A 56,974-nucleotide genomic window follows, 5' to 3' on the forward strand; every position below is an offset into this window, starting at 1 on the left:
CACGTCCGCGTTGGTGCCCCCTGTTTTCCGAGACAAGGCGCGTCGTGCAGCGGGTAGTGGTTCTACCCGCAAGCGGCGCAACGCAGGATCGGGGAACAGGGGGCACCAACCCCACAAGCCATTGAAAGCAGGGGCTCGGCCGCTTTTGCGCGCGCACTGCGTTGCGGTTCCCTTGTGCAGAATGACTGCACGGCAGTCACCGCGCCTTGTTCGCACGCAAAAGCGACTCGAGCGCGGACGTGCGATTAAATCAGCGTCTCCCTTGCGCCGGGCGTTTCTTGTTATGAGGCCTCACCCATGCAAACGGGGTCTGTCCTGCTCACCCAGTTCGCTTCGCAGTCCAGGTAGGCGCGATTGAATCCAGAGAAACGCACCAGCCCCTCCATGTCATGGATCCAGATCGCACCGCCATCGGTACGGATGAGATCCCGTTTTCGCAGCTGGCTGAACGACCGGCTCACATGTACCGCGGACATGCCCAGCGCATCCGCCAGCACGCTCTGGTTCATGGGAAGCCGCACCTCGTGCGACGGACGCTGCAGGCGGACCTTCATTTCCAGAATGAAATGCGCGAGACGCTCGGCAGCGGGGCGTCGGCCGATGTTGATAATGCGTTCCACCAGCATCGACTGTTCCCTCGCCAGAATCAGGAAGAACAACGAGGCAAGTCGTGGTGCCTGCTCGAACACCTCGGTCAGCCTCGTTCGCGGAAAAGGACACGCCTCGATGTCCGTCAGCGCGACGAAGTCCGAACGGGCTTCGTTGAACCCCATCTCGCGCAGACCCAGGATCTGCCCCGGCAGAAAGATGTCCAGCACCTGACGTCGACCATCGGCCAGGTCGCGTACCGCACAGGCCCAGCCGGAGCTCAACGTATAGAACCTCTCTGCCTCCTCACCAGCCGCACACAGGCAGGTTTCGGCGGCATAACGCTTCGGGTCCTTCTCCAGGTCCAGCAGCAACGCCTTCTCTTCGGGTACCAGTTCGGCAAACTGGCCGATCTGCGTGAGGATGCAACCTTCCAGCATTGTCATCGCTGGCTCCTTGTTACGCCAAAGTGCGGTCGTGTCACATAACGAAACACTGGTGTTACGTTAAGTAACGATCAGTAGAAAAATCGTACGCCCAAACGACTGATTCCCAATACTGACGATTCGTGGCGTGTTTTTTGCAGGAAATGGGCCATTTCGTGAACCGGTTCACCTCGGAGCCATGCCAACGCCATGACCGATGCGCTCGACAGCACCCGGGAATTCCTTGGCGCCCATGCCCCGTTCGATCAACTCGAACCCGACGCGCTGGAATTTCTGCTGCCGCGTCTGGAGAGTCGCTTCTACGCACGCGGGGCCCGCATTACTGACCCCGATGCCGGCCCCGCTCGCCGCTTTCACATCATCCGACAGGGCCGCATCCGCGGCGAGACGCCCAGCGAAGACGAACAGCTCTCGGGCAAAGCCTGGGAGCTGATTCCCGGCGAGTGTTTCCCGATTGGCGCCCTGCTTGGCCGCCGCGCCGTCCACACGGTGCACCGCGCGGCCGAGGACACGGTCTGTCTGGAACTGGACCTGGAGGACTTCGACCGCCTGCGCTCGCGATCCCGCGTCTTCAATGATTTCTGCACGCGACGGTTGGCCAACCTGCTGGACCGCCTGCAGCAGGGGCTGGATACCCTGTCCAGCCGCGACGGGGGCGCGGCCGGACAGCTGAATACACCCCTGGCCCTGCGGATCTCCCGGGGACCGGTGACCTGTCGGCCGGACACTCGACTGCGCGAGGTACTGACCACCATGCGCGACGAGCGCGTGGGCTCCGTGGTCGCCGTGGACGACGAACAGCGGCCGGTCGGCATCTTCACCCTGCATGATCTGCTTTCACGGGTGGTGCTGGAGGATGTCGGCCTGGACGCCCCCCTGGAAGCAGTGATGACATCCGACCCGGTCGCGCTGGAGGAAAGCGCCCCCGGCTTCGAGGGCATCGAGGCGATGACCGAACACGGGATGACGCACCTGTGCGTGGTACGCGACGGTCGCCTGGTCGGCGTACTCGGCGAACGCGACCTGCTGACCAGCCAGCCCCTGACCCTGGACGGCCTGGTACGCGAGATCCGCCGCGCCGACAGCGTATCGGCCATCGCCGAGCGGTTGCACCAGGTGCCACGACTGATCGAGGCCGTAGTCGGCCAGGGCGCCGAGGCGGATCAGGTGCTGCGCCTGATCACGCGCCTGAACGAACACGCCACCCGCCGCGTGCTGGCCCTTCTGCGCCCGCAATACGAGGCGATCGAAGGGATCGAGTTTACCTGGCTGGCCTTCGGCTCCCAGGCGCGCGAGGAACAGGCGCTGGTCACGGACCAGGACAACGGCATCCTGTTCGACACCGAGGACGGCGATGCGGACGCGATCCGCGAACGCCTGCTGCCCTATGCCCGGGCCGTGAACGAGGCACTCGCCGAATGCGGCTTCATGCTGTGCCCGGGCAACATCATGGCAGGCAACCCGGAGTGCTGTCTGAGCAAGACCGAGTGGGACCGGCGCTTTACCCGCTGGATCGAACAGGGCACACCCGAACATCTGCTCAAGAGCACCATCTTCTTCGACCTGCGTGCGGTGGACGGCGACCACGGCCCTGTAGAGGCCCTGCGTACGCAGCTGCTGCAGAAGACGGCCTACAACAGCCGCTTCCGTCGCCAGATGGCCGCCAACCAGCAGGCTTTTCGTCCCCCACTGGGGCTGTTTGGCGAGATCAAGAGCGGCGCGGACGGCATCGACATCAAGAAGCAGGGGCTAACGCCGTTCGTGGATGCGGCGCGCGTGATCGCCCTGGCCGCCGAACTGCCGGCCACGCGTACCCATGAACGGCTCGATCAGGCGGTCAGCGCGGAGGTCATGCGCGAATCCGACGCGCGGGACTATCACGCCGCCCTGCGCTATCTGCAAATGCTGCGTCTGCGCGCCCAGCAAAAGGCGCTGCGCGAAGGGCGCGACGACGACAACCGAATCCGGCCGGAGGAACTGGGCACCCTTGAGGGACGCATCCTCAAGGAGTCCTTCCGGCAGGCTCGCAAGCTGCAAGGCCAGCTTGAAGTGCAGTACCAGCTGTGACGAATCGCATAGACGAGTCACGGCGAACAACAAAACCTATGAGAGGAGCTACGTCATGTCACAAGAAGACCTGAGCCGGCAGGCCTACTGGCGCGCGCACCTGCGCCTGTTGGCCATCTGCCTCGCCATCTGGTTCTTCGTGTCCTTCGGGCTGGGGATCCTTCTGGCCGCGCCGCTGAACGCATTCTCCATCGGCGGGTATCCGCTGGGCTTCTGGTTTGCCCAGCAGGGCGCGATCTACACCTTCATCGTCCTGATCTTCGTTTATGCCTGGCGCATGAACGTCCTGGATCGCAAGTTCAACGTCCACGAGGAGTAAGCCTGTCATGGATCAACAGACCCTAAGTCTTCTCGTGGTCGGGGCGACCTTCGCCCTCTACATCGGTATCGCCATCTGGGCGCGTGCCGGTTCGACCAGCGAGTTCTACGTCGCCGGGCGCGGCGTCAACCCGATCGCCAACGGGATGGCCACCGCTGCGGACTGGATGTCCGCCGCGTCGTTCATCTCCATGGCCGGCCTGATCGCGTTCCTCGGCTTTACCGGGGGCGCCTACCTGATGGGCTGGACCGGTGGCTACGTGCTGATGGCCCTGCTGCTGGCCCCGTACCTGCGCAAGTTCGGCAAGTTTACGGTGCCGGAATTCATCGGTGACCGGTTCTACTCGAAGGTCGCGCGTGTGGTGGCGGTCATCTCGCTGCTCGCGATGTCCATCACCTACGTGATCGGGCAGATGCGCGGCGTGGGGATCGCGTTCTCCAACATCCTCGAGGTGCCGCTGGCCATCGGCCTGCTGTCCGGTATGGCGGTGGTGTTCATCTACGCGGTGCTCGGCGGGATGAAGGGGATCACCTACACCCAGATCGCGCAGTACGTGATCATGATCTTCGCCTATACGGTGCCTGCGGTCTTCATCTCGCTCACGCTCACGGGCCAGGTGTTCCCGCAGATCGGACTGGGTTCCACCCTGCAGGGCCAGGACACCTACCTGCTGGACGCGCTGGATCAGACCATGGTGGATCTTGGCTTCACCATGTACACGGCCACCGAGGGCGGCATGAGCATGCTCAACATGTTCCTGCTGACCCTGGCGCTGATGATCGGTACCGCCGGTCTGCCGCACGTGATCATCCGGTTCTTTACGGTTCCGCGTGTGCGCGATGCGCGCAAGTCCGCCGGCTGGGCGCTGGTCTTCATCGGCATCCTCTACACCACCGCCCCGGCGGTCGGTGCGATGGCCATCTGGAACCTCGTCAATACCGTGCATCCGGGTGAGATCGGCACCGAGGAAGGCCACCTGGCCTACGAGGACAAGCCGGCCTGGATGGAGCGCTGGGAACAGACCGGTCTGCTCGCGTTCGAGGACAAGAACGAAGACGGCCGCATCCAGTACTACAACGAGGACAACGAAGAGTTCGCCGCGATGGCGGAAGAGGAATACGGCTGGGAAGGCTCCGAGATCGTGACCCTCGACCGTGACATCATGGTGCTGGCCAACCCCGAGATCGCCGGTCTTCCGGGCTGGGTGATCGCGCTGGTGGCAGCGGGCGGTATCGCGGCCGCGTTGTCGACGGCTGCCGGGCTGCTCCTCGCCATATCGTCGGCCATCTCGCATGACTTGCTGAAGGGGGTCTTCATGCCCCGCATCAGCGAACAGGGCGAGCTACTGGCCGGACGTATCGCGATGGCGTGCGCAATCCTGTTTGCCGGCTACCTGGGGTTAAACCCACCGGGCTTTGCGGCCGAGGTGGTAGCACTCGCCTTCGGTCTTGCCGCCGCCTCGCTGTTCCCGACCCTGATGATGGGCATCTTCATGAAGAAGATGAACAAGGAAGGCGCGATCGCCGGCATGCTGGTCGGTCTGGTGACCACCCTGCTGTACATCTTTACCTACAAGGGGTGGTTCTTCTTCTCCGGCACCGCCATGCTCCCGGATACCGAGGAGTACTGGCTGTTCGGCGTGAACCCGACCGGCTTCGGCGCCATTGGTGCGGTGTTCAACTTTGTCGCGGCCTACATCGTGATGAAGCTGACCAAGGAGCCGCCGCAGCACATCCAGGAACTGGTGGAAAACGTGCGTGTCCCGCGCACCGACAACCCGAGCTGACGCTCTGCCCGGTCATGCCACTGGCATGACCGGGCCTGTCGGCCCACCATGAATGGATATGCTTAACATTCATGCAAGGAAGGGAGATCACCATCTCCCTGAGGTCGGCTCGGCGCATGCCGGGTCGGCCTTTTTTCCTTCGGGACAATTCTCCAGTGCCCGGGAGGGGCACTGGAGAATTGCTCTGACCCCGCCATCCACGCCGCGAAAGAAGGGTGCCCGGAACGCAGATGAACGGTGAGCTGGAAGAGATTCGCGAATTTCTCGAACGCTGCCCGGAACTCGCGCGGCTGTCCTCCGAGACGCGCACGGGCCTTGTTCGCCGTCTGACCCTGCGCTACCTGCGCGAGGACAGCCCGTTCCCACCCAGGGATGCGGAACCCGGCGAACTCTGGATCGTGCGCACCGGGGCCGCTGAACTGTACGACATGCAAGACCAGCTGCAGGACCGTCTGGGCGAAGGCGACCTGCTCAACACGACGCGGGTCGCCGACCTGCGCGGGCGCATCACCGAGGATGCCCTGATCTACCAGCTGGCCGCCGAACGCGCCCGCGACCTCGCCGACCGGGATGAAGCCTTCCACGAATTTCTGGAAACCGATTCGGATCGCTTGCGGGCCCAGACCATGACCTGGCCCGGGGGGGAGCGCAGCCTTCTCACCACTCCCGTGCGCGCCCTGATGACGCCGCGACCGATCATGTCGCCGACCAGCATCACCCTGTGCGAGGCGGCCCAGCGCATGACCGAGGCCGACATCTCGGCCCTGCTGCTGCACGAGCCGGGGCGGGAAGATGTCCCGGTGGGTATCCTGACCGACACCGACCTGCGCCATGCCCTGGCCGAAGGCACCGATCCGGGATGCAGCGTGGCCCGATGCATGGCACAGCCAGTGGCCTCGGTCAGCCGCGATACCCCGGCCTTCGACGCCCTGCTCCGCATGGCACGACGGGATATTCATCACCTGCCAGTTACCGATGGCGACGATGGCCCACTGGTCGGGATACTCTCCAGTACGGACCTGATCCGCCATCAGGGGACGAGCGCGGTCTACCTGGTGCGCGACCTGCGCCGCGCCGATGATCTCGACGCCCTGCGCGACGTAATGCGCGCCCTGCCCAGCCTGCAGGTGCAGCTGGTCGAGGCGGGGGCCGATGCGACCCAGATCGGCCAGACCATCACCACGGTGATCGACACGCTCACGCAGTGCCTGATCGAGCTGGCGGAAGCGAAGCTCGGCCCCGCGCCGGCCGCATATGCCTGGCTGGCCAGCGGCAGCCAGGGCCGCCACGAACAAACCGTACACACCGACCAGGATACGGCGCTGGTCTATGACGACATGGCACCGCCCGAAGCGGACGCCTGGTTCCAGCGCCTGGCCGACGAGGTCGGGGAGGGCCTTGCGGCCTGTGGCATCCCTCGCTGCCCGGGCGAGGTTGACCCGAGCCAGCCACAGTGGCGCCGAACGACCAGCGACTGGGAGCGCGAGCTGCGGCGGGTTTTGAGCCACCCCTCGCCACGCGATGCGATGCTCGCCAGCCATTACCTGGACCTCAGGGTCATCCATGGCCCGACGAGCCTGTTCGAACCGATGCGCCACGAGGCCCTGGAACAGGGCTATCGCAGCGAGGCCGTGCTGACCACCCTGGCCGACCAGGCGCGGGATCTACGCCCGCCGCTGGGGTTCTTTCGTCAGTTCGTACTTGAACGTGGAGGCGAACACGGCGACACACTGGACCTGAAGATGCGCGGCCTGATGCCAATCGTCGCGCTGGCTCGAGTGTTCGCCCTGCGCGCCGGTTCGGATGCGCGCGGCACCGTCGAACGACTGCGGGCCGCGCGACATGCGGGCATTCTGTCGGCGAATACCGGAGCCGACCTGATCGATGCCTGGCAGTTCATCGCCACGTTGCGCGCCCGCCATCAGGCCGACCAGATCGGGCGGGGCATCGTTCCCGACAATGCCCTGGCCCCGAGCGACTTGTCGGGACTGGAACGCAGCCATCTGAAGAACGTCTTTCGCCTGGTGGCCCATGCGCAGAAGGCCTCTCTGGCTCAGACCGAGCAGGTGCACGGGTGATCGGCCCCTTGCCGCCCACCCCCGAGGCACTCCGCTAATGCCCTGCCCGCTGCCCCAGGACACGCCATGGGTACGCCCCATCGGGCACTGGCGCTTTTGCCGCCGCCGCCAAAGGGCCGCACAACGCGCGCCGGCGGGGGCACTGCGCAGCTGCCTGGAATCTGTCCTGCCCTCCGCCCGGCAATCCGTTGCGACATGCCGGTTTCTCGCGGTGGATCTCGAAACCACGGGCCTCGACCCGGAGCACGATGTCATCCTGAGCATCGGCTGGGTCGCGATGGACGGTGTGCGCATCGACCTGGCCACCGCGGATCAGCGGCTGGTGCGCGCGGACTGCCCGGTCCCGGAACAAAGCGCCGTCATCCACCGCATTACCGACCGCGAGACGGCCGGCGGAGTCACCGTGGACACTGCCCTGGACGCACTGTTCGCGGCACTCCAGGGCCGCATCCTGGTGGCCCATCATGCGGCGCTGGAGCTGGGTTTCCTGGAGCAGGCCTGCCAGCGCTTGTACGACGTAAGCCCCCAGCTAGCCGTAGTCGACACCCTGCGCCTGGCGGAACGGCAACTACGCCGGGCGGGGCAACCCATTGCACTGGACGGCATGCGGCTTCACGCCCTGCGGGCACGCTACAACCTCCCCCAGTACCGTGCGCACGACGCGCTGTTCGATGCCCTGGCCGCTGGCGAGCTGTTTGCCGCCCTGGTCAGCCAACTTTCCCCGGACGCACAGGTTCCGCTGGAGCGGGTGCTGTTCCGGCCCGGATGGCTCTGAGCGGGCGGATGCCGGCGATTGACATGCTATCCTCACTCCCCAAAAACCCGCGTTTATGTGAACGCGCCCGAACGAAATCACGGAGGCCCTGATGAGCAACACCATCGAGTCCACGCTGCACGAGACCCGTCACTTTGCGCCGCCGGCAGAGTTCACGAAGAACGCCCGCCTGAAGCCCGAGGATCTCGAGGCCCTGCACAAGAAGGCCGACGCCGACTACGAGGGCTTCTGGTGTGACCTCGCGCGCGAGAAAATCGACTGGCAGGAAGATTTCACCGCAGGTCTGGACAGCTCGAATGCCCCGCACTACCGCTGGTTTGCCGACGGGCGCATGAACGTGTCCTACAACTGCATCGACCGTCATCTCGAAGTACGGGGCAACAAGACCGCGATCATCTTCGAGGCGGAAAATGGCGAGACCCGCAACCTGACCTACCGCGACCTCTACAACGAGGTTGGCAGGCTCGCCAATGCGCTCAAGTCCATGGATGTGGAAAAGGGCGATCGGGTGATCATCTACATGCCGATGAACGCCGAGGCCGTGATCGCCATGCAGGCCTGCGCCCGCATCGGCGCGATCCACTCCGTGGTCTTCGGGGGCTTCTCCGCCGATGCCCTGCGTGACCGTATCGTCGACTCCGGTGCGAAGCTGGTCATCACAGCGGATGGCGGCGTACGCGGTGGCAAGACCGTGGCCCTCAAGGCCAACGTCGACAAGGCACTGGATTCCAATCCGGCCGACGTCGAGAAGGTCATCGTCTGCAAGCGCGCCGGCAACGACGTGACCATGCAGGACGAACGCGACGTCTGGTGGGACGACGCCGTGGACGGCGAGTCGGTGGACTGCGAACCGGAATGGGTCGAGTCCGAGCACCCGCTGTTTCTGCTCTATACCTCCGGGTCCACCGGCAAGCCGAAGGGCATCCAGCACTCCAGCGCCGGCTACCTGCTGGGCGCGATCATCACCAACCAGTGGGTGTTCGACCTGCAGGGCGACGACGTCTACTGGTGCACCGCCGATGTCGGCTGGATCACCGGCCATACCTACGTCGCCTACGGCCCGCTGGCGATCGGCGCCACCCAGGTCGTTTACGAGGGCGTGCCGACCGTGCCCGATGCCGGCCGCTGGTGGAAGATGTGCCAGGACCACGGCGTGACGGTGTTCTACACCGCCCCGACCGCGATCCGTGCGCTGATGAAGGCCGGCGACGACTTCCCGTCCCAGTACGATCTGTCGAAGCTGCGCCTACTGGGTACGGTCGGCGAGCCGATCAACCCCGAGGCCTGGATGTGGTACTACCGCGTGATCGGCGGCGAACGCTGCCCGGTGGTCGACACCTGGTGGCAAACCGAGACCGGCGCCAACATGATCGCGCCGATCCCCGGCGCGACGACCCTCGTCCCGGGCTCCTGCACGCAACCACTGCCCGGCGTCGATGCCGACGTCGTCGACGAGGGTGGCAACAGCCTGCCGGCCGACCAGGGCGGATATCTGGTGATCAAGAAGCCGTGGCCCTCGATGCTGCGCACCGTGTGGGGCGACGATCAGCGCTACAAGGACACCTACTGGCCCAAGTTCGGCGGCAAGTACTACCTGGCCGGTGACTCCGCGCGTCGCGATTCCGAAGGCAACTTCTGGATCATGGGCCGCATCGACGACGTGCTGAACGTCTCCGGCCATCGCCTGGGCACCATGGAGGTCGAGTCGGCCCTGGTCGCGCATGCCGAGGTGGCCGAGGCCGCCGTGGTCGGGCGTCCGCACGACGTGAAGGGCGAAGCCATCGTGGCCTTCGTGATCCTGAAGGGCGACCGCCTGACCGGCGACGAGGCCGACGCCATGATCAAGGATCTGCGCAACTGGGTGGCCGATCAGATCGGCCCGATCGCCAAACCGGACGACATCCGCTTTGCCGACGGACTGCCCAAGACCCGCTCCGGCAAGATTATGCGCCGGCTGCTGCGCTCCATCGCCAAGGGCGAGGAGATCACCTCGGACACCTCGACGCTCGAGAACGAGGCCGTGATCCCGCAACTCCAGGGCAAGGCCTGAGTCACGGGCCGGGGCCCGGCGCCCCGGCCCTGCTTCGATCTTCCTGTAGGAGGCCAGCCCCCTGGCCGATTGGGCGCCGGAAAGGGCCGATCGGCCAGAGGGCTGGCCTCCTACCGTTCGTGCCTTGGCGGAGATACCCATTCCGGGCACCATATCCGTTCACCCCGGGGCACCCAACGCATGACGACGCACCACTCCGATCACCCGCAAACCCCGCGCCTGCGCGTGCTGCTCGGCGAGGTCACGGCCATGGGTCCGGGCAAGGCCATGCTGCTGGAGGCCATTCGCGAGAAGGGCTCCATCTCGGCCGCGGCACGCAGTGTAGGCATGTCCTATCGGCGCGCCTGGGATCTGGTCGAGACGATGAACCAGAGCTTCCGCGAGCCCATGGTCGAGACGGCCAAGGGGGGCTCGGGTGGTGGCGGTGCACAGGTAACGGAATTTGGCGAGCGGGTGCTGGCGCGCTACCGGGAGATGGAAGCCCGCGCGACGGCAGCCATCCGCGAGGAGCTGGACGACTTCAGCGAATTCCTGGCCAACCCAGCCCGCCCGGACTAATACTCTTCCGCCACCAACCCTTCGGCCAGCAGCGCGGCAAAGCGCTCGGCGGGTAGCGGGCGGCTGGCCAGATAGCCCTGGTAGTGATCGCAGCCCAGCTCGCGCAGCGCGCCGAGCTGCTCGCGCGTCTCCACCCCCTCGGCCAGCACGCTCAGACCCAATCCGTGTCCCAGCGCCACGATCGCCCGTGCAATCGAGCGGTCATCGGCATCGTGCGCACCCGCCGCCAGGCCATCCACGAAGCTCTTGTCGACCTTCAGCGTGTCGACCGGGAAGCGCTTGAGCTGGGCCATGGACGAATACCCCGTCCCGAAATCGTCCACCGCGAAGCTAACACCCCGCTCGCGCAGTCGCTGGAGGATACGCCGGGCGCGCTCGGGGTCGAACATCAGTGCCGATTCCGTAATCTCCAGCTCCAGATACTTGGCCGGATAACCATGCCCCTCCAGCAGATCAGCCACCTGCTGGTCGATCGCCACCCGCTGAAACTGAAGTGCGGAGACATTCACCGCCAGGCGCACAGCCGGATAGCCGGCATCGCGCCAGGCCTGCCCCTGCGCCAGCACCCGCCTCAGCACCCAGTCGCCCAGCTCCACAATCAGGCCAGTCTGCTCCGCCACCGGGATGAAGCGTCCGGGCGATACGGGCCCCAGTTCGGGATCAGTCCAGCGCAGCAGGGCCTCGGCCCCGATCAGCACACCATCGCTGACGCGATACTGTGGCTGGTAGTGAACCTCGAGGCTGTCCTGCTCGATCGCACGCCGCAACCGGGCATTCAGGTCGATACGCTCGCGGGCCGCCTCGGTAAAGGCATCCGAGTAGTAGCGATAACTCCCGCGTCCGTCTTCCTTGGCGCGCGACAGCGCCGTGCCAGCCTCCTGCAGCAGGGTCTCCGCGTCGGCACCATGATCCGGGAACACGGCGATTCCGATGGTCGCGGCGATCTCGATCTCGACGCCATCGCCGATGTCTGCCGGACGCCCTACCTCGCGAAGGATGTCCTCGGCGACCAGCGCCGCATCGTCCACGTGGGACAGGTTGTCCGCCAGCACGGCAAACTCGTCGCTGGCCAGACGGGCGACCGTATCGGTCCCCCGTCGCCCCGCCTGCAGGCGATCGGCGACAATCTTCAGCAGGCGATCCCCAGCCGCATGGCCCCGGGAATCGTTGATGTCCTTGAAGCGATCGACGTCGATGATCAGCACGGCCAGAAGGCCCTGACGCCGGCGCATCAGCGCAATGGCCTGGGCCAGCCGGGCACGCAACAAACGGCGGTTCGGGAGCTCGGTCAGGGGATCGTGATGCGCGAGAAAGTCGAGCTCCGCCTCCGAGGCCTTGATACGGGATATGTCCGCAAATACCGAGACATAGTGGGTCAGGCGTCCCTCGCTATCGTATACCGCCGTAATGCTTTGCAGCTCGGGGAAGATCTCGCCGCTCTTGCGACGGTTCCAGATCTCGCCCTGCCAGCGGCCCTCGGTTGCCAGCTGGTGATACAGGTGCGCGTAGAACGCCTGATCATGACGCCCCGACTGGAACATCTTGGGTGTGCGGCCCACCACCTCGTCCTGGGTGTAACCCATCAGTTCCGTGAACGCGCGATTGACCGACAGGATGTGGGCCGTGGCGTCGGTAATCACCACACCCTCTCGGGTATTCTCGAAGACCACCGAGGCCAGCCGCTGACGTTCGTCGTGCTCACGGCGTTCGGTGATGTCCTCGATGGTTGCAACCACGCGGTCGACGGCGCCATCGGCGGTACGTGTGCACTTCACGTCGATATCGGCGACCAGCACCCGACCATCGCGGCGCAACAGTCGCTGCTGAACGCTGTAGCCCTCGCGCTCGCCCGCACGCATCGCGGCATCCAGCTCTGTCGCACAACCGCGATCCTCGGGCACGGTCAGCCTTTCCCATTCGATCCGGGTGAGCTCTTCGGGGGCGTAGCCGAGCATCTGTGCCAGCAGCGGGTTGACCCGCTCCCAGCCTTCGCCACCCGGGCGCGAGATCGCCATACCGACGAACGGCATATCGAAGAACACCCTCAACAGCCGGTCCTGCTCGGCATGCGAGCGCATCAGTTCCAGGTGGTGGTGCAACCACTGCTGACGCCACAGCAGTGCCCCGACTGCGAGCATGATCAACCAGACAAACAAGGTGGCCGCACCCATCCAGACCGCCTGCTGGCGGGGCGCTATGGACAGCGGTGCAAGATCACGTTTCAGGATCAGGTCCCAGCCCGGTACCGCCAGCGGCTGCACGCCAGCGAGAAAGCCGCCCCGGGTGTCGTCGAAGGATGCTACGCGAACACCCGTCCGTTCCTGATCAAGGATCTGCCCGCGCAGCCGGGCGAAGGCCTGGGGCGGCTCGATAATGTGTCCACCCCTTGCGTTAATGCGTGCAATCGTGGCCCAGCGGGTGTCGTCCCGCACCACCACATGAGGGTCCACCGAGGCCGCATGCGGTCCTTCACTGATTGCCAGCAACGGGTACAGCGTATCGATCCCGGAAGACAGTACGACGACCGCCACCGCCGGCCCCTCGGGGTCCACACGATCCTGCACGGGTACGGCCCAGCTGATCCGGGCCGCACCATCGGTATTCGCATGCAGGCGGGGCACGCTCACCGTGCCGCTGGCCAGGGCCTCCGTGACCGCTTCCTCCACGGCTACGTCATCCACCACATTGCGCCCCACTTCCACGAGCGGCGTCCAGTCACGGTCGATCAGGGCAATGGCATCGTAGTCATAGCGCTCCTGCATCAGCTCCAGGCGATGCCGTACCTGCTCCAGGGCCAGCGTCGAATGCATCTGGGTAGCGGTTCGCGCAAATACCGAGAAGTCCCGAGCCTCGGCGAGCACCATCGCGTCACCTTCACGCTCGGCCAGCCATCGGTCCAGGAGCCCTCCCTTCAGAAAGGCCGAACGCCGAAGATCGTCGCGGGCTTGGTCCACCGCGGAGGTCGCCTGAATCTGCCAGGTGCCAAACGCCATGCCCGCCGTCGACAGAACAACCGCCAGGGCAAGAACGCTCCAGCCACCCGCGCCAAAGCGCTGCGTGATGGAAGGGGCCCGGGATGACCGGACGGTTCCCGCCACCTGTCCGACTGCACTCCAGCGCATCGCGACATACAAGGCCAGAGCCGATACCGTGATAAAGCCCAGCCCCTTGCCGAGATTGGCCAGCGTCAAGGCATCGCCAACCCCGGCGCCCAGCCACCAGGCGACGGCAACATCGGACAGGGTGACCCAGAGCAGGCCAACGAAAAAAAAGGTCCCGGCAATCCACTCAGGCGCACGCGATCGCTCGGTCGTTTCTTGCAACGTATTACTCCCCGATTTCGGGTGACAATGCGCGGAAGACGCCCACTGGACACTGCGTCCCAAACACGAAAAGGTTGAGGCAGGCGGCACGCAACAGGCCACCTGCGGTGGATTCCGCGGAATCCAGTGGAACCCTGTTCAGCAAGGGGCTGTCTCCACACACAGGAGCCGCGCAGCCGCAGCAGTATGCTGGATTCGCGAGGCACGCGGTTTGAGGCAGATCAATTGCTTCCCGCCAGCCCGACGGGCCGATCGGGCCACCAGTCACCCACCAGACGACAAGGAGCACGACATGGAGGCCACACTGAAGGACGGGACCCTGACCCTGAAGATCGACAAGAAGACCGCCGAGAGCATCGCGGAGAACATCACCGAGCTTGAGGGCGAGATCAGCAACGGGGCGCGCGCGCTCGGCTCCGTACTGCAGCAGGGCGTCTACGAGCTGGGGAACGAATTCCGCCAGCCGCCGCATGCCTTCGACGAGCACGCGCCCAAGCAGCCATCGATCGAGGACTGATCCGAGCCCTCTCGCACGTACACGGAACCCGCAAGGAGGACACCATGCACCTGGAAAAAGCCGAAAACGGCGAACTGGTGATCACAATGCCGGAGGCGGAGGCCTCCGATACCCTGGCCACGCTGAAAAAGCGCGCCGATGAACTGGACGAATGCGAAGAACTGACCGAGGCCCTGGAAGAGGCCGGGATCCAGTTGCCCACGCAGCCCGATCACATACGGCACGAGTACATGCCTCCGGCGGACTAACCACGCGATATACGACCCGGCCCGTCCCCGGGCCGGGTGTTTCCGTCAAGCGTTGACGCGCTCCACCGCCCCGCGGGGGTCATCGCACACCTCGAGGATGGTCAGGAAACCGCTGATCTCGAACACCTCGCGTATCGGATCCCCGATCTCGCACAACACCAGTCGCCCCCCGTTCTGCTTGATCTTCTTCGCGGTCATCAGCATCACCCGCAGCCCCGCGCTGGAGATGTAGTCGACATCACCGAACCGAATCACCAGCGAAGGGTGTTCCTCCATCCGCTGGAACAGATGGGCCTCGAATTCCGGCGACGTATTGCTGTCCAGGCGACCGGCCGGACTGACGACCAGCACGCCGTCGATCGTCTCTTCGTTGACTTGCATCGGTTCGCTTTGCCTGTGTTGTGTTGAGTGGATCTCTCGTCCCGCCACTCGCCCAGCGGCAATCGGATCAGACCGGCTGCTTGCGCAGGGTCAGGCGATTGACGCCATCGGCGGAGTGATAGTCGATCTCGTCCATCAGCGTCTTCATGAAGTGGATCCCCAGCCCGCCGACCTGACGCGACTCGATATCACCGTCGAGCTGGGCCTCGGGGGCATCGGTCAGCGGATTGAAGGCCTGGCCATCGTCGGTGACCGTGATCGTCAGTCCGTCGTCCGCCTTGCACAGATTCACCTCGATCGTGTGCTCCGCCTCATCATCGAAGGCATAGGTGATCAGATTGGTCAGCCACTCGTCCAGCACCAGATTGATCGGGTAGACCGAGGACATCGAAATCCCCGCCTCCTCGCAGAACGCTTCCACCTGCTCGGCCAGGTGCGGGATCTCCCGCAATTCAGTCCGGATCCGGAAAGCCCGCTGCATCATGCACTCCCTGATGGCGACCGACGCACGGACCGCCCCGTCGAATCAAAAGGTGTTCGCGACGCTTGCCACGCCCGGCGCGCGCGAGCGCACCAGGCGCTCGACCACGTTCTTCAGGTCCAGCGTCGAACGCGGACACCCCACGCAGGCCCCCTTGAGCCGCACACGCACAGTGCGCCCGTCGAGCTCCACGAACTCGATATCGCCGCCGTCCTGCATCAGGATGCGACGCGCCTCCTCGACAGCCGCGCGCACCGCGTCCTCGTCGATCGGCCCGTCCGCCGGGACATCGGCGGCCTCGCGCTCGGCGAAGGTCTGTGCCCGATCCAGGCGCAGTGCCAGTTCCGGATCGAGCTCCTCGATCGCGTCCAGCTCGTCCTCGCTGTACACATGATCCGGGTCGTCGTTCAGCAGGTGGGAGACATCCACCATCACCTGAGCCTTGTCGGGTCCCGCCATCGTCGGTCCTCCGCGTGATCGCATTCGCGCCAGTATAGCAACGGCCCGTTCCCGACCGGCCCGAAGCCGCACGCGCCAACCGGATTCCGGTGGCGCGACCGGCGGCCAGCGCAGGCGGACCCGCATCCGCCGCAGATCATCGCGATCCATGCGCGCGGCATGCAGCCAGAGCCGCATCAATCGGCCGCCGTCCCGCTCGCGCAGCACCAGCAGGACCATCCCGGCCAGCACCCGGCTGTCGGGCAACAATTCGACCCACGTCACCTGCTCCTGGCGCAGACCCTCGAGTGTCGCCACCCAGGTATCCCCCTCCGGCGTCTGTCCCAGCCAGACCCAGCCCGGTGCCACAGCACGGCGCTGCCACCACCAGCCAACCGCCGCCAGGCCCCAGACCGGCAGCAGCATCCACAAGGGGCTGTAGACCAGCACAAACCCGGAGACGGCGAGGACCAGCAGGATCTGCCCGGCTAGCGTCAGCCGTGGCAGAACGGAGTCAGGGTGCAGTCTCAGCCGCAGCGGCGGCGCGGATCGCCGGGACAAGCCGGGCTATTCCGTCATCCACCGTGGTCTGGCGACCCATGACCACATCCAGCAGCACATTGTCGGGGTAGTCGAGCAGGCGCTCGAAGGCATCGCGACCCTCCTGGTCCAGTTGCGCATATCCCTGCGCGAGAAACTGCCCGAGCAGCCAGTCGTTCTCCAGCATGCCGCGGCGGCAGCGCCAGCGGGTACGGCTGTCGGGTTCCATCAAAGCGATTTCTTCAGCATGGTGCGGCGAATATCGCCGATCGCCCGGCTGGGGTTCAGCCCCTTCGGGCAGACCTGGGTGCAGTTCATGATGGTGTGGCAGCGGTAAAGCTTCCAGGCATCGTCCAGCTGTGCCAGGCGGTGATCGGTGGCCTCGTCGCGGCTGTCCTGGATAAAGCGCGCGGCCTGCAGCAGTGCGGCCGGGCCGAGGAACTTGTCCGGGTTCCACCAGTACGACGGGCAGGCGGCGGAACAACAGCCGCACAGGATGCACTCGTACAGTCCGTCCAGTTCTTCACGATCGTCCGGACTCTGCTTGCGTTCGACCTCGGGCTCAGGGCTGTCGTTGATCAGCCAGGGCTCGGCTCTTCGGTACTGCTCCCAGAAGTTGCCCATGTCCACGATCAGGTCGCGGATCACCGGCATCCCCGGGAACGGGCGCAGCGTGACCGGCGCCTCCAGGTCCGCCAGCGGCGTGATGCAGGCCAGGCCGTTCATGCCGTTGATGTTCATGCCGTCGGAACCACAGACCCCGTGCTGGCAAGAGCGGCGAAAACCCAGGGAATCGTCCTGCTCCTTCAGTAGCAGCAGGGCATCCAGCAGCATCATCCCTGGCTCGACCTGGTCGTCGGGCAGGGTGAAGCGCTGCATCTTCGGCAGCGTGTCCGTCTCCGGGTTGAAGCGGTAGATCGAGAATTCCAATGGTCTCTCCTGTCAGCGTTGCTACAGGTTGCCTATTTCAATCCGGGCCCCTGAATCGCCGCATCCTGCCTCGCACAGCCCAGGGTGCGCAGGGCGCGTTGAGCCCCGCGAAACGCATCCTACGGCCCCGTATTTCGGCACCGGTCGATGATCAATAGACCCGCTCCTTCGGCGGGAACGAGGCCACGGTGTTCGGCTGGGTACGCACCGGCTTGTAGTCCAGGCTGTCGTCCACCAGCGAGTACAGGCTGTGCTTGAGCCAGTGCTGGTCATCACGCTCGGGGAAGTCGATGCGCGAATGCGCCCCGCGGCTCTCCTCGCGCCCCAGCGCGGAACGGATGGTCGCGAGCGCGCAGTCCATCAGGTTCTCCAGCTCCATTGCCTCGACCCGCGCGGTGTTAAAGGTGGCCGAGTGGTCGGCAATCACCGCGTGGTTCAGGCGTTCGCGCAGGGCACGTACCTTCTCCACCCCCTCGCGCATCACCTCGTCGGTGCGGAACACCGAGCAGTGGTCCTCCATTACCTTGCGCAGCTCCCGCCGGAGCGGCTCGATGCGTTCCGCCGTACCATCGCCCGGGTCCTTGCGGTCCCAGCGTGTGAGCCGTGCCATTGCCCGTTCCACCGCGCCCTCATCCAGCGGCCGGTGATACCGGTTCTCGGAAAGGTACTCAAGAATGTGATTGGCGGCCGCGCGCCCGAACACGAGGATATCCAGAAGCGAATTGCCGCCGAGGCGGTTGGCCCCATGCACCGATACACAGGCCGCCTCGCCGGCCGCGTACAGTCCGGGGACTGGATCTTCCGGCGTATCCTTGACCGGCGCGACCACCTGCCCGAGGCAGTTGGTCGGGATACCGCCCATGCTGTAGTGACAGGTGGGAAACACCGGGATCGGGGCTTCGATCGGGTCGATGCCGAGAAAGGTCATGCTCGCCTCGCGAATGCCCGGCAACCGGTGGTGAATCGCGTCTGCGCCAAGGTGGCGCAGATCCAGCAATACGTGATCGCGGTTGCGTCCGCAGCCACGGCCTTCGCGCACCTCGGTGGCAATGGAGCGGCTGACCACGTCGCGCGAGGCCAGGTCCTTCGCCCGCGGGGCATAGCGCTCCATGAAGCGCTCGCCATCGGCGTTGACCAGGAACCCGCCCTCGCCGCGCGCACCCTCGGTAATCAGCATCCCGCGCCCGGCGATCCCGGTCGGGTGGAACTGCACGAACTCCATGTCCTCCAGCGGCACCCCGGCTCGCAGGGCCATCGCCATGCCGTCCCCGGTATTGATCAGGGCGTTGGTGGTGGTGCGGAACAACTGCCCCGCCCCGCCGGTGGCGATCAGCGTGGTCTTGGCCTCGATCACGATCGGCTCGCCGGTCAGGATCTCGAAGGCCAGCACACCGAGCACGAAGCCCTGTTCGTCACGTAGCAGGTCCACCGCGAAGTACTCGTCGAAAAAGTGCGTGCGTGCGCGCAGGTTCTGCTGGTACAGCGAATGCAGGATTGCGTGCCCGGTCCGATCGGCCGCCGCACAGGTGCGCGCCGCCTGAGTCTGGCCAAAGTTCTGGCTCTGCCCGCCGAAGGCACGCTGATAGATATTGCCGTTGTCCAGGCGCGAGAACGGCACGCCGAAGTGATCCAGTTCGTATACCACCTTGGATGCGGCGCGACACATGTACTCGATCGCGTCCTGATCGCCCAGATAGTCCGAGCCTTTCACGGTGTCGAACATGTGCCAGTGCCAGGAGTCCGGCAGCACGTTGGCCAGCGCGGCATTCACTCCGCCCTGCGCGGCCACCGTGTGTGAGCGCGTGGGAAACACCTTGGAGACCACCGCGACCTTGGCATCGCCATTGGACAACTGCAGCGCAGCACGCAGGCCCGCGCCGCCGGCACCGATAATCAGCGCGTCGAATTTGCGCCGGGTCAGGTTCATGCAAGCCCCGTTCGAATCAGGAGGTAGAGGGCCCACAGGCCCAGAAAGATGAGCGCACCCGCGCCAAGGGTCAGCACGGTCAGGCGCAGTGCCAGTGGCTTCGCGTAATCGAGCACGACATCACGCAGCCCGATCCACGCATGCAACAACAGCAGCACGACAAACAGCGAACTGCCCAGCGCCACAGCCGGGTGCCCGACCACCGCCACCCAGGCCGCGTGATCCGCCGGCGGGGCGATCAGGAAATAGCCCAGGGTCACGATCACGAACAGCCCGACATAGACAGCCGTGATGCGCTGCAGCAGCCAGGCCCCCTGCCCCGACAGCAGCCTCACAGGATCAACCCCAGCCAAACGGCGAATGTGGCGAAGATCGCGGCGTACAGGGCATCACGTGCGGTGCGCAGCGAGCCCGCCCGGTCCTCGCCCACACCAAATTCCATCAGCAGAAAGCGAATCCCGGCGAACAGGTGATGCAGCAGCCACCACAGGCCGATCAGCAGCAGCGCCAGCCCAACCGGATGCTGGATGATCGCGGCCACCTGGGCAAAGCCCTCCGGGCTCGACAGCGAGCGATCCAATAGCCACAACAGCACGGGGATGGCGAGAATCAGGAGAATCCCGGTAATACGGTGCAGGATGGAAACCACGGCATTCAGCGGTAGGCGGATCTTGCGCAGATCCAGGAAAACGGGCCGTGCCGGAGAACTCATGCCACCCCCAAAACCGGATGATAAAAAATGTCGGGCTGACACCCTGCAAGAGGTTCGTCTACTATCGACCCGCTTGGTTCAGCCGGTCGCCCGACCTGTGTTGAGCTTACCACCTCAATCCGCCGCCGTGGGTCCCCAAGGCCACAAGCCGAACGGACACACGACGCGCTGCCACGGGAGAGTTTTCGATGCGCGAAGACTGGAAGAATCACCTGATCGACGCCGGGGCCGAGTTCGAGGACGACGACCTCCTGCACTACGGCAACCCCGAGCGCGAACGCCGCATGGCCATCAATGGCGAGGTGATCTGCGACCTGTCCCACCGGGGCCTGCTGGAGGTCCGCGGCGAGGATGCGACCGACTTCCTGCAGGGCCAGTTCGGCAACGACATCACCCAGGTCGATGCCAGCCACAGCCAGATCTCCAGCTATTCCAGCCCGAAGGGGCGCGCCTACGCGGTGTTTCGGGTGCTGCGCACCGCGGACAGCTACCTGCTGGAGATGCCGGCCGACCGCCTGGAGACGATCGCCAAGCGGCTGCGGATGTTCGTGCTGCGGGCCCATGTGGTAGTCGAACGCGCCGACGACTCGCGCATCCACTTCGGGCTTTCCGGCCCCGACGCGGAATCCGAATTGCAAAACGCCCTGGGGGCCTGTCCCGCGAACGTGGACGACGTGGTGGAAAAAGACGGTGTGACCATCGTGCGCGTACCCGGGGTGCACCCGCGCTTCGAGTTGTTCGGCGAGTTCGAGCCGATGCGCAACGCCTGGGACAAACTGAACGTGCGCTCGGGCCCGGTGGGGCCGCGCGAGTGGGCATTGCTCGACATCCTTGCCGGGATGCCGACCGTGGTCGAGGCGACCAGCGAGATGTTCGTGCCGCAGATGCTGAACCTGCACGCGCTGGGGGCGATCAACTTCGAGAAAGGCTGCTACCCGGGACAGGAGGTAGTGGCCCGCATGCACTACCTCGGCAAGCTGAAGCGACGCATGTTCCGCCTGGCGATCCATGCCGCGGAGCCGCCGCAGCCGGGCTCGCCGGTGTTTCGCGCCGACGGCAAGCCGGAGCAGTCGGATGGCGAGATCGTGGCCGCGGAGCTGCACCCGGACGGCCTCTACTCGGCCCTGGCGGTGTTGCAGGTCGCGGCTGCCCAAGGCGAACTGCGCTGGGGGTCACCGGACGGTCCGCCGGCGGAGGTCGTCGACCTGCCCTACGCGGTACCGGAAGGAGCCTGATCCATGCGATTCCTGTTCTTCTTTTTCGTCCTGATCCTGCTGGCGCTGTGGGCGGCCTTCTTCAGCCGCCCCAACAACCCCACGCTGTCCAACTGGCTATACGTGCTGGCCGGGGTCCTCGCCGTGCTGTTCCTGATCGGCTACCTGCGCCTGGACGGGGTGATATAGCGCGGACGCATCACGCAGAGCTCCCTGCGCTATTCGTAGCCCGGGCTATTCGTGAATGTAGTCGACGACCTCGAGCCCGAAACCGCCCAGGCCATGGAAGCGCTTGGGCGCTGACATCAGCTGCATGCGGCCCACACCGCAGTCGGCCAGAATCTGCGCACCGATGCCGTACATGCGCCACTCGGCCGAATTCTCGCGCCCTCCGCGCTCCTCCTGCTGAGGCTGCCCGAGCTGTTCCAGCCGCTGCGCCAGGGCCTCGGCGCTCTCGTGCTTGCGCAGCACCACCACAACCCCCTCGCCGGCCTCGTCGATGCGGCGCAGGGCATCGTCCAGCGGCCAGCCACGATCCGGGCCGGCATAGCCCAGGGTGTCATGCAGTGTGTTTTCCAGGTGCACGCGCACCAGGGTGTCCTGCTCCGGATTCGGCTCCCCGCGCACCAGCGCAAAGTGCAGCTGGTGGTCGACCTCGTCCTGGAATGACAGCAGGCGGAATTCACCATGCGCGGTCGGGAACGGGCGCTCCGAGACCCGCTGAACGGTCTTCTCGTTCTCGATGCGGTAGCGGATCAGATCCTCGATCGTACCCATCTTCAGGTCGTGTTCGGCACAGAAGCGCTCGAGGTCCGGGCGCCGCGCCATGGTGCCGTCCTCGTTGAGGATCTCCACGATCACCGCGGCCGGCTCGGCCCCGGCCAGGCGCGCAAGGTCGCAGCCGGCCTCGGTATGGCCGGCGCGCACGATCACCCCGCCCGGCTGCGCCATCAGCGGGAACACATGCCCCGGCTGGACGATGTCGCCCGGCTGCGCGTTTGGCGCCACGGCCGTGCGAATCGTGTGCGCGCGGTCATAGGCAGAAATACCCGTAGTCACGCCCTCGGCGGCCTCGATGGACAGCGTGAAGTTGGTGCCGTGCACATCGTTGGTGTCGGTCACCATCAGCGGAAGCGCGAGCTGCTTGCAGCGCTCGCGGGTCAGCGTCAGGCAGATCAGCCCGCGGCCATACTTGGCCATGAAGTTGATGTCCTCGGGGCGCACATGCGAGGCGAGCATCAGCAGATCGCCCTCGTTCTCGCGGTCCTCGTCGTCGACGATGACCACCATGCGGCCGGCCTGCAGTTCCTCGAGGATGGTTTCGGTATTGGAAAATTCCATGCGTGCCTTCGGTCGGGGGCCGTGCGCTCAGTCGCGCGGCCCGGGATGATTGGGGAAGCCCTGTTCGGCCAGCCAGGCCTCGGACAGATCGCCGGCGTCCGTGCCCGGCTCCGCCGCGCGTTCGCCCAGCATCAACCGTTCCAGGTAGCGGGCGATCAGGTCGACCTCCAGGTTCACCGGCGTACCCACGGCGTACACAGAGAAGCGGGTCAGCGACCAGGTGTGGGGGATGATGTTGACCTCGAACTCGGCCCCGTCGACCTGATTCACGGTCAGGCTGGTGCCGTCGATGGTGATCGAGCCCTTCGCCGCGATGTAGCGCGCCAGCGCGGCGGGGGCACGAAAGCGCACGCGGGTCGAGCGCGCGTCCGGCTCCATCGCGACCACCTCGCCCACGCCATCGACGTGGCCCGAGACCATGTGGCCGCCGAGGCGGTCGCCCAGGGCCAGCGCCCGCTCCAGGTTAACCCGGTCGCCGGGCTCCAGCCCGCCCAGCGTGGTCACGTTCAGGGACTCGCGCGAGACATCGGCGGCGAAGCCCGCGGCTGTCAGGTCGGTCACGGTTAGGCACACGCCGTTCACCGCGATGGAATCGCCCAGGCGCGTGTCCGACAGGTCCATTCCGGGGGCATCCACGTACAGGCGTACGTCGCCGCCACTAGGCGTCAGGCGATCCAGGCTGCCGAGGGTCTCGATGATTCCGGTGAACATGGGCCTTGTTTCAGTTGCAGGCCGCCCCGGGAGAGGGTGCCGCGAGCCGCCCATCTTAGGGAAACGCGAAGGCGTTCGCACCACACGATGGAGGACGTATGGATTTAGCACCCGACAAGGCACAGGACGATCGGACCATCAGGAGCGCGGGCGGGCCCGCAGGCGCAGGCTGTCGCCGACCCAGCGGCTTTCGAGGATCTCCAGCTCCGCGCGCTCGTCCATGCGCGCCAGCGGCCACTCCACAAGCGGGCGGGCACTCGAGCCCAGCAGCAACGGCGCCTGGTACAACAGCCACTCGTCCACCCAGCCCCCGCGGGCCAAGGCCCCGGCGAGGCCCGGGCCGGACTCCACATGCAGCTCGTTGACCTCGGCCCGCGCCAGTTCCGCCAGCACCTCGCCGAGATCCAGCCCGCCCTCGGGCGAGTCGCTGGCCAATGCGATCGGACGCACGTCCGCGCCGTGCCCGCGCAAGGTATCGGCCGCCGGCGAGCGCGCGGCATCCGGCCCGGTCAGGACCCACACAGGGCCGCTCTTCAGGATCTGGGCGCCGGGGGGCGTGCGCAGACGGGCATCCAGGATCACCCTGAGCGGCTGGCGGGTCGGCAGATCCGAGTAGTGCGGGTCATCGGGGAAGCCGGCCTGGGCGGCCAGCTGGTGCGGTTTCATGCGCACGGTCAGGCGCGGGTCGTCGGCCACCACGGTACCGCTGCCGGTCAGGATCGCCCCGGCGCGCGCCCGCCACAGCTGTACGTCGCGACGCGCCGCCTCGCCGGTAATCCAGCGCGACTCGCCCGAGGCCATCGCCGTGCGCCCGTCCAGGCTCGCCGCGAGCTTGATCCGGACCCAGGGGCGTCCCTGCTCCATGCGCTGGACAAAGCCCGGGTTCAGCGCCCGCGCCTCGGCCTCGAGCACCCCGGTTTCGACCTCGATCCCGGCCGCGCGCAGGGCCTCCATGCCGCCGCCACAAACCTGCGGATTCGGATCCTGCATCGCGATCACGACCCGGGCCACTCCGGCCTGGATCAGCGCCTCGGTGCAGGGTGGGGTGCGGCCGTAATGACTGCACGGCTCGAGCGTCACGTAGACGGTGGCCCCGCGCGCGTCGTCGCCGGCCGCGCGCAGGGCGTTCACCTCGGCGTGCGGCTCGCCGGCACGCCAGTGCAGCCCCTCTCCGACGACCTCGTCATCGCGTACCAGCACACAGCCCACCCGAGGATTGGGATCGGCACTGAAGCGGCCCAGATCGGCCAGCTCCAGCGCCCGCGCCATGTGGAGTCGATCGTCCACCGCCTGCTCGTGTCCCGGCTGTGCCATCAGTCGTCCTCCTGCGAATCCCCCGACGCGGCGGTATCCGTGTCGGAGAGTCCTTCATCGATCAGGCGCAGCTGTGAACGGCGCATCTCCGGCGTCAGGTCATCCTCGAGCCGTTCGATGGCCTCGCGGAAGGATTGCACGCTGGCAAAGCTCAGATAGATGGAGGCAAAACGGATATAGGCCACATGGTCCAGGGCATGCAAGGCCGCCAGGACCATCTCGCCAATACGGTCGGACTTGACCTCGGGGGCCGCCAGGGAGGCGAGCTGGCGCTTGATGTCGTCGATCACGCGCTCGACATCCTCGGTCTTCACCGGGCGCTTGTGCAGCGCCCGGCGCAGACCGCTGCGCAGCTTGTCCTCGTCGAAGGCGACGCGCTCGCCGGAGCGCTTGACCACCCGCGGCAGGCTGAACTCCGCCCGTTCGAAGGTGGTGAACCGCGCCCGGCATTCGCGGCACTCGCGCCGGCGCCGGATCTGTTCCTGCTCCGGGCCGGCCACCCGCGAGTCCACCACACGGGTGTCGTGGGCGCCACAGGCCGGGCAGCGCATGGCAGGCCGCCGCTACGCCGCGTTATTCGGGGGCGCCATAGACCGGGAAGCGGCGGCAGATCTCGACGACCTTGTCGCGGGTCGCGTCGATCACCTGCTCGTTCTCGTGGTCGTCCAGCACGTCGGCGATCCAGCCGGCCAGCTCGCGCGACTCGGCCTCGGTGAAGCCACGGGTGGTCAGCGCGGCGGTGCCGATGCGGATGCCGGAGGTCACGAACGGGGACTGCGGGTCGTTCGGCACCGCGTTCTTGTTGACCGTGATGTTGGCGCGACCCAGCGCGGCGTCCGCGGCCTTGCCGGTCATGCCCTTGGACACCAGGCTCAGCAGGAACAGGTGGTTGTCAGTGCCGCCGGAGACGATGTCGTAGCCGCGCTCGACCAGGACCTCGGCCATCGCGCGGGCGTTGGCGATCACCTGCTTCTGGTAGGTCTTGAATTCCGGCTCCAGGGCCTCCTTGAACGCCACCGCCTTGCCGGCGATCACGTGCATCAGCGGGCCGCCCTGGGTCCCCGGGAAGATCAGCGACTGGAACTTCTTGTTCAGCTCCGGCTGACCCTTGGTGATGATGAAGCCGCCACGCGGCCCGCGCAGGGACTTGTGCGTGGTCGAGGTGACCACGTGGGCGTGGTCGATCGGGTTCGGATATTCGCCGGCGGCGATCAGGCCGGAAACGTGGGCCATGTCCACCATCAGGTAGGCGCCCACGGAATCGGCGATCTCGCGGAAGCGCTTCCAGTCGACCACGCGCGAGTAGGCGGAAAAGCCGGCGACAATCATCTTCGGCTGGTGCTCGGTGGCCAGGCTCTGGACCTCGTCGTAGTCGATCAGGCCCTCGTCGGTGATGCCGTACTGCACCGCGTTGTAGATCTTGCCGGAGAAGTTCGGCTTGGCACCGTGGGTCAGGTGACCGCCGGCGTCCAGGCTCATGCCGAGCACGGTGTCATGCGGCTGCAGCAGGGCCATGTACACGGCTGCGTTCGCCTGCGAGCCGGAATGCGGCTGCACGTTCGCGTAGTCGGCACCGTAGAGCTCCTTGAGGCGATCGATCGCAAGCTGTTCAACGATATCCACGTACTCGCAGCCACCGTAGTAGCGCTTGCCCGGATAGCCCTCGGCGTACTTGTTGGTCAGCACGGAGCCCTGGGCCTCCATCACGCGCGGGCTGGTGTAGTTCTCGGAGGCGATCAGCTCGATGTGCTCTTCCTGGCGCTGCGCCTCCTTGCTGATCGCGCCCCAGAGTTCATCGTCGTAGCCGTGGATGCTCATGTCGATCGAAAACATTCGGATCTCCCGTTTCATTACTTTCGTGGATTCGGTTTCCCGGCGCGCCGACTCACCGGCGCAGGCCAGGGAAGGGGGAAACAAAGACGCGTAATGATAGGGGATGCGGGTCTTTTTTTCAGGCCGGCGCTGCGGCGTCGACCTGCCGGCGGCGGACCGACATGCCGTACCTGAACGACTTTATTGCAATTTTTTCAGAACGATACACCCGACGATCTCATTCGCTAATGCCGCCGTCATCACCGCGTTCGCGACATGGGACACCCTGCTCGCGCCCCCCTTGTCCAGTTTCTTTACACCAACCCGGACTCGAAAGCGGCCAACCCGACTCCAGGTGCACTCCCTTCGCCTGCAATGGCTACATTGATTCAACCACAGTAACAACAGTGTCGTATTTCTTTACGCATCCACTGCGACTGATTCGCGACAGCATCTGGAATATACGGCTATGCGTATGTTTTTCCAAACCGATTTTCCGCACCATCCAACATGGCACCGTTTCTGCTTCGAATTCATATGCAGGAGGACCGGACTGTCCGGAACCGCGCATTTTCCCGGAGGCAATACCCCCGGGGAGGCCAACAAAATGAAACCAACACGATTGACACCCTATTTCGCGAGTGCGGTCTTCTTGCTGGGCCTGGGATTTTCCGGCGCCGCGCAGTCTGCCGTAATTGACCCGTTGCTCGACTGCGCCAACCTGGACGGGGGCGTACAGAATCGCGTGACCACCAACATCGGCTGCCAGATTCTTTCTCCGCTGGGCGGGAATGTGAATGACCCCGTAGGGGGCGACCCCTCCAACTGGATCGTCAACACGGCCGGTGGCACGGGCTTCTTCGGCATCAGCAACTGGCAATACGATGGACGCTGGGAAGACCCGCCGGACAGCAATGGCGATCCCCTGGAATTCGATCCGGCGGACCCGACCCTCAACCTGGTCACTCTGAACGGCCACGCGCAGAGCGGGACCTGGACGCTCGATCCGAGCTTCGTCTACGGCGACCTGCTATTCCTGTTCAAGGACGGCGGCAGCACCAACCTGACCGGCTTCCTGATGACCGGCTTCAGCGGCTCCTACGCCACGCCGTTCACCAGTCCGCCCTTCCCGCTGCCGGGCGCGGGGAATGACAGGGATATCTCGCATGTGAGTATTTACTACCGTCCGGGCGTACCGGTCCCCGAACCCCGTACCCTGCTGCTGCTGGGCCTGGGGCTGGGCTTGCTGGGTATCGTCTTCCGGCGCAAAGCGCACAAGGGCTCGATTGCGGCCTGAGCATCCCCACTGCACAACACGAAGATGGCGCCACGTGGCGCCATCTTCGCGTTCAAGTCTTCTGGCCAGCGATGCATGTGCCCGGCCGCCGCCGGCCATGTCGGGATTTTTTACACCTGAACCCTGATCGTCCGCTGGTCCCTCCGCACCATTCGCTACAACCCGTTGTTTTGAGAACCCAATCACCGCAACACCCCCAAATTGGCATGGACCATGCTTAATTACCTCTCGGTGAGTGATGGCACTTTCGGGCGATGTCGGCCACAGCCGCATTCATGAGGGAAACACTACAAACCATGGAGGGACTTTGGTCCCATGGAGGTAGGTCCGATGTCATCCAAGCCTTTGCCCTCGTTCTTGGCCGGGACGTTGCTCCTGTTGAGCCTGTCGCTCTCCGGGACCACCCAGGCCGCCCTTCTCGACTGCAGTGCCCTGTCCGGCAGTGTCGCTGACCGCGTCACCAACAATGCCGGCTGTCAGATCCTGTCGCCCCTGGATGGTGCGGCTGCCGACTTCACCGCCGGGGACCCCTCGAGCTGGCTGGTCAATACTGCCGGGGGTACGGGATTTTTCGGGTTCAGCGACTGGCTGTTCGACGGCCGCTGGACCTCTCCCGGCACAAACAGCTCGACCCTCGCCAGCTTTGACGGCAATCGCCACAGTGGCCAATGGGCCCTGGATGCGGAATGGGAATACGGCGACCTGTTGTTCCTGTTCAACCATGGCAGCGGCACCAACCTGGTCGGGTTCCTGATGACCGGCATGAGTGGCAGCTACAACAGCCCCTTTACCCAGCCCCCGTTCGATTATCCCGGCATGGCCACGCGCAACATCTCGCATATCAGCGTCTATTACCGTTCGGGCGCGGCCGGCACCGTCCCCGAACCCCGGACGATGCTGCTGATGGGCCTGGGACTCGGGCTGCTCGGGCTGGTTCTACGCCGCAACCGACGATTGGGGCCCAGTTCTCCGGTTTGACCCAACTTCCTGCGACCCGCCACCAAGCAATCACGAGCACGCCCGCCGGGCGTGCTCGTGCATCTGACGGAGGGCTGTCCTGCGCGGGACCCCAGACTTCCCGAATGAGGATTGCCCTCATCGCTCCGGCCCACTGGCAAGATCGACCTGAAGGCGAACGTGCTATTTGATCTGCGTCTCCCTAGAATCCTCGGCACTGCCGCGATTCATTCCCGGCATAACCCCGGAGGGCGTATGAGTCGATCCAGTGTGCCGAGAGCCAACCGACCATGGCTGCAACGCCTGCTGCCATTGCTTGCTCTTGTCGGCCTGCTTGTTGCCCCCACCGCGCAAGCCGAGTCTCGATTCATCAACATCGGCACCGGCGGTGTAACCGGGGTGTACTATCCGGCGGGACAGCATCTGTGCCGCCTGTTCAACACCCGGCGCGGCGAACACGGGATGCGCTGTACGGCCGAAAGTACCGGCGGCTCGGTATTCAATCTCAACATGATCCGTTCGGGCGACATGGATTTCGGTGTCGCGCAGTCGGATCTTCAGCACCACGCCTACCGGGGCTCCGGGCGCTTCGAGGAATTTGGCCCCGCCGCCCACTTGCGAGCGGTCTTCAGCTTGCATGCCGAACCCCTGACGCTGGTGGTACGCCCCGACTCGGGTATCGAGGGCCTGGATGACCTGCCCGGCAAGCGCGTCAACATCGGCAACCCGGGCTCCGGCCAGCGCATCCTGATGGAAGACCTGATGGAAGCACTGGATTGGGACCATGCCACCTTCCGCCGGGTCAGCGAACTGCCCTCCCGCGAACAGGCCCAGGCACTGTGCGACAACCGCATCGATGCCTTTGTCTTTTCGGTTGGGCATCCCTCGGCCGCGATCCAGGAGCCCATCGCAACCTGCGACGCCCGCCTGGTTTCGATCACGGGGACAACCGTCGACCAGTTGGTCGAGGAGACCCCCTACTACCTGCGAGCCGTGATCCCGGCCGGCACCTACCCCGGCCAGGACGACGACATACACACCTACGGTGTCGGCGCCACACTGGTCACCTCGACCCGCACCTCGGACCGGGCTGTATACGAGATCACCCGCGCGGTTTTCGAGAACTTCGAGACCTTTCGCGGCCTTCACCCGGCTTTCGCACCGCTGGAACGCGAGACGATGGTGGACGAGGGACTGTCGGCCCCCCTGCACCCGGGGGCCCAACGCTACTTCCGTGAAGCGGGGTTGATTGAATGAGCGAGACCAGGGGGACGACCGAACCCGCCACGGAATCGGCGGACAAGGCGGCCGAGACCGCCCAGGAACTGGAATCCGGCGCCCGTCATCCAGGACGCCCCACGCGCAGCCTGATCTGGCTGACTGCCGTGGCCTGGTCCCTGTTCCAGATCTGGATTGCCTCGCCCCTGGGCGACTGGCTGGACTTCTTCGTGGTCTCGGACACCGAGGCGCGCTCGATTCATCTTGCGTTTGCGGTATTCCTGGCCTACCTGCTGTTTCCCGCGATCCGTCCGGGCACTCGCCACGCATCCTGGCCACGTGCGATCGGCCTGATCTATGCCCTGGGCGGGCTGTCGCTGATGGTGCTCGGGACCTGGCAGCTACTGGGCCTGGAACGCCTGGCCGAGGTCTATGTGATCATCGGCCTGACCCTGCTGGTGATTGCGTTGCCACTATTGCGCGGCCGCGACCCCATCCACCACGTACCATTGACCGACTGGATGTTTGCGGCAATCGCGGCCTTCAGCGCGCTGTATCTGTATCTGTTCCACAGCGAGCTGGCCGATCGCCCGGGGGCCCCGACGGATGTCGACCTGATTGTGGCCGGGATCGGCCTGATCCTGCTGCTGGAGGCCACTCGTCGCGTACTGGGTCCGGCACTGACGATCATCGCCGCGATCTTCCTGTTCTACACCTTCGCCGGCCCGATCATGCCGGACCTGATTGCCCACCGCGGTGCCAGCTACCCGCGCGCGATGGCCCAGCAGTGGCTGTCCAACGAGGGCGTGTTCGGAATCGCGCTCGGGGTCTCGACCAGCTTCGTATTCCTGTTCGTACTGTTCGGCGCGCTGCTGGAACGAGCCGGCGCGGGCGACTACTTCATCCGGGTCGCCTTCTCCCTGCTGGGGCATCTGCGCGGTGGCCCGGCCAAGGCGGCGGTGATGGCCTCGGGGATGACCGGCGTTGTCTCGGGCTCGTCCATCGCCAACGTCGTCACCACCGGGACCTTCACCGTGCCGCTGATGAAGAGGATCGGCTTTGCACCACACAAGGCCGGGGCCGTGGAGGTCGCCAGTTCGGTGAACGGACAATTGATGCCACCGGTCATGGGGGCCGCTGCGTTCCTGATGGTCGAATACGTCGGCATCCCTTATGTCGAGGTCCTCAAGCACGCGATCCTTCCGGCCCTGATCGCCTATATCGCGCTGATCTACATCGTGCACCTGGAGGCGTGCAAGAACGGCATGGAGGGGCTCAAGCGCGCCACTGTCACCACCTGGCGGGGCCGCCTGATCAGCTTCGGGATCACTGTCTCCAGCCTGATCATCCTCGCCGCCGCGGTGTACTGGGGGCTCGGCTGGATCAAGGACGTGGCCGGCGACGCGGCCGCCTGGATCATCGCCGGTCTGCTGTTTACCGCCTACCTGGTGCTGCTGTGGATTGCTGCCCACGAGCCGGAAGCGGAGCCGCTGGATACCGAACGCCCCCTGCCGCGCGTGCTGCCCACGGTGCTGGGCGGCCTGCACTATGTGCTGCCCCTGGTGGTACTCGTCTGGGCCCTGGTCGTGGAACGCCTGTCGCCCGGGCTATCCGCCTTCTGGGCCGTTGCGTTCATGATCTTCATCGTGCTGACCCAGCGGCCGCTGGTGGCGCTGTTCCGGCGCCAGGGCCGGCTCGCCCAGGCGGCCTGGGTCGGCGTATGGGAGCTGTTCCAGGGATTCGAGACCGGTGCGCGCAACATGATCGGCATCGGTGTCGCGACCGCAGCGGCCGGGATCATTGTCGGCACCGTCGCGATGACCGGGGTCGGTCTGGTGCTGACAGATCTGGTCGACACCCTCTCCGGCGGCAACCTGCTAATGGTGCTGCTGCTGACCGCACTGATCAGCCTGGTGCTGGGCCTGGGACTCCCTACGACCGCGAACTACATCGTGGTCGCAACCTTGATGGCCCCGGTGATCGTCGAGCTGGGGGCACAGAACGAGATCCTGATCCCGCTCATTGCCGCACACCTGTTCGTGTTCTATTTCGGCATCATGGCGGACGTGACGCCACCCGTGGGCCTGGCCTCCTTCGCCGGTGCAGCTGTCGCGAAGGCGGACCCCATTCGCACCGGTCTGCAGGCCTTCGCCTACAGTCTGCGTACGATCGCACTGCCGTTCTTCTTCATCTTCAACAGCCAGTTGCTACTGATCGGTGTGGACAACGTGTTCCAGCTGACGCTTGTCTTCCTCGGTTCGCTGGCGGGTATCCTCGCGTTCACCGCGGCGACTCAGGGATGGTTCCTGACCCGCAACCGATACTGGGAGTCGGCACTTTTGCTGGTCACCGCAATCGTGCTGCTGGCCCCGACCGTGCTGATGGACCGAGTGGTCGATCCGTACGAACGCCTGCCGGCCGATCAGCTGTTCGAGGTGGTGGAAACCATCCCGGACCGCGACTCGCTGCGGGTGGAGGCCACCGGCATCGACCTGGAGGGCCGCGAAGTTACCCGTACCGTGATGTTCCCGCTGGGTGACCCGGATCTGGAGCCACGCGAACGCCTGGCCGATGCCGGGCTCGACGTAACCTTCGACGAGGACGCGGAAAAGGCTCGCATTCAGACGGTTGCTTTCGGCAGTCCGGCCGGGCGGGTAGGCTTGGAAGGTGGCTGGACGATTACCAGTGTGCTCGTGGAGACGGACCGTCCGAGCCCCTACTGGTGGTACCTTCCGGGTCTGCTGCCGGCACTGCTGGTGGCCTGGAACCAGCGCCGGCGCGAGCCGCCCACCGGGCCGACCGCGACGGCCCCCGCACTCAGCGCGTGAATCCCATCCCGACAGGACGACTGCACCATGGAACAACCAAGATATAGCTTCAACGTGGTCGTGAACGAATCGATGGATACGACCATTGAGCGCACGACGGCTGCACTGGGCGAGGAGGGCTTCGGCATCCTCAGCGAGATCGACGTAGCCGCCGCTTTCAAGAAGAAACTGGACCTCGACCATCGTCCCTACCGCATTCTCGGTGCCTGCAATCCGCACCTCGCCCGCCACGCCATCGAGGCCGATCCCAACATCGGGCTGCTTCTGCCCTGCAACGTCCTGGTGCAGGACAACCAGGACGGCACCTGCACGGTTGGTTTCATGGACCCGGTGGCAGTAATGAGCCTGGTCGACAAACCCGGTGTCGAAGCCCTCGCCAGCGATGTACGGGAACGTCTAGAGCGGGTGCGCCAGGCACTGGAAACCGGCTGAGTCACCCTCCCGTGACCGACACCAAGGACCATGCTGCTCCGCTCGCGGAGGCGATCCGCGAGGCCAGCGTGGCCGGGACACGAATTGCCCTGCGCGGTGGTCGCCAGCATGGTGAACAGAGCTTCCCCGATGGCCTCCCCTCCGGTGTACTCCAGCTGGAGACCCGAGAACACCGGGGTATCGTGACCCTGGAGCCGAGCGAACTGGTCGTCACCGTACGCAGCGGCACCCCCGTGGTCACCCTGGACCAAGCCCTGGCCGAGGTCGGCATGATGCTCCCCTTCGAGCCCGCGCTGGGTGCACCGGAATCCAGCGTCGGTGGCATGGTCGCGCTGGGGCTCTCGGGGCCACGCCGGCCATGGGCGGCTGCGCTGCGCGACGCGGTGCTGGGCACCCGGATCGTGAACGGGCGCGGCGAGATTCTGCAGTTCGGCGGGCAGGTTATGAAGAATGTCGCGGGCTTCGATGTTTCGCGCCTGATGTGCGGCAGCCTGGGCGGTCTTGGGCTGATCCTGGAGACAAGCTTCAAGCTGCTGCCACGACCGGCCTGCGAGCGCTACCTGCAACGCGAAGACGATGCCGAATCGTTCGTCGCGCGCTGCAGCGCCTGGGGGCGCACCGGGTGGCCGTTCTCGGGAATCGCCTGGCACGAGGGCGTCACCCATATCCGTCTTGGCGGCGGCGAGGAGGCGGTGGACGAGGCCATCCAGCGCATCGACGCAGAACCGGGCGACCCGGCCCGGGGCTTCTGGAACGGGCTCAGGGACCGCAGCCTGCCCTTTTTCGCTGACGAACTGGCTGCTAACGCCCGACTGTGGCGGATCAGCCTGCCACCGGCGACGGAACCACTCGCACTGACCGGCGAGTGGCTGATGAACTGGGGCGGTGCCGAACGCTGGCTGCGCACAACGGAATCCCCGGAGACGGTGCGCCGTGCGGTGACCGCGGCCGGGGGGCATGCCCGCCTGTGGTTGGGCGACGCCCCGGACGTGCCCCGACTGCACCCGCGCGGCGATGGTCTGGAGACTCTGGAAGGCCGTCTGCGCGAGGCCCTGGACCCGGACGGCGTCTTCTTCGCCCCCCTGCTGCCGAACCCCCGTGCCCGCCGGCCGCGCGCGACCTGAGCCATGGAGACCCGACTGCACGAACGCTTCGCGAACGATCCGGCCGCACGCATTGCGGAGGATGCGCTGCGCGCCTGCGTACACTGTGGCTTCTGCAACGCGACCTGCCCGACCTATCAGGAACTGGGCGACGAGGTCGACGGGCCGCGCGGGCGCATCTACCAGATCAAGGAAATCCTCGAGTCCGGCGAGGCCAACCCGACCGCGCGTACCCACCTGGACCGCTGCCTGACCTGCCTCAACTGCATGACCACCTGCCCTTCCGGGGTGGACTACAACCACCTGGTCGCCTATGGCCGGGAGGTGATCGAGCACGACCTCGACCGGAACTGGCGCGAGCGGGCCCTGCGTGGTCTGCTGGCCCGGGCCCTGCCCGCACGCTGGCCGTTCCGAATGGCCCTGGGGCTGGGGCGCCTGGTGCGCCCCGCCCTGCCCGCGACCCTGCGCCGCCGGGTACCCGAGCGACAGGACGCCAAAAAAGCGACGCAACCGGCCCCTTCGCAAGCGCTGGAAGGCTTTCCCCACGGGCGCATCCTGCTGCTGGCTGGCTGCGTGCATGACGCGATTGACGCGCGCACCAACGCCTCGCTGAAGAACCTGCTGGGGCGCCTCGGCATCGACGTCGTGGAAATCGCTGAAACGCGTTGCTGCGGCGCGGTCGAACATCACCTGGCGTTCGAGGAGCGCGCCCGGCAACGGGTGCGCGCCAACCTCGACGCCTGGAAAGGCGTGCTCGATCAGGGCGTGGACGCAGTGGTCAGCACCGCCAGTGGCTGTAGCGTAATGCTGCGCGACTACGGCCACCTGCTGGCTGGCGACCCCGACTACGCGGAACGCGCACGCACCGTTTCCGAGTGCGTACGCGACCCGGTGGAGCTGTTCACCCCGGCTGCCATCCAGACGCTGGGCATTCGAGCGCCGCAGGGCCACGACCCGATCGCCTGGCACGCCCCCTGCACCCTGCAACATGGCCAGCGCCTGGCCGGGCACGTAGAGCCGCTTCTGCAGGCGGCCGGCTTCGAGCTGACACCCGCAGCCGAGCCTCACCTGTGCTGCGGCTCGGCAGGGACCTACTCGATCACCCAGCCGACCATGGCCGCCCGACTGCGTACCCGCAAGCTGGGCAACCTGGAGGCCGCCGCGCCCGCGCGCATCGTGACCGCCAACGTCGGCTGCCAGACGCATCTCCAGTCCGGGACCGACACCCCGGTCGAGCACTGGCTGACGCTGCTCGAGCGCCATTGCCCGACAACTCCCGCCGGTGCGTAGGGGCGCTTGCCCGGGCCCCTGCGGCGAACTAGATTCCCCCTTTTCCAATCCGGTAGACGCATCCATGCAGGCAAAATCCTTTCTCCCCCCGCAGCGCACCCTGATGGGCCCCGGCCCCTCCGACGTGAACCCGCGCGTGCTGAGCGCGATGAGCCGCCCGATCATCGGCCATCTGGACCCGGTGTTCGTCGGCATGATGGAGGAGATGAAGGGCCTGCTGCAGTACGCGTTCCAGACCAACAACGCACTGACCCTGCCGGTCTCCGCCCCCGGCTCCGCCGGCATGGAGACCTGCTTCGCCAACCTGGTGGAGCCGGGCGACAAGGTGATCGTCTGCATCAATGGCGTATTCGGCACGCGCATGAAGGAGAACGTTGAGCGCTGCGGCGGCACCGCCGTGGTGGTCGAGGATGACTGGGGCGCCCCGGTCTCCCCGGACAAGGTCGAGGACGCACTGAAGGGCAACCCGGACGCGAAGATCCTGGCCTTCGTGCATGCCGAGACCTCCACCGGAGCCTGCTCCGATGTCGAGACCCTGTGCCGGATGGCCCGCGAACACGACTGCCTGACCATCGTGGACGCCGTCACCAGCCTGGGCGGCAGCCCGCTGAAGGTCGACGACTGGGGCGTGGATGCGATCTACTCCGGCAGCCAGAAGTGCCTGTCCTGCACCCCGGGTCTGTCGCCGGTCAGCTTCAGCCAGCGCGCGGTGGAGCGCATCCAGGCGCGCAGCCACAAGGTGCAGAGCTGGTTCCTCGACCTGAACCTGGTGATGGGCTACTGGGGTGGTGGCGGCAAGCGCGCCTACCACCACACCGCGCCGATCAACGCCCTTTACGCGCTGCACGAGTCGCTGGTCATCCTCGCCGAGGAAGGCCTGGAGAACAGCTGGGACCGCCACGCCCGCCACCACGCGGCACTGCGCGCGGGCCTCGAGGCGATGGGCCTGACGTTCCTGGTCGACGAGGCCCACCGCCTGCCGCAGCTCAACGCCGTACACGTCCCCGAAGGCGTAGACGAGGCCGCCGTGCGTTCGGAGCTGCTGGAGCGCTACAACCTCGAGATCGGCGCCGGGCTCGGCCCCTATGCCGGCAAGGTCTGGCGCATCGGCCTGATGGGCCATGGTGCGAACGAGCGCAACGTGTCGCTGTGCCTGTCCGCGCTGGAGGCGGTACTGGCCGACATGGGCGCGGTGAAGCCGGGCCAGGCCCTGGCCGCCGCCCGTGCGAGCTACAAACAAGCGTAGGGCCAGACAGACCGCCCGAGCCGATAACGAACCTGCGGGAGACGCAACATGACGCTTTCCGAACTGCTGCAGTACCTGGACGAGAACATGGATGGGGTCTTCCTGGACGGCGACCCCGCCAGCACCCTGGAAAAGGCCCGTGCAGGCCAGCACCGCAACCCGATCGCGGCCGAGGTGCTGACCACGCTGATGGACGGTGCCGGTGCCGACGGCCCGGACACCACCCTGGAGCGTGCCGAGGCGGTAAAGGCCATCGGCCCGCTGCGGCTGAAGTACATGGCCGACGACGCCCCGGTCGAGGGCTTCCGCCTGGTCGAGAAGACCATCGTCACCATCGACGCCGCCTACAACGACGAGGCCCTCTCCTCGCGCGGCTGACACCCCTCGGCCCAGTCATCCTCCCGGATCATCGCTTCACCGCCTCCGGGTCAGGGCTGCCTGGTTCGGCGGGTAGAACCGGGTTGTGTCGCGTGCTGACCCTTGCGGTCAGTGCGCCTTTCTTCTTCGCTTCGCGGCGGGTGGATCCAGAGGCTTTGCAGGAAGCCCCAGTCGGTCGACGATCGCGGACCGCGAGGCCTCGGCCAGCGAGCGACGATCCTCGTCAGCGGTTTCGATAGGCTCCAGGAAATGCACCCGCACCCGTGTCTCGCGGCGGCACAGCAGGCGCCAGGCGTTGGCAAGCAGGCGGTCGTCGTCGGCGTAGGCAACCGGGACCGGGCCGCCCTCGGGGCGCTCGTAGTCCAGCGCTACCGGCTGCACCGGATGGCCGTTCTCGGCCACCGCGGCAAACAGGCGCGGGTGGAAGCGGCGCACGCCCTGCCCGCGACTGGTCGTCCCTTCCGGGAACACCACGAAGTGCCGACCCTCGTCGAGGCCCTCGCGCATGGCCTCGATGTGGGCGTTGGCCTCGCCCGCGCCACGGCGGATGAAACGCGTGTCATGCTGCCGCGCCAGCCAGCCGATCACCGGCCAGCGGGCAATCTCGTCCTTGGACAGAAAGCATGGATCCACGGCCGCACCGATCAACGGGATGTCCAGCCAGGAAACGTGGTTGGCGACCACCAGCGAGGCCCGTTCCGGCGGAGTACCGGTCGGGCGGAAACGCACGCCCGCCAGCCACAGCGCACGGTCGTACCAGTCGCGGCGGATGCGGCTGCGCGTCTCGAAGTCATCACCCCGGCGCGACATGCGCCAGGTCAGCCAAACGCCCTTCAGCAGGTGCAGGAGAATGCGCATCAGCCTACCCGATGCCCGCAGGTTTCCCATCATGTTGCGATCCCTGGCTGGCGAATGCGTGGCCGCACCCGGAAAACATCAATCCTGGTCCTGGCGGCCCACAAGACCCCTGTCCGAGAGCCACCACGCCCCTGCGAGCAGGCCATGCAGGTCAGCCGCAACGGGTTCTTTACGGGAGCTGGCCGGTATAGACGCCGGATTCCACCGGCAGGTCCTCGGCCTCCCAGCCCTTGATGCCGCCGGCCACGTTCACGACCTGGCCGAAGCCCATTTCGCGCAGGCGCTGCACTGACATCGCGGCACGTCCGCCCGTGGCGCACATCACGGCCACCGGCTTCTCGCGGGCGTTGACCAGCGCATCGATGCGATGCGGGGTGTTCGGGTCCGCCGCGCCTTCCAGCAGGCCGCGCGGGATCAGGAGCGAGTTCGGCACATGGACCTTTTCGTATTCGTACGGTTCGCGCACGTCCACCAGCAGCCAGTCCTCGCCGGCCTCCATCTTCTCGGAGAGCTCCTCCGGGGAGATCTCCTCGACGTGCTGGCGCGCCTCGGCGACGAAATCCATCAACTTCTTCTCGCTCATTCGAACCTTCCCTTTTGCAATGATCTGGATGTTTTTGTGGGAGCCTGCTTGCGGGGCTGACCCATTCTACTGTGGGTGCGCGACCAGGCGTTTCAACCCGGTGAGAGCGCGTTGTCCAGCGCCGCGGGGTCGGTTACCGGCGCCTCGCAGTGCAGGCCGCGGCAGAGATAGGCGCACACGCCGCTCTCCGGCGGCACCTTCTCCGCCAGGGCGGACGGCAGGTCGTCGGCCTCGCCCGCGATGGCGAAGCCCCATGCCGGATGGCCCTGTGAACGCAGGCGCTGCTGCCAGGCCGGCAACTCGTCCGCCTTGCCGCGCAGCACGACCAGCGGCGGCGGCTGATGATGCATGTCCAGTGCGATCAGCAGGCTCATGTGCCCCAGCGGGGCCTGCTCGATCATCGGCCCCGCGTTGGCCAGCGTGCGCTCGGCGGCCTCCAGATAGCGCGGCTCGGCCAGCAGGAAACCGAGCTTCTGCAAGGCCTGCGCGGCAATGCCATTGCCGGCGGCCATCGCATCGTCGGCGTAGACCTTGGGCCGCTGGATCAGCGCCTCGTGATCACGCGCGGTGTAGAAGAAGCCGCCGTACTCGGCATCCTCGAAGTCGGCCAGCAGGGCCTCCGCCAGGGTCGTCGCCCAGCCGAGCAGGTCGCTGTCCCATTCGGCCTCCAGCAGCGCCAGCGTGGCCTCCAGCAACAGGGCATGGTCGTCCAGATAGGCGCGCGGCTGCTCACTGGTCGCCCCCTCGCGGTAGCTGGCGAACAGCCGGCCGTCGCGCCAGAGCCGTTCGCGCACCGCATCCATCGCCGCGCGGGCGAGTCCCAGCCAGTCGGGTCGTTCGAGCGCGCGCGCCGCGCGGGCGAGCCCGGTGATCATCAGCGCGTTCCAGGCGCCCAGGATCTTGTCGTCGCGATGCGGCCGCACGCGCTGCTCGCGCGCGGCCAGCAGGCGCTCGCGAGCACGGCCAAGGCGCATTTCCGCCTCGGACTCGTCAATGCCCAGGGCATCGGCCACGGTCGCAATCGGCGCGACCTCGTGCAGGTGCCAGCGACCCTCGAAGTTGGCCGGGCCGTTCAGCCCCCATACCCGGCTGGCAACCGCCCACTCGTCCTCCGCCAGCAGGCCCTCGACCGTCTCCGGATCCCAGACGTAGAAGCGGCCTTCCTCACCCTCGGAATCGGCATCGAGGCTGGAGTAAAACGCGCCGGAGGGGTCGCGCATCTCGCGCTCCAGCCAGGCGACCGTCTGGTCGGCCACGCGCCGTGCACGGTCGTCACCGGCGGCCGCACGCTCGGCATACAAGCCCAGCAGCGGCCCGTTGTCGTAGAGCATCTTCTCGAAGTGCGGGATCATCCAGCGCGCATCCACCGAGTAGCGGCAGAAGCCGCCGCCGACCTGGTCGAAGATCCCGCCGGCGGCCATCGCCGCGAGCGTCCGCTCGAGCATGCGGTCGGCCTCGGCATCATCGTGGCGCGCGGCGTGCCAGGCCAGCCATTCGAGGCTGGCCGGGTGCGGGAACTTGGGTGCGTCGCCGAACCCCCCGAATTGCGCGTCGAAGGTCTGCGCGAGTTCCGCGCGCGCCTTGTCCAGCACGGCGATCGCCGGGATCGCCCCGCCCGCCGGACGGTAGATGCGTGCCAGCGCCTGCTGCAGGGATTCATTCTGGCGCTGGATCTCGTCCGGGTGCTCCGCGAGGAAATCGGCCACCCGGTTCATCAGGTCGACGAACGACGGAAGCCCGTGACGCGGCGTACTGGGAAAGTACGTCCCGGCAAAGAACGGCACCTGGTCGGGGGTCAGGAACACCGTCAGTGGCCAGCCACCCGGGCGCTGGGACAGCAGCATGTGGGCGTTCTGGTAGATGCGATCGAGGTCCGGGCGCTCCTCGCGGTCCACCTTGATGTTGATGAAGCGACGGTTCATCACCTCGGCGGTGGCCGGGTCCTCGAACGATTCGTGCGCCATCACGTGACACCAGTGACAGGCGGAGTAGCCGATCGACAGCAGGATCGGCTTGTCCTCGCGGCGGGCACGCTGCAGCGCCTCCTCGCCCCACGGGTACCAGTCCACCGGGTTGTCGGCATGCTGCAGCAGGTACGGGCTGCTGGCTCCAACCAGTCGGTTCATCGCGCGACCTCCCTGGAAATCGGATTCGCCCCGGCGGGTACAGGTGCAAGCCAGGGCCAGGCCGGGTAGCATGTGCAGCCGATTTTCCATCCGCAAGCGACCATGCCCACGCACCCGTTTATCGATCCGGTAGCCCTGTCGCTGGGCCCACTGACCCTGTACTGGTACGGGCTGATGTACCTGATCGGCTTCGTGGCCTTCTGGGCACTGGGGGCCTGGCGTGCGCGCACACAGGGCTGGGCGCCCCTGCAGCCGGTACAGGTCGGCGACCTGCTGTTCTGGGGCGCGATCGGCGTGATCATCGGCGGGCGTCTGGGCTATGCCCTGTTCTACAACCTGGATGCGACGCTGGCCGACCCGATCAGCCTTTTCCGCGTCTGGGAGGGCGGCATGGCCTTCCACGGCGGGCTGGTCGGGGTGCTGGTGACCGCCTGGCTTTATGCGCGCCGTCTCGGGGTGGGCTTCTTCCGGCTGACAGATTTCATTGCCCCGCTGGTGCCGATCGGCCTGGGCGCAGGGCGCATCGGCAACTGGATCAACGGCGAACTGTGGGGCAAGCCCACCGACCTGCCCTGGGCGATGATCTTCCCGGCCGCGGACTACGTGCCACGCCACCCGTCACAGCTCTACCAGGCGTTCCTTGAAGGACTGGTGCTGTTCGTGGTGCTGTGGATCGTCTCGCGTCATCCGCGCCGCACGGGGCTCGTCTCCGGGCTGTTCCTGACGCTCTACGGCGGCTTCCGCTTCCTGGTCGAATTCGTGCGCGTGCCGGATGCACATATCGGCTATCTGGCCTTCGACTGGCTGACACTCGGCCAGGTCCTGAGCCTGCCGGTCATCCTGTTCGGGATCGGTCTGATCCTCTGGTCACGCAAGAACGCCGTGCCAGAATCCCGACCGGCCAGCGAGAACCCCTGACATGCAGCAATACCTCGACCTCGTCCGCCATATTCGCGAGCACGGCACCGACCGCCCGGACCGTACCGGCACCGGCACGCGTTCGGTGTTCGGCTACCAGATGCGCTTCGACCTGGCTGCGGGCTTTCCGCTGGTCACCACCAAGCGCACGCACCTGCGCTCGGTGATCCACGAGTTGTTGTGGTTCATCCGCGGCGAGACGAACATCGGCTATCTCAAGGAACACAAGGTCCGCATCTGGGACGAGTGGGCCACCGAGCACGGCGACCTGGGCCCGATCTACGGGGCGCAGTGGCGCAACTGGGCCGGGCACGACCAGCTGGCCGAACTGGTGGACAACCTGAAGCAGCGCCCCTACTCGCGGCGCCACATCATCAGCGCCTGGAACGTGGCCGACCTGCCGGACGAGTCCGTCTCGCCACAGGAGAACGCGAACGCCGGGCGCATGGCGCTGGCACCCTGCCACACCCTGTTCCAGTTCTACGTCGCCGACGGCAGGCTATCCTGTCAGCTCTACCAGCGCAGCGCCGATGTCTTCCTGGGCGTGCCATTCAACATCGCCAGCTATGCCCTGTTCACGCACATGCTGGCGCAGGTGGCCGGCCTGGAACCGGGCGACTTCGTACACACCTTCGGCGACGCCCACCTGTATCACAACCACGAACAGCAGGTGAACGAACTGCTGGGCCGCGACCCCCTGCCGCTGCCCAACCTGCACCTGAATCCCGAAGTCACCGACCTGTTCGCCTTCACCTTCGACGACATCGAGGTACGCAACTACCAGTCGCACCCGCCGATCAAGGCGCCGGTGGCGATCTGATGGCGACACCCGAGATTCACCTGATCGTCGCGCTGGACCCGGACCATGTGATCGGGCGCGACAACGATCTGCCCTGGCATCTGCCGAAAGACCTGCAGCACTTCAAGCGCGTGACCAACGGGCACCCGATGATCATGGGACGGCGCACGTTCGAGTCCATCGGCCGCCCCCTGCCGAAACGCCGCAACCTGGTACTGACGCGCCAGGCGGACTGGCAGACGGACGGCGTGGAGGTCTATCCGGATCTGGACAGCGCCCTGGCCTCCATCCCCGAGGGTCCGGCCTTCGTGATTGGCGGTGCCGGGCTGTTCGCCGAGGCCCTGCCCCGGGCCTCGGTGCTGCACCTGACACGCGTGCACGAACCCCATGCCGGGGACACCTGGTTCCCGGCCATCAACCCCGATGACTGGGACCGCGTCTGGTCCGAACGCCACGAGTCGGACGACCGCCACGCCTGCTCCTTCACCTTCGAGCGCCTGGAACGCCGCTGACGCCCGTACGTCCCCTCACCCGGATCAGCGCCAGGGCGGGTCCACGCCCTCGACCCGGTATTCGCGGCCCAGCGCGCGCAGCAGACTGAAGCAGCAGAACACCAGGATGATCGCCACCGGCAACCCGGCGGTCAGGGAACCGGTCTGCAGGCTGTCCAGCGCGCGCTCGCCGCCGACGATCAGCAGCGTCGCGGCCACCGCGCCCTCGGTAATCCCCCAGATCACCCGCTGGCGCTTCGGCGAGTGCTTCGAACCGCGCGAGATCAGCGCATCCACCACGTAGGTTCCGGAGGCCGACGAGGTGATGAAGTAGGTCGCGATCAGCAGGGTCGCCACGCCGGAGGCGATCGTGGTCCAGGGCAGCTGCGCGAGGGTCGCGTACAGCGCCACGGTGGTGTCCTCGGCGACCGCCGCTGCGATACCCGCGCCGTCGTCGAACAATTCCATGTGCAGCGCGGTGCCGCCGAAGATCGCCATCCAGGCGAACACGAACAGGCTGGGCAGGGCGAGCACGCCGACGATGAACTCGCGGATCGTGCGCCCGCGCGAGATACGCGCGATGAAGATGCCAACGAACGGCGACCAGGCGATCCACCACGCCCAGTAGAACATGGTCCAGTCCTTCTGCCACTGCGAGCCGCCAATGGCGTCGGTGTGCAGGCTGAGCTGGATGATCTGCTGCAGATAGCCGCCGGTGGAGTCGAGGAAGAAGCGCAGGATGAACAGCGTGGGCCCGGCGATCAGCACGAACAGCATGAAGCTGACCGCCAGCACCAAGTTGAACACGCTGACCCACTTCAGCCCGCGATCCAGCCCGGAGATCACCGACAGCACCGCCACCGCAGTGATCACGGTGATGATGCCCACCTGCCACCAGTGCGAGACCGGCATGTCGACCAGCACGTTGAGCCCGGTATTGAGCTGCATCGCCCCGAACCCCAGCGAGGTGGCCAGCCCGAACAGGGTGCCGAACACCGCGAGGATGTCGATCACATGCCCGATCGGACCGTAGATGCGGTCTCCCAGCAGCGGATAGAAGATCGAGCGGATGGTCAGCGGCAGGCGTTGACGGAAGCTGAAATAGGCCACCGACAGACCCAGTACCACGTACACCGCCCAGGCGTGCAGGCCCCAGTGGAAGAAGGTGTAGACCATCGCCTGGCGCGCGGCCGCGTCGGTCTCGCCATCGCCGGTCGGCGGGTGCTGGTAGTGCAGGATCGGCTCGGCCACGCTCCAGAAGACCAGCCCGATCCCCATGCCGGCGGAGAACAGCATCGCGAACCAGGCAGCGAAGCCGAACTCCGGCCGGTCGTCCGGCTGCCCCAGCCGGATCACGCCATAGCGGCTGAAGCCCAGCCAGATCAGAAAGCCGAGGAAGAAGGTCACCACCAGCAGATAGCCCCAGCCGAGGTACTCGGTGATGAAGCCGTGGATGGAGGCGAACACCTCGCTGGCCGTGGACGGGAAGATCACCCCGAAGGCGACGAATACCACCACCATGATCGCGGAGGCGGTGAACACCGTCGGGTTCACCGTGGCGAAGAAGGCCTCCGGGCGATAGTGGCTCATGCCGCGGTCTCCCCGCGGGCGGGATCAGGCCGGATCATCGGGATCCGCGTCCTCGTCCGCGGAGCACAGCGCCCCGGTGAGATCCGCCTCGTCCAGTACGTGCCCCTCGGCCGAGGCATCGAACTGGCTGCGGGTCGCCCCCGCATCCAGGTCCAGCTCGGCATCCAGCGCCAGCAGGCGGAAGCGGTAGTGATGACAGCCCTCCGGCGGCACCGGGCCGAGGTAGCCGACCTTGCCGAAGGCATCCATCCCCACGCGCCCCTCGCGCGGCAGGTGCAGGGCATCCACGCAATGCGTGTCGGGTGGCAGGTTCCAGACCAACCAGTGGGTGACCTCCCCCAGCGGCGAATCCAGATCCTCCAGAATCAGCGCGAGGCTGCGCGCGCCCGCCGGCACATCGCGAATCTCCAGCTGGGGCAGCTCGTTGGCATCCCGCGCCGAGACCTCGATCGGCATCCGCTCTCCATCGGCAAACGCCGGACTGCTCAATCGCATGGCCCGCACCCTCCTCCATGGCCCGGTTACAGGCTCGCCCGCGGCCGGGGGCGGGTCAAGCCGTCAAGGAGACGCTGATTGAATCGCGCGTCCGCGTTGGTGCCCCCTGTTTTCCGAGACAAGGCGCGTCGTGCAGCGGGTAGTGGTTCTACCTGCAAGCGGCGCAACGCAGGATCGGGGAACAGGGGGCACCAACCCCAAAGGGGCTCGGCCGCCCGTTGTTGATGAAAAAACGGGCGCGCGCACGGCGTTGCGGCTCCCTTGTGCAGAATGACTGCACGGCGGTCACCGCGCCTTGTGCGCACGCAAAAGCGACTCGAGCGCGGACGCGCGATTCAATCAGCGTCTCCTTAACCCCAACAATCCGGGGTCAGATTGATCGGGATCAAGTCCGGACGTTTTGACTGCCCATTGCACCCGCGTCCCGCGTACACTTCTCCTCATGGCACAACTGACCTTTCAGGGGGCGACCGGCGAGGTCACCGGATCGCGTTATCTCCTCGAGACCGACGACGCCCGCATTTTGCTGGAATGCGGCATGCACCAGGGCAACAGCGATGCGGACGAGGCGAACCGCGCCTCGCTCGCGGAGCTGGCGGAAAGCCTCGACGCGGTGGTCCTGTCGCACGGACATCTGGATCACTCGGGGCTCCTGCCCAAGCTGGTACGCGACGGCTACCGCGGTCCGATCTACTGCACGCCGGGCACCGAGGAGCTGCTCGAGATCATGCTCGAGGATGCCGCGTTCGTGATGAGCAAGGACATCGAGTGGGAGAACAAGTGGCGCCGGCGGGCGGACAAGCCGCTGGTGGAGCCGGTCTACGACATCGATGATGTCGCCACCACCCTCGGGCTGTGCGAGGCCGTGCCCTACGGCCAGGCGCGCAAGATCGCGGGCGGGATCGGCCTGACCTTCCGCGATGCCGGGCACATCCTCGGTTCCGCGATCGTGGACCTGATCGTGCCCTCCGGCGGGCGCGACCGGCACCTGGTGTTCTCGGGCGATCTCGGCAATGACGACGCCGTGCTGATGCACGAGCCCGCGCGCCCGGAACACGCCGACCATGTGCTGCTGGAGAGCACCTACGGCGACCGCGACCACCGCCCGATGGAGGAGACGGTCGAGGAGTTCGCGCAGGTGCTGGCCGAGGCCGACGAGAGCGGCGGCAACGTGCTGATCCCGGCCTTCGCGGTCGGCCGCACCCAGGAGATCCTTTACCACCTGAGCATGTTGCACCACGCCGGGCGCCTGCCGCAGCAGAAGGTCTTCCTCGACAGCCCGATGGCGATCAAGGTCACCGAGCTGTACACCCGCCTGCGGCGGACGCTGGACCCGGAGGACATGGACCGGCTGCACCAGGCCGCGAATGGGGATCCGGCTGCCTACCTGCCCGGGCTGCAGGTCTGTCGCACGGTGGAAGAATCCATGTCGATCAACCGCATCACCGGCGGCGCGATCATCATCGCCGGCTCCGGGATGTGCAATGGCGGGCGCATCCGTCACCACATGAAGTACAACCTGTGGCGGCGCGAGGCCCATCTGGTGATCGTCGGATTCCAGGCCTCCGGTACACTCGGGCGGCGTCTGGTGGACGGCGCCGAGAAGGTCAAGCTGCTGGGCGACGAGGTCGCGGTGAACGCGAAGGTCCACACCCTGGGCGGCTTTTCCGCCCACGCCGGGCGCAGCCAGCTGCTCGAATGGGCACGCGGCTTTCAGGACCAGCCGGTGTTCCATCTGGTCCACGGCGAGCCGGAGGCGCGCGAGGCCCTGGCCGCAGGCCTGCGCGACGAGCTGGGGGCCGAGGCGCATGTACCCGCCTTTGGCGAGACCATCACCCTGTAACCCCGCACCCCCACAGCCGCGATGCCGGAGGCCGAAGCCGTCAGCACCTACGCCCTGATCGCCGGCTTCCTCGGCGGTCTCGGGCTGTTCCTGCTCGGCATGACCCTGCTGACCGACGGCCTGAAGACCGCCGGCGGCAAGGCGCTGCAGCACATCCTCGGGCAGTGGACCCGTACCCGGCCGCGCGCCCTCGCCTCGGGCATGGGCGTGACCGCACTGGTGCAGTCCTCCAGCGCGGTCACAGTCGCCACCATCGGCTTCGCCAACGCCGGCCTGCTGACGCTCGGACAGTCGGTCTGGGTGATCTTCGGCTCCAACGTCGGCACCACCATGACCGGCTGGCTGGTCGCGCTGATCGGCTTCAACATCCGCATCGAGGCCTTCGCCCTGCCGGCGATCGGCATCGGCGCCCTGCTCTACCTGTTCATGAAGGCCGCGCGGCCGCGCTATCTAGGCCTGGCCCTGGCCGGCTTCGGCCTGCTGTTCTTCGGCATCGACGTACTGCGCGAGGCCTTCGAGGGGCTCAGTGCCACCTTCGACCTGGGCGCGCTGGCCCGCCCCGGCTTCCTCGGGCTGGTCATCATGGTCGGGATCGGCGCGCTGCTGACGGTGCTGATGCAGAGCTCCTCGGCCTCCATGGCCATGGCCCTGACCGCCGCGATGAGCGGCGCGGTACCGCTGGAAGCGGCCGCCGCGGCCGTGATCGGCGCCAACCTCGGCACCACGGTCAAGGCGCTGCTGGTGGTGATCGGTGCGACCCCGAACGCCAAGCGCGTCGCCGCAGCCCATGTGATCTTCAACGGCCTGACCGCGATCGTCGCCCTGCTGATCCTGCCCTGGTTCCTAGCGGCGATCGCCTGGATCTGGGGCAGCACTGGCGAGGCCCCGGCCCCTGCGGTGCTGCTGGCGCTGTTCCACACCGCGTTCAACCTGCTCGGCGTGGCGCTGATGATCCCGGTCGCCCCGCCGATGATCCGCTGGCTGCAGACTCGCTTTCGCACCATCGAGGAAGACATCGCCCGGCCCCGGTATCTGGACCGCAGCAGTTCCGGGGTACCGGATCTTGCCCTGCAGTCGCTGATCCAGGAGACCGAACGCCTGGCCGACATCGGCCACTCGATGGCACGCGAGGCCCTGCAGACCGCGCCGCCGGCGGCCGGCATCCTCGACCGCCGGCGCCTGGCCGCGGAGCAGCTGACCCAGGCCATCGCCGACTTCGCGGCAAACACAGCCAACCACCCGATGCCGGAACAGGTCGGCCATGGCATCGCCGAGGCCGTACGCATCGCCCGCTACCACCGCGAGGTCGCCATACTGGCCGACGACATCGCCGACCTGCGTCGCCAGTCCAGCGGCGAGGAGCGGCCGATCGTGACCGAACAACGCCGCGCCTGGCAGGAACAGGCGATCCGCGCCCTGGACCTGTGCAACCTGGAGGCGGACGATGGCGACAACGGGCATGATCTGGCCGCCGCCGAGGCCGTGGACACGGTGGAAACCACCTACGCCGAACTGAAGGCCGCCCTGCTACGCGAAGGAACCTTTGGCTCGCTGAGCATGGCCGAGATGGAACGCCAGCTGCGGATCATCAGCATGGCGCGGCGCCTGGTCACCCAGGCAGCCAAGGCGCGTCGCCATACCGAGGCCCTGAGGGCTCAGATACGGGGCCTGCGGAAGACCCTGACGGAAGAGGACGCATGATCGAGCAGGAAACACTGCAGGATGCCATCGCAAATCGCCGCGCCGAGGCTCTGACCTTTGACGGGCTGGAATACGCCCGATTGCTGGAGCCGGTAAATCACTACCCCCGCGGGTCCGTGGTGCTGCCGGATGGCTCGGTGGTGCCCGGGTACCCGTCGATCGGGCGCATTCAGTCTCTGGAGGCCGGACTTCCCCGCCAGTTCGACCAGCCCTTCTGGGCGGAGGAGAAGATCGACGGCTTCAACGTGCGCATCCTGCGCTGGCAGGGACGCGTCTATGCCTTCAGCCGCGGTGGCTACGTCTGCGCATTCAGCAGCGACCGGGTGACGGATTTCATGGACCCGGCGATCTTCGATGCCGAACCCGACCTGATCCTGTGCGCGGAGATCGCCGGGCCGGATACACCCTACCTGGAGGGCTCCACACCCCGGGTCGCCCACGATGTGGGCTTGTTCGTGTTCGATCTGATGCGCCTGGGTCAACCCGGTTTCGTTTCCCAGCCAGAGAAATTCTCCCTGATCGAGCACCACGCCCTGCCCCCGGCTCCGCTGCACGGGCAGTTCACCCCACGCGACACCAAGCCACTCGGACGGTTGATTCAACAACTGGACGAAGAAGGTGCCGAGGGACTGGTGCTGAAGACTGCGGACGGGCAGCACCGGGCCAAGTATGTCACCGGGAGTTCCTGTGTCTCCGATATCCGGGTGTGCGCAGAACAGCTGCTGGATCTGCCGCCCGAATACTTCACCAACCGCCTGACACGCCTGGCGATTTTCCTGTCCGAGCACCCGGACCAGCATCATGCCGATCTCGAACAGACACTGGGACAGGCGTTTTTGTCAGGGCTCTATGGCGCGGTCGCGCAGCACCGTCGACAGGGGCATGTCGGCCATCGCTATCGCTGCCGCTTTCGCGAACATACCAACGCATTGCATTTCATGAAGCACATGCGCACCACGGGCGGGCGTCACGTGAGCTTTGCCGACGATTCGCCGCGACAGGAGGATGGATACTGGGTACTGGAATTCGAGCGCCAGTTCGACCGCATCACCGGTACACTGGCCTCCGCCCTGGCCGGTGACCGCCAGTACGACTGACCCGGGCGCCGAGTCAAGCGCCGGGGCGCTCCATGTCCGAAAGGTTCTCCATCACCCGGCGCAGGTAGTCGGCCGTGACGAGCTTGATCCCCATGCGATTGCCCAGCTTGCGCATGCCCTCATCGGCGCTGGCGAGTTCTGCATCCAGCTCCATGGCCAGCAGGACGGCGTCGACATCCTCGCGCGAATCTACCAGCCCCTTACGCATGGCCTCGCGAAATCGTTCGCGCAGCTGGGTGATGAGTTCCGGTCGGAGTGAGTCGGCCGCACCCGCCTGGCGGGTGTGCTCCTCGGCAATGCGGAGCCCGCGGTCGATGCGCGTGCGCACCTCGTCGATGAATTCGTAGAGGATGTCGCTCGGCAGCGTCAGCGCGAAGCGGCGGGGAGAACGTACCCAGACCACGGTCTCGAAATCCGGAGCCAGGGCCTCGAGATCGCGCATGCCCCGAAACTCCTCGTACACCGACAGCGGCATGTAGAACTCGGCCGGGCAGTCCCGCGCCAAATGCAAAAAGGTCCTCAGGATGTCTTCCGGGTCCGCACCGAACTGACCCGCCACATGCGGGTTGGTGAACACGCTGGTATCCAGCACAAAGCGGCGCATCACGACCTCCTGTCGGGTTCTTTCTCCATCATCGGCGGCGGGCGGAAACCCGTCAACCAGGGACACCCGTCCGATCGGCGTCAGGGGCACCCTGTGGCATAATCGCGCCTGATCTCCCAGCCCACAGGGACAACCCTTGGCTACCCGCGCGGAAGTGGAAAAATTCCTCGAGCGCCTGCGCTCGGATCTGGAACGTCAGCAGATCGATATCCCGACGCTGCCGGACATCTCCGTGCAGGCGCTGTTCATCGTGCAGGACGATTCCAGTTCCATCGCCGATCTGGTGAACCTGATCTCTCGTGATACGGCGCTGGCCACGCGGCTGGTGCGCCATGCCAACAGCCCCGCCTATCGGGGACTAAGTCGCTGTGCAACCATCCGTTCCGCGGTGACCCGCCTGGGGATGGAACGTGCGCGCCAGACCATCATCGCCCTGTCGATGAAAGAGGTGTTTCAGAGCGGCAACGACATGATCCGGCAGCGCATGGAGGCGTTGTGGAACCACAGCCTGGAGGTGGCGATCATCAGCTACCTGCTGGCCCGCCGGCATCCCCATCTGGACCCGGACACCGCCCTGCTCGCAGGCCTGGTGCACGACATCGGCATGATCCCGATCCTGCGCCGTGCGGAGAAGACACCGGAGATCTACGAGGACCCGCGTGCCCTGCAGGCGGCGGCGGATGCTGCGCATGTCGCGATCGGCCGCGCGATGCTGAAGTACTGGAATTTCGAGCCCGACATCATCCGCGCGGTCGCCGATCACGAGAATCTCCAGCGCGAGTCAGAGGCCGAAACCCCCATCAGCTACAGCGACATCGTGCAGGCCGCGAACATCGAAAGCCACGCCGGCACTCGGCACTACCTGGCCCACATCGACCGTGAGGGGGTCGCCGCATTGCGTCGTCTAGCCCCGCGTTCGCCTCGCCGCGAACTGGAATGGGAAAACGACGCGATCGGGCTGGAACACGTCAACCAGATCATCGAATAGCGGCAAGGCACCACCGCTTCCTGCGGAACGCAGTACCACGCGGATGGTCTTCTCTTACAGTACCCTGCCAGGGATGTTCCGCTGATGACGCTCCAACTGGTGTATGTCAGCCGCGCGGCCTTCGCGCCCCACGAGCATGAGGCCCTGGGCATCGAGCCCGAGGTCGGGCGGATCTTGCTGCAATCGCGTCAGAACAACCCGCACGCGGGTATCGTCGGTGCCCTCTATTACGGCGATGGCCACTTTTTCCAGTGTCTGGAGGGCGAACCCGAAGCGGTTTACACGGCCCTGGAGCGCATCCGGCGCGACCCGCGCCACGAAGAGATCACCGTACTGCGCGAACGTGAGCTGGAACATCCCGGCTTCGGAGAATGGTCGATGAAGTATGTACCCGCGGCCGGCGAGGTACGCGCCCTGCTGCAGCAATTCGGGCAGCGCCGGTTTGATCCCTTCGGCTTCGACGACCAGCAGATCGAGGCGATGCTGGATCTCCTGCGCAGCGGCCGTGACACCGAGCTGGAGGCCACACCCGCTACCAGCGAACGCACAGCGTCAACGAACACTGCCCCTCAGGGCGACCGTCGGCGCCTGCTGGCCCTGACGGGCTGGGTTGCGGCCGCCGTGGCCGCGGGCATCGCCGGTACGGCGGGCTATCTGTTCCTGGCCGGGGCCTGAGTTAGACACCCCGCAGCAGCTATTCCCACTCGATGGTGGCGGGAGGCTTGCCGGAGATGTCGTAGGTCACGCGCGAGATGCCGGGGATCTCGTTGATGATGCGGCGCGAGACGTGGTCGAGGAAGTCGTATGGCAGGTGCGCCCAGCGCGCGGTCATGAAATCGATGGTCTCCACCGCGCGCAGCGCGACCACGTAGTCGTAGCGCCGGCCGTCGCCCATTACCCCGACCGACTTCACCGGCAGGAATACCGCAAATGCCTGCGAGGTCTTGTCGTACAGATCCGCCTTGCGCAGCTCCTCGATGAAGATCGCATCGGCCCGGCGCAGCAGATCGGCGTATTCCTTCTTTACTTCCCCGAGGATGCGTACGCCCAGACCCGGCCCAGGGAACGGATGGCGGTAGACCATCTCGGTGGGCAGGCCCAGCTCCACGCCGATCTTGCGCACCTCGTCCTTGAACAGTTCGCGCAGCGGCTCCACCAGTCCCAGCTTCATGTTCTCCGGCAGCCCGCCCACGTTGTGGTGCGACTTGATCACATGCGCCTTGCCGGTCTTGGAGTCGGCTGACTCGATCACGTCCGGGTAGATCGTGCCCTGGGCCAGCCACTGCACGTTGTTCAGTTTCGCGGCCTCCTCGTCGAACACGTCGATGAACAGCCCGCCGATGACCTTGCGCTTGGCCTCCGGGTCCTCGACCCCAGCGAGCGCACGCATGAAGCGGTCCTCGGCATCGACGCGGATCACGTTCACGCCCATATGGCGGGCGAAGGTCGCCATCACGTGGTCGCCCTCGCCCTCGCGCAGCAACCCGGTATCCACGAACACGCAGGTCAGCTGATCGCCGATCGCCTTGTGCAGCAGCGCGCCCACCACCGAGGAGTCGACCCCACCGGACAGACCCAGCACCACGTGGTCGTCCCCGACCTGTTCGCGCACCCGCGCGGCCATGTCGTCGATGATGTTGTCGGCGGTCCACAGTGCCTCGCAGCCACATATCTCGTGCAGGAAACGTTCGATGATGCGCTGGCCCTGGGTCGTGTGCGTGACCTCGGGGTGGAATTGCACGCCGTAGAAGCCGCGATCCGGGTCGGCCATACCGGCGATCGGCGCGGAATCGGTGGAGGCCATCAGGCGAAAGCCCTCCGGCAGTTCGGTCACGTGGTCGCCATGCGACATCCACACGTCCAGCAGGCCGTAGCCCTCCGGTGTGGTGTGATCCTCGATGTCGCGCAACAGCGGCGTATGGCCGCGGGCGCGCACCTGGGCATAGCCAAACTCGCGGCGTTCGGACGGCTCGACTCGGCCACCCAGCTGCGCGGCCATGGTCTGCATGCCGTAGCAGATTCCCAGCACCGGCGAACCCAGCTCGAACACCGCATCCTCGGCGCGTGGCGGGTGGTCAACATTCACCGACTCCGGGCCGCCGGACAGAATGATACCGGTGGGGTTGAACGCGCGAATGTCCGCCGCCGGCATGTCCCAGGCGTGCACCTCGGAGTAGACCCCGGCCTCGCGTACGCGACGGGCGATCAGCTGGGTGTACTGGGAGCCGAAATCCAGCACCAGAATGCGGTGGGCGTGAAGATCCTGGGTCATGACGTCATCCGCTGTACCGGCCGGGCGGCCGGTGGGTGTCGGGGGATACCCGGCCGTGGCGGCCGAGTCAGTCCATACGGTAGTTCGGCGCTTCCTTGGTAATCGCGACATCGTGCACGTGGCTCTCGCGCATGCCGGCGGCGGTCACGCGCACGAAGTGCGGCTTGCTGCGCATCTCGTCGATATCATGTGCGCCAACATAACCCATGGACGAACGCAGCCCACCCATCAGCTGGTAGATGATCGCGACGATCGAGCCCTTGTACGGCACGCGGCCCTCGATACCCTCGGGCACGAACTTGTCCGCCGAACTGTTGGGGTCCTGGAAATAGCGATCCGAGGAGCCCTGCTGCATCGCGCCCAGCGAGCCCATGCCGCGATAGATCTTGTAGGAGCGTCCCTGGTAGAGCTCGACCTCGCCCGGGGCCTCTTCGGTCCCGGCGAACATCGAACCCAGCATCACGCAGTTGGCGCCAGCGGCGATGGCCTTGGCCAAATCGCCGGAGAAGCGCACCCCGCCGTCGGCGATCATCGGCACGCCGGTGCCCTTCAGCGCCTCGGCCACATCCGAGATCGCGGTGATCTGCGGAACGCCCACGCCGGCCACGATACGGGTGGTGCAGATCGACCCTGGCCCGATCCCGACTTTCACACCGTCGGCGCCGGCCGCCACCAGGTCCTTCGCAGCGGCGGCGGTGGCGATGTTGCCGCCGATCACCTGCACGTCCGGATAGTGCTTCTTCACCCAGGCCACGCGATCCAGCACGCCCTGCGAGTGACCGTGCGCGGTATCCACCACCAGGACGTCCACCCCGGCCTCGACCAGCGCGGCCACCCGCTCGTCGGTACCGGCCCCCACGCCAACCGCCGCGCCAACGCGCAGTCGGCCGCGATCATCCTTGCAGGCGTTCGGGTGTTCAGTGGACTTCTGGATGTCCTTGACGGTGATCATCCCGCGCAGCTGGAAGTCGTCGTTAACCACCAGCACCTTCTCGATGCGGTGCTTGTGCAGCAGCTCCAGTACGTGGGCCCTTTCCGCGCCCTCGGGAACGGTCACCAGGCGCGCGCGCGGGGTCATGATCTCGGTGACCGGGGCTTCCATGCGGGTCTCGAAGCGCAGGTCGCGGGACGTCACGATGCCGACCAGGTCATTGCCGTCCACCACCGGCACCCCGGAGATGTGATTGGCCTGGGTCAGCTCCACGACCTCGCCGATCGTCGCGCTCGGGCCGATCGTGATCGGTTCGCTGATCACCCCGCTCTCGTACTTCTTGACCTGCTGGACCTCGGCGGCCTGGGCCTCGAACGACATGTTCTTGTGCACGATCCCGAGCCCGCCTTCCTGCGCCATGGCGATCGCCAGACGCGCCTCGGTCACCGTATCCATCGCGGCGGAGACGACCGGCGCGCTCAACTGGATCTCGCGGGTGATGTTCGTGGTCAGATCGACATCGCGGGGGACGACGTTCGAATGCCCCGGGATCAGCAGCACGTCATCGAAGGTCAGGGCTTCACCGAGTATCCGCATGCATCGCTCCAGGACAGTCCAGCCGGGGAAAGAATCGATTCTTTTCCCGGCATGATAAATAGCCGGTCAGTATAAATTTTCCGGCCACCTCCCGACAAGCAGACCGGGCAAGCACCGTGCATCCCGACCGGCAGCACGGCAGACGCAACGTCAGCGCCCTGCTACGATGGCTATCCTCGTTTCAAGCCACCGAGCCCGTTCATGCCCCGCCTGAGCCGCCGCCGCCTGCTTGCCCTGATGCTTGCGCCCGGACTGATGGCGGTCACCGCGGCACCGGTGGCCCGCGCCAGTTGGTGGCCCTTCAGCCCGGAGGTACTGCGTTCGCTGACCCGCCGCCCCGACGCCTCGGACCTCAGTACGGCCGAGATCATCGAGGCAGTACACGAGGCCTTGATCATCGCCTCTCATTCGGCCACGGAGACCCTGGCCCAGCGCAACGGCTTCTTCGGCAACCCGGACGTACGCATCCCGCTACCGGAGGTGCTCGCGACCGCTCGGCGCTCGCTGGACCGCATCGGCATGGCAACGCCGCTGACCCAGCTTGAGGAGGGGATGAACCGGGCCGCCGAGGCCGCCATACCCGAGGCCCGCGAGCCGCTGGTGCGGGCCGTGTTCGCGCTGGATCTGGACAACGCCCGCGAAATCCTGGTTGGCAATGACGACGCCGCCACCCGGCATCTCGAATACCACGCACGCGTCGGCATCACCGAGGCCATGCGCCCGGCCATCCAGCAGAGTCTGGAGCAGGTACAGGCCCTGGACACCTACGGCGAGCTGAAGGAACGCATGCGCGACATCCCCTTCCTCTCACGCGTGCGCTTCGACCCGGTCGAGCACGTCCTGGAGCATGCGATGGACGGCCTATTCTTCATGCTGGCCGAGGAGGAGGCCCGCCTGCGCGCCAATCCGCAGGGACGCGGCACCGATGTCTTGCACCGCGTGTTCCGGCGCCAGTAGCCCCTTGCCACGCACATCCTTAGAAAAACACTGATTCATGAGCGACGCCCCCGTACTGACCGTCACCGAACTCAACCAGTGCGCGGACGGCCTGCTGCGCGACGGCCTGGGCCGGGTACGCGTGGAGGGAGAGGTCTCCAACCTGCGCCAGTACGCCTCCGGCCACCAGTACTTCTCGCTGAAAGACGAGAACAGCTCGGTGAGCTGCGTGCTCTTTCGCGGCAATGCCCGCAACGCCGCCCGCTTCGCCGATGGCGACGCCGTGCAGATCCAGGGCCGCGCCGGGATCTATGCCGCACGCGGCCAGTTCCAGATCATCGTCGAGCAGCTGCAGCCGGCCGGCGAGGGCCAGCTCCTGGCGGCCTTCCAGCGCCTGAAGGAAAAGCTCGCCGCCGAGGGCCTGTTCGACCCCGGCCGGAAGAAGCCCCTCCCCGCCTGGACCCATCGCCTCGGCGTAATCACCTCCACCCAGGGCGATGTGCGGCACGATATCGAACGCACCCTGGCGCGGCGCTTCCCGCTGCTGCTGCCCTTCACCCTCTACCCCACCGCGGTACAGGGCGCGCAGGCCGCCAGCCAGATCGTCGCGGCCCTGGAGCAGGCCGCCCGCGAGGGCACCGTAGACGTGATCATCCTCGCGCGCGGCGGCGGTTCGCTGGAGGACCTGCAGGCGTTCAACGAGGAGAGCGTGGCCCGCGCCATCGCGGCCTCGCCGATCCCGGTCGTGACGGGTGTCGGGCACGAGACCGACACCACCATTGCGGACTTCGTCGCCGACCTGCGCGCCTCCACACCAACCGCGGCCGCCGAGGCGGTCAG

At 66.3% G+C, this 56,974-nt stretch carries 53 protein-coding genes (1 of these 53 cut by a window edge); 30 read left to right on the forward strand and 23 right to left on the reverse strand.

Going from position 1 to position 56,974, the window contains the following annotated elements; translation table 11 throughout:
* Positions 1 to 281 precede the first annotated feature (281 nt).
* The gene (locus F623_RS0107300) at positions 282 to 1,034 is read right to left on the reverse strand and encodes a Crp/Fnr family transcriptional regulator (protein WP_018861868.1); all 753 of its coding nucleotides are present in this window, start codon (positions 1,032 to 1,034) and stop codon (positions 282 to 284) included.
* Between the two features lie 189 nt (positions 1,035 to 1,223).
* Here F623_RS0107300 and F623_RS0107305 point away from each other — a divergent pair, with 189 nt between their 5' ends.
* The 7 genes from F623_RS0107305 (at position 1,224) to F623_RS0107335 (ending at position 10,667) form a co-directional block, all read left to right on the forward strand.
* Positions 1,224 to 3,101, forward strand: a complete 1,878-nt coding sequence (locus F623_RS0107305) for a DUF294 nucleotidyltransferase-like domain-containing protein (RefSeq protein WP_018861869.1) — start codon at positions 1,224 to 1,226, stop codon at positions 3,099 to 3,101.
* 55 nt (positions 3,102 to 3,156) lie between these two features.
* Positions 3,157 to 3,420: a DUF4212 domain-containing protein gene (locus tag F623_RS0107310; protein ID WP_018861870.1), complete on the forward strand. Its 264-nt coding sequence runs from the start codon at positions 3,157 to 3,159 to the stop codon at positions 3,418 to 3,420.
* Positions 3,421 to 3,427: 7 nt separating this feature from the next.
* Entirely contained in the window at positions 3,428 to 5,206 is a 1,779-nt protein-coding gene (locus tag F623_RS0107315) for a sodium:solute symporter family protein (RefSeq protein WP_018861871.1), read from the forward strand.
* 230 nt (positions 5,207 to 5,436) lie between these two features.
* Entirely contained in the window at positions 5,437 to 7,284 is a 1,848-nt protein-coding gene (locus F623_RS0107320) for a putative nucleotidyltransferase substrate binding domain-containing protein (protein WP_018861872.1), read from the forward strand.
* A 37-nt stretch (positions 7,285 to 7,321) separates the two neighbouring features.
* Complete coding sequence (locus F623_RS0107325; RefSeq protein WP_081616586.1) at positions 7,322 to 8,059, forward strand: 3'-5' exonuclease; 738 nt, start codon at positions 7,322 to 7,324, stop codon at positions 8,057 to 8,059.
* 91 nt (positions 8,060 to 8,150) lie between these two features.
* The gene (gene acs, locus F623_RS0107330) at positions 8,151 to 10,109 is read left to right on the forward strand and encodes an acetate--CoA ligase (protein ID WP_018861874.1); all 1,959 of its coding nucleotides are present in this window, start codon (positions 8,151 to 8,153) and stop codon (positions 10,107 to 10,109) included.
* Positions 10,110 to 10,289: 180 nt separating this feature from the next.
* Complete coding sequence (locus F623_RS0107335) at positions 10,290 to 10,667, forward strand: winged helix-turn-helix domain-containing protein (RefSeq protein WP_018861875.1); 378 nt, start codon at positions 10,290 to 10,292, stop codon at positions 10,665 to 10,667.
* Here F623_RS0107335 and F623_RS0107340 read toward each other — a convergent pair.
* Entirely contained in the window at positions 10,664 to 13,990 is a 3,327-nt protein-coding gene (locus tag F623_RS0107340) for a bifunctional diguanylate cyclase/phosphodiesterase (RefSeq protein ID WP_019572164.1), read from the reverse strand. The genes F623_RS0107335 and F623_RS0107340 overlap by 4 nt on opposite strands.
* A 292-nt stretch (positions 13,991 to 14,282) precedes the next feature.
* Between F623_RS0107340 and F623_RS0107345 the strand changes: the two genes are divergently transcribed.
* Both F623_RS0107345 and F623_RS0107350 read left to right on the forward strand, forming a co-directional pair.
* Positions 14,283 to 14,507: a hypothetical protein gene (locus F623_RS0107345; protein ID WP_018138473.1), complete on the forward strand. Its 225-nt coding sequence runs from the start codon at positions 14,283 to 14,285 to the stop codon at positions 14,505 to 14,507.
* A 44-nt stretch (positions 14,508 to 14,551) separates the two neighbouring features.
* On the forward strand, positions 14,552 to 14,755 hold the full coding sequence (locus F623_RS0107350) for a hypothetical protein (RefSeq protein WP_018861877.1): 204 nt from the start codon (positions 14,552 to 14,554) through the stop codon (positions 14,753 to 14,755).
* A gap of 45 nt (positions 14,756 to 14,800) precedes the next feature.
* Here F623_RS0107350 and F623_RS0107355 read toward each other — a convergent pair whose 3' ends face one another.
* From F623_RS0107355 to sdhC, 8 genes are all read right to left on the reverse strand, one after another.
* Positions 14,801 to 15,136, reverse strand: coding sequence for an STAS domain-containing protein (locus tag F623_RS0107355; protein WP_018861878.1), 336 nt, complete (start codon positions 15,134 to 15,136; stop codon positions 14,801 to 14,803).
* Between the two features lie 67 nt (positions 15,137 to 15,203).
* Positions 15,204 to 15,617: an ATP-binding protein gene (locus F623_RS0107360; RefSeq protein ID WP_018861879.1), complete on the reverse strand. Its 414-nt coding sequence runs from the start codon at positions 15,615 to 15,617 to the stop codon at positions 15,204 to 15,206.
* A gap of 45 nt (positions 15,618 to 15,662) precedes the next feature.
* Positions 15,663 to 16,616, reverse strand: a complete 954-nt coding sequence (locus F623_RS0107365) for a NifU family protein (RefSeq protein ID WP_018861880.1) — start codon at positions 16,614 to 16,616, stop codon at positions 15,663 to 15,665.
* Positions 16,570 to 16,824: a succinate dehydrogenase assembly factor 2 gene (locus tag F623_RS0107370; protein ID WP_018175480.1), complete on the reverse strand. Its 255-nt coding sequence runs from the start codon at positions 16,822 to 16,824 to the stop codon at positions 16,570 to 16,572. Before F623_RS0107370 ends, F623_RS0107365 begins: the two co-directional genes overlap by 47 nt.
* On the reverse strand, positions 16,824 to 17,525 hold the full coding sequence (locus F623_RS0107375; protein ID WP_018861881.1) for a succinate dehydrogenase iron-sulfur subunit: 702 nt from the start codon (positions 17,523 to 17,525) through the stop codon (positions 16,824 to 16,826). The genes F623_RS0107370 and F623_RS0107375 overlap by 1 nt, the downstream gene beginning before the upstream one ends.
* Before the next feature lie 151 nt (positions 17,526 to 17,676).
* A complete protein-coding gene (gene sdhA / locus F623_RS0107380) occupies positions 17,677 to 19,452 on the reverse strand; it encodes a succinate dehydrogenase flavoprotein subunit (protein ID WP_018861882.1) in 1,776 nt (591 codons plus the stop codon).
* Positions 19,449 to 19,787, reverse strand: a complete 339-nt coding sequence (gene sdhD / locus F623_RS0107385; protein WP_018861883.1) for a succinate dehydrogenase, hydrophobic membrane anchor protein — start codon at positions 19,785 to 19,787, stop codon at positions 19,449 to 19,451. The genes sdhA and sdhD overlap by 4 nt, the downstream gene beginning before the upstream one ends.
* Positions 19,784 to 20,164 carry a succinate dehydrogenase, cytochrome b556 subunit gene (gene sdhC / locus F623_RS0107390; RefSeq protein WP_018861884.1) on the reverse strand — a complete coding sequence of 127 codons (381 nt, stop codon included), beginning with the start codon at positions 20,162 to 20,164 and terminating at the stop codon, positions 19,784 to 19,786. The genes sdhD and sdhC overlap by 4 nt, the downstream gene beginning before the upstream one ends.
* Positions 20,165 to 20,352: 188 nt before the next feature.
* Between sdhC and F623_RS0107395 the strand changes: the two genes are divergently transcribed.
* Complete coding sequence (locus F623_RS0107395; protein ID WP_018861885.1) at positions 20,353 to 21,399, forward strand: folate-binding protein YgfZ; 1,047 nt, start codon at positions 20,353 to 20,355, stop codon at positions 21,397 to 21,399.
* Between the two features lie 3 nt (positions 21,400 to 21,402).
* Positions 21,403 to 21,567 carry a hypothetical protein gene (locus F623_RS13490; protein ID WP_012983248.1) on the forward strand — a complete coding sequence of 55 codons (165 nt, stop codon included), beginning with the start codon at positions 21,403 to 21,405 and terminating at the stop codon, positions 21,565 to 21,567.
* 45 nt (positions 21,568 to 21,612) lie between these two features.
* Here F623_RS13490 and ribBA read toward each other — a convergent pair whose 3' ends face one another.
* From ribBA to glyA, 5 genes are all read right to left on the reverse strand, one after another.
* Positions 21,613 to 22,719, reverse strand: coding sequence for a bifunctional 3,4-dihydroxy-2-butanone-4-phosphate synthase/GTP cyclohydrolase II (gene ribBA, locus F623_RS0107405; RefSeq protein ID WP_018861886.1), 1,107 nt, complete (start codon positions 22,717 to 22,719; stop codon positions 21,613 to 21,615).
* Between the two features lie 27 nt (positions 22,720 to 22,746).
* The gene (locus F623_RS0107410) at positions 22,747 to 23,430 is read right to left on the reverse strand and encodes a riboflavin synthase (RefSeq protein WP_018861887.1); all 684 of its coding nucleotides are present in this window, start codon (positions 23,428 to 23,430) and stop codon (positions 22,747 to 22,749) included.
* A 138-nt stretch (positions 23,431 to 23,568) separates the two neighbouring features.
* Positions 23,569 to 24,744 carry a bifunctional diaminohydroxyphosphoribosylaminopyrimidine deaminase/5-amino-6-(5-phosphoribosylamino)uracil reductase RibD gene (gene ribD / locus F623_RS0107415; RefSeq protein ID WP_018861888.1) on the reverse strand — a complete coding sequence of 392 codons (1,176 nt, stop codon included), beginning with the start codon at positions 24,742 to 24,744 and terminating at the stop codon, positions 23,569 to 23,571.
* Positions 24,744 to 25,295: a transcriptional regulator NrdR gene (gene nrdR, locus F623_RS0107420; RefSeq protein ID WP_018861889.1), complete on the reverse strand. Its 552-nt coding sequence runs from the start codon at positions 25,293 to 25,295 to the stop codon at positions 24,744 to 24,746. Before nrdR ends, ribD begins: the two co-directional genes overlap by 1 nt.
* A 22-nt stretch (positions 25,296 to 25,317) precedes the next feature.
* A complete protein-coding gene (gene glyA, locus F623_RS0107425) occupies positions 25,318 to 26,577 on the reverse strand; it encodes a serine hydroxymethyltransferase (RefSeq protein WP_018861890.1) in 1,260 nt (419 codons plus the stop codon).
* 586 nt (positions 26,578 to 27,163) lie between these two features.
* Here glyA and F623_RS0107430 point away from each other — a divergent pair.
* The 9 genes from F623_RS0107430 to F623_RS0107470 all read left to right on the forward strand — a co-directional run bounded on the left by F623_RS0107430 (position 27,164) and on the right by F623_RS0107470 (position 37,305).
* A complete protein-coding gene (locus F623_RS0107430) occupies positions 27,164 to 27,853 on the forward strand; it encodes a PEP-CTERM sorting domain-containing protein (protein WP_026278712.1) in 690 nt (229 codons plus the stop codon).
* A 345-nt stretch (positions 27,854 to 28,198) separates the two neighbouring features.
* Entirely contained in the window at positions 28,199 to 28,831 is a 633-nt protein-coding gene (locus F623_RS0107435) for a PEP-CTERM sorting domain-containing protein (protein ID WP_026278713.1), read from the forward strand.
* A gap of 234 nt (positions 28,832 to 29,065) precedes the next feature.
* On the forward strand, positions 29,066 to 30,067 hold the full coding sequence (locus F623_RS0107440) for a TAXI family TRAP transporter solute-binding subunit (protein WP_018861893.1): 1,002 nt from the start codon (positions 29,066 to 29,068) through the stop codon (positions 30,065 to 30,067).
* The gene (locus F623_RS0107445) at positions 30,064 to 32,856 is read left to right on the forward strand and encodes a TRAP transporter permease (RefSeq protein ID WP_018861894.1); all 2,793 of its coding nucleotides are present in this window, start codon (positions 30,064 to 30,066) and stop codon (positions 32,854 to 32,856) included. The genes F623_RS0107440 and F623_RS0107445 overlap by 4 nt, the downstream gene beginning before the upstream one ends.
* Before the next feature lie 27 nt (positions 32,857 to 32,883).
* Complete coding sequence (locus tag F623_RS0107450; protein ID WP_026278714.1) at positions 32,884 to 33,288, forward strand: DUF302 domain-containing protein; 405 nt, start codon at positions 32,884 to 32,886, stop codon at positions 33,286 to 33,288.
* Between the two features lie 11 nt (positions 33,289 to 33,299).
* Complete coding sequence (gene glcE / locus F623_RS0107455; protein WP_018861896.1) at positions 33,300 to 34,412, forward strand: glycolate oxidase subunit GlcE; 1,113 nt, start codon at positions 33,300 to 33,302, stop codon at positions 34,410 to 34,412.
* A gap of 3 nt (positions 34,413 to 34,415) precedes the next feature.
* Complete coding sequence (glcF, locus tag F623_RS0107460) at positions 34,416 to 35,681, forward strand: glycolate oxidase subunit GlcF (protein ID WP_018861897.1); 1,266 nt, start codon at positions 34,416 to 34,418, stop codon at positions 35,679 to 35,681.
* Between the two features lie 64 nt (positions 35,682 to 35,745).
* Positions 35,746 to 36,927 carry an alanine--glyoxylate aminotransferase family protein gene (locus F623_RS0107465; protein WP_018868450.1) on the forward strand — a complete coding sequence of 394 codons (1,182 nt, stop codon included), beginning with the start codon at positions 35,746 to 35,748 and terminating at the stop codon, positions 36,925 to 36,927.
* Between the two features lie 48 nt (positions 36,928 to 36,975).
* The gene (locus F623_RS0107470; RefSeq protein ID WP_018861899.1) at positions 36,976 to 37,305 is read left to right on the forward strand and encodes a hypothetical protein; all 330 of its coding nucleotides are present in this window, start codon (positions 36,976 to 36,978) and stop codon (positions 37,303 to 37,305) included.
* Between the two features lie 108 nt (positions 37,306 to 37,413).
* On the opposite strand, the gene F623_RS0107475 is transcribed toward F623_RS0107470, so the two are convergent.
* From F623_RS0107475 to F623_RS0107485, 3 genes are all read right to left on the reverse strand, one after another.
* Entirely contained in the window at positions 37,414 to 38,163 is a 750-nt protein-coding gene (locus F623_RS0107475; RefSeq protein ID WP_026278715.1) for a 1-acyl-sn-glycerol-3-phosphate acyltransferase, read from the reverse strand.
* Between the two features lie 169 nt (positions 38,164 to 38,332).
* Positions 38,333 to 38,746: a rhodanese-like domain-containing protein gene (locus tag F623_RS0107480; protein ID WP_018861901.1), complete on the reverse strand. Its 414-nt coding sequence runs from the start codon at positions 38,744 to 38,746 to the stop codon at positions 38,333 to 38,335.
* Between the two features lie 92 nt (positions 38,747 to 38,838).
* Complete coding sequence (locus tag F623_RS0107485; protein WP_026279370.1) at positions 38,839 to 40,872, reverse strand: thioredoxin domain-containing protein; 2,034 nt, start codon at positions 40,870 to 40,872, stop codon at positions 38,839 to 38,841.
* Positions 40,873 to 40,944: 72 nt separating this feature from the next.
* Between F623_RS0107485 and lgt the strand changes: the two genes are divergently transcribed.
* Genes lgt through F623_RS0107500 form a run of 3 tightly spaced genes read left to right on the forward strand, consistent with a single transcriptional unit; the run spans position 40,945 to position 43,101 of the window.
* Entirely contained in the window at positions 40,945 to 41,790 is an 846-nt protein-coding gene (lgt, locus tag F623_RS0107490; RefSeq protein ID WP_018861903.1) for a prolipoprotein diacylglyceryl transferase, read from the forward strand.
* A gap of 1 nt (position 41,791) precedes the next feature.
* Positions 41,792 to 42,610: a thymidylate synthase gene (locus F623_RS0107495; protein ID WP_018868447.1), complete on the forward strand. Its 819-nt coding sequence runs from the start codon at positions 41,792 to 41,794 to the stop codon at positions 42,608 to 42,610.
* Positions 42,610 to 43,101 carry a dihydrofolate reductase gene (locus F623_RS0107500; protein WP_018868446.1) on the forward strand — a complete coding sequence of 164 codons (492 nt, stop codon included), beginning with the start codon at positions 42,610 to 42,612 and terminating at the stop codon, positions 43,099 to 43,101. Before F623_RS0107495 ends, F623_RS0107500 begins: the two co-directional genes overlap by 1 nt.
* A gap of 24 nt (positions 43,102 to 43,125) precedes the next feature.
* Here the strand turns inward: F623_RS0107500 and F623_RS0107505 are convergent, their stop codons facing one another.
* Positions 43,126 to 44,670 carry a BCCT family transporter gene (locus F623_RS0107505; RefSeq protein ID WP_018868445.1) on the reverse strand — a complete coding sequence of 515 codons (1,545 nt, stop codon included), beginning with the start codon at positions 44,668 to 44,670 and terminating at the stop codon, positions 43,126 to 43,128.
* 24 nt (positions 44,671 to 44,694) lie between these two features.
* Positions 44,695 to 45,126 (reverse strand): YbhB/YbcL family Raf kinase inhibitor-like protein, encoded by a 432-nt coding sequence (locus F623_RS0107510; RefSeq protein ID WP_018868444.1) that lies wholly within the window; start codon positions 45,124 to 45,126, stop codon positions 44,695 to 44,697.
* 481 nt (positions 45,127 to 45,607) lie between these two features.
* On the opposite strand from F623_RS0107510, the gene F623_RS0107515 reads away from it, so the two are divergent.
* From F623_RS0107515 to F623_RS0107525, 3 genes are read left to right on the forward strand one after another with little or no spacing between them, the layout of a single operon-like run.
* Positions 45,608 to 47,008, forward strand: coding sequence for an MBL fold metallo-hydrolase RNA specificity domain-containing protein (locus tag F623_RS0107515; RefSeq protein ID WP_018868443.1), 1,401 nt, complete (start codon positions 45,608 to 45,610; stop codon positions 47,006 to 47,008).
* A gap of 21 nt (positions 47,009 to 47,029) precedes the next feature.
* Positions 47,030 to 48,709 (forward strand): Na/Pi cotransporter family protein, encoded by a 1,680-nt coding sequence (locus tag F623_RS0107520; RefSeq protein ID WP_018868442.1) that lies wholly within the window; start codon positions 47,030 to 47,032, stop codon positions 48,707 to 48,709.
* Positions 48,706 to 49,806 (forward strand): RNA ligase, encoded by a 1,101-nt coding sequence (locus tag F623_RS0107525; protein WP_018868441.1) that lies wholly within the window; start codon positions 48,706 to 48,708, stop codon positions 49,804 to 49,806. The genes F623_RS0107520 and F623_RS0107525 overlap by 4 nt, the downstream gene beginning before the upstream one ends.
* 13 nt (positions 49,807 to 49,819) lie before the next feature.
* Here the strand turns inward: F623_RS0107525 and F623_RS0107530 are convergent, their stop codons facing one another.
* Positions 49,820 to 50,410, reverse strand: a complete 591-nt coding sequence (locus tag F623_RS0107530; RefSeq protein WP_018861911.1) for an RNA ligase partner protein — start codon at positions 50,408 to 50,410, stop codon at positions 49,820 to 49,822.
* A gap of 136 nt (positions 50,411 to 50,546) precedes the next feature.
* Here F623_RS0107530 and F623_RS0107535 point away from each other — a divergent pair, with 136 nt between their 5' ends.
* Entirely contained in the window at positions 50,547 to 51,398 is an 852-nt protein-coding gene (locus tag F623_RS0107535) for an HDOD domain-containing protein (protein WP_018861912.1), read from the forward strand.
* An 84-nt stretch (positions 51,399 to 51,482) separates the two neighbouring features.
* Positions 51,483 to 52,073 carry a BLUF domain-containing protein gene (locus F623_RS0107540; RefSeq protein ID WP_018868440.1) on the forward strand — a complete coding sequence of 197 codons (591 nt, stop codon included), beginning with the start codon at positions 51,483 to 51,485 and terminating at the stop codon, positions 52,071 to 52,073.
* A 19-nt stretch (positions 52,074 to 52,092) separates the two neighbouring features.
* Here F623_RS0107540 and guaA read toward each other — a convergent pair whose 3' ends face one another.
* Entirely contained in the window at positions 52,093 to 53,670 is a 1,578-nt protein-coding gene (guaA, locus tag F623_RS0107545; protein WP_018868439.1) for a glutamine-hydrolyzing GMP synthase, read from the reverse strand.
* A gap of 67 nt (positions 53,671 to 53,737) precedes the next feature.
* The gene (gene guaB / locus F623_RS0107550) at positions 53,738 to 55,198 is read right to left on the reverse strand and encodes an IMP dehydrogenase (RefSeq protein ID WP_018868438.1); all 1,461 of its coding nucleotides are present in this window, start codon (positions 55,196 to 55,198) and stop codon (positions 53,738 to 53,740) included.
* A gap of 201 nt (positions 55,199 to 55,399) precedes the next feature.
* Between guaB and F623_RS0107555 the strand changes: the two genes are divergently transcribed.
* Together F623_RS0107555 and xseA are read left to right on the forward strand one after the other, a co-directional pair.
* Positions 55,400 to 56,155, forward strand: a complete 756-nt coding sequence (locus F623_RS0107555; RefSeq protein WP_018868437.1) for a DUF4197 domain-containing protein — start codon at positions 55,400 to 55,402, stop codon at positions 56,153 to 56,155.
* A 37-nt stretch (positions 56,156 to 56,192) separates the two neighbouring features.
* Positions 56,193 to 56,974, forward strand: partial view of an exodeoxyribonuclease VII large subunit gene (gene xseA / locus F623_RS0107560; RefSeq protein ID WP_018868436.1) — the 5' portion only. 634 nt of this gene lie beyond the right edge of the window; 782 of the gene's 1,416 nt are visible here — the first part of the coding sequence; its start codon is at positions 56,193 to 56,195; its stop codon lies off the right edge, out of view.

Origin of the sequence: Thioalkalivibrio sp. ALD1 (assembly GCF_000381245.1) — a bacterium.
In the GTDB taxonomy this organism is placed as follows: Bacteria; Pseudomonadota; Gammaproteobacteria; order Ectothiorhodospirales; family Ectothiorhodospiraceae; genus Thioalkalivibrio.

Excerpts from the sequence above, each read along its gene's own strand:
- F623_RS0107395 (WP_018861885.1), top strand. The coding sequence starts at position 20,353 with ATGCGCGAAGACTGGAAGAATCACCTGATCGACGCCGGGGCCGAGTTC.
- F623_RS0107315 (WP_018861871.1), top strand. The coding sequence starts at position 3,428 with ATGGATCAACAGACCCTAAGTCTTCTCGTGGTCGGGGCGACCTTCGCC.
- F623_RS0107445 (WP_018861894.1), top strand. The coding sequence starts at position 30,064 with ATGAGCGAGACCAGGGGGACGACCGAACCCGCCACGGAATCGGCGGAC.
- F623_RS0107540 (WP_018868440.1), top strand. The coding sequence starts at position 51,483 with ATGACGCTCCAACTGGTGTATGTCAGCCGCGCGGCCTTCGCGCCCCAC.
- F623_RS0107345 (WP_018138473.1), top strand. The coding sequence starts at position 14,283 with ATGGAGGCCACACTGAAGGACGGGACCCTGACCCTGAAGATCGACAAG.
- F623_RS0107430 (WP_026278712.1), top strand. The coding sequence starts at position 27,164 with ATGAAACCAACACGATTGACACCCTATTTCGCGAGTGCGGTCTTCTTG.
- F623_RS0107520 (WP_018868442.1), top strand. The coding sequence starts at position 47,030 with ATGCCGGAGGCCGAAGCCGTCAGCACCTACGCCCTGATCGCCGGCTTC.
- F623_RS0107355 (WP_018861878.1), bottom strand. The coding sequence starts at position 15,136 with ATGCAAGTCAACGAAGAGACGATCGACGGCGTGCTGGTCGTCAGTCCG.
- F623_RS0107370 (WP_018175480.1), bottom strand. The coding sequence starts at position 16,824 with ATGGAACCCGACAGCCGTACCCGCTGGCGCTGCCGCCGCGGCATGCTG.
- F623_RS0107320 (WP_018861872.1), top strand. The coding sequence starts at position 5,437 with ATGAACGGTGAGCTGGAAGAGATTCGCGAATTTCTCGAACGCTGCCCG.
- F623_RS0107525 (WP_018868441.1), top strand. The coding sequence starts at position 48,706 with ATGATCGAGCAGGAAACACTGCAGGATGCCATCGCAAATCGCCGCGCC.
- F623_RS0107335 (WP_018861875.1), top strand. The coding sequence starts at position 10,290 with ATGACGACGCACCACTCCGATCACCCGCAAACCCCGCGCCTGCGCGTG.
- F623_RS0107475 (WP_026278715.1), bottom strand. The coding sequence starts at position 38,163 with ATGCGCATTCTCCTGCACCTGCTGAAGGGCGTTTGGCTGACCTGGCGC.
- F623_RS0107410 (WP_018861887.1), bottom strand. The coding sequence starts at position 23,430 with ATGTTCACCGGAATCATCGAGACCCTCGGCAGCCTGGATCGCCTGACG.
- glcF (WP_018861897.1), top strand. The coding sequence starts at position 34,416 with ATGGAGACCCGACTGCACGAACGCTTCGCGAACGATCCGGCCGCACGC.
- F623_RS0107515 (WP_018868443.1), top strand. The coding sequence starts at position 45,608 with ATGGCACAACTGACCTTTCAGGGGGCGACCGGCGAGGTCACCGGATCG.
- F623_RS0107300 (WP_018861868.1), bottom strand. The coding sequence starts at position 1,034 with ATGACAATGCTGGAAGGTTGCATCCTCACGCAGATCGGCCAGTTTGCC.
- nrdR (WP_018861889.1), bottom strand. The coding sequence starts at position 25,295 with ATGCGCTGCCCGGCCTGTGGCGCCCACGACACCCGTGTGGTGGACTCG.
- F623_RS0107555 (WP_018868437.1), top strand. The coding sequence starts at position 55,400 with ATGCCCCGCCTGAGCCGCCGCCGCCTGCTTGCCCTGATGCTTGCGCCC.
- F623_RS13490 (WP_012983248.1), top strand. The coding sequence starts at position 21,403 with ATGCGATTCCTGTTCTTCTTTTTCGTCCTGATCCTGCTGGCGCTGTGG.
- ribD (WP_018861888.1), bottom strand. The coding sequence starts at position 24,744 with ATGGCACAGCCGGGACACGAGCAGGCGGTGGACGATCGACTCCACATG.
- F623_RS0107325 (WP_081616586.1), top strand. The coding sequence starts at position 7,322 with ATGCCCTGCCCGCTGCCCCAGGACACGCCATGGGTACGCCCCATCGGG.
- guaA (WP_018868439.1), bottom strand. The coding sequence starts at position 53,670 with ATGACCCAGGATCTTCACGCCCACCGCATTCTGGTGCTGGATTTCGGC.
- F623_RS0107480 (WP_018861901.1), bottom strand. The coding sequence starts at position 38,746 with ATGAGCGAGAAGAAGTTGATGGATTTCGTCGCCGAGGCGCGCCAGCAC.
- F623_RS0107530 (WP_018861911.1), bottom strand. The coding sequence starts at position 50,410 with ATGCGCCGCTTTGTGCTGGATACCAGCGTGTTCACCAACCCGCATGTG.
- F623_RS0107465 (WP_018868450.1), top strand. The coding sequence starts at position 35,746 with ATGCAGGCAAAATCCTTTCTCCCCCCGCAGCGCACCCTGATGGGCCCC.
- F623_RS0107510 (WP_018868444.1), bottom strand. The coding sequence starts at position 45,126 with ATGCCGATCGAGGTCTCGGCGCGGGATGCCAACGAGCTGCCCCAGCTG.
- F623_RS0107450 (WP_026278714.1), top strand. The coding sequence starts at position 32,884 with ATGGAACAACCAAGATATAGCTTCAACGTGGTCGTGAACGAATCGATG.
- F623_RS0107470 (WP_018861899.1), top strand. The coding sequence starts at position 36,976 with ATGACGCTTTCCGAACTGCTGCAGTACCTGGACGAGAACATGGATGGG.
- F623_RS0107505 (WP_018868445.1), bottom strand. The coding sequence starts at position 44,670 with ATGAGCCACTATCGCCCGGAGGCCTTCTTCGCCACGGTGAACCCGACG.
- F623_RS0107495 (WP_018868447.1), top strand. The coding sequence starts at position 41,792 with ATGCAGCAATACCTCGACCTCGTCCGCCATATTCGCGAGCACGGCACC.
- F623_RS0107305 (WP_018861869.1), top strand. The coding sequence starts at position 1,224 with ATGACCGATGCGCTCGACAGCACCCGGGAATTCCTTGGCGCCCATGCC.
- F623_RS0107440 (WP_018861893.1), top strand. The coding sequence starts at position 29,066 with ATGAGTCGATCCAGTGTGCCGAGAGCCAACCGACCATGGCTGCAACGC.
- F623_RS0107485 (WP_026279370.1), bottom strand. The coding sequence starts at position 40,872 with ATGAACCGACTGGTTGGAGCCAGCAGCCCGTACCTGCTGCAGCATGCC.
- F623_RS0107500 (WP_018868446.1), top strand. The coding sequence starts at position 42,610 with ATGGCGACACCCGAGATTCACCTGATCGTCGCGCTGGACCCGGACCAT.
- guaB (WP_018868438.1), bottom strand. The coding sequence starts at position 55,198 with ATGCGGATACTCGGTGAAGCCCTGACCTTCGATGACGTGCTGCTGATC.
- acs (WP_018861874.1), top strand. The coding sequence starts at position 8,151 with ATGAGCAACACCATCGAGTCCACGCTGCACGAGACCCGTCACTTTGCG.
- ribBA (WP_018861886.1), bottom strand. The coding sequence starts at position 22,719 with ATGGAATTTTCCAATACCGAAACCATCCTCGAGGAACTGCAGGCCGGC.
- F623_RS0107350 (WP_018861877.1), top strand. The coding sequence starts at position 14,552 with ATGCACCTGGAAAAAGCCGAAAACGGCGAACTGGTGATCACAATGCCG.
- sdhA (WP_018861882.1), bottom strand. The coding sequence starts at position 19,452 with ATGAACCTGACCCGGCGCAAATTCGACGCGCTGATTATCGGTGCCGGC.
- sdhC (WP_018861884.1), bottom strand. The coding sequence starts at position 20,164 with ATGAGTTCTCCGGCACGGCCCGTTTTCCTGGATCTGCGCAAGATCCGC.
- F623_RS0107310 (WP_018861870.1), top strand. The coding sequence starts at position 3,157 with ATGTCACAAGAAGACCTGAGCCGGCAGGCCTACTGGCGCGCGCACCTG.
- F623_RS0107360 (WP_018861879.1), bottom strand. The coding sequence starts at position 15,617 with ATGCAGCGGGCTTTCCGGATCCGGACTGAATTGCGGGAGATCCCGCAC.
- glyA (WP_018861890.1), bottom strand. The coding sequence starts at position 26,577 with ATGTTTTCGATCGACATGAGCATCCACGGCTACGACGATGAACTCTGG.